Source organism: Luteimicrobium album (assembly GCF_030161555.1).
GTDB classification, from domain to species: Bacteria; Actinomycetota; Actinomycetes; order Actinomycetales; family Cellulomonadaceae; genus Luteimicrobium; species Luteimicrobium album.
This window is the reverse complement of the sequence record NZ_BSUK01000001.1, coordinates 3,408,238-3,465,215: the sequence shown is the minus strand read 5'-3', so window position 1 is coordinate 3,465,215 and position 56,978 is coordinate 3,408,238. Positions and strand designations below refer to the sequence as shown.

49 protein-coding genes and 9 pseudogenes (2 of these 58 only partly in view) are annotated in these 56,978 nt (G+C 73.2%); 13 read left to right on the top strand and 45 right to left on the bottom strand.

What is annotated here, in order from left to right:
• From gmk to QQK45_RS17620, 17 genes and pseudogenes are all read right to left on the bottom strand, one after another.
• Window positions 1-606, bottom strand: partial view of a guanylate kinase gene (gene gmk / locus QQK45_RS17695; RefSeq protein WP_284295098.1) — the 5' portion only. 12 nt of this gene lie to the left of the window's left edge; only the first 606 of its 618 coding nucleotides appear in the window; it begins with the start codon at window positions 604-606; its stop codon lies off the left edge, out of view.
• A 3-nt stretch (window positions 607-609) separates the two neighbouring features.
• Window positions 610-929, bottom strand: a pseudogene (mihF, locus tag QQK45_RS17690) (integration host factor, actinobacterial type).
• A 136-nt stretch (window positions 930-1,065) separates the two neighbouring features.
• Window positions 1,066-1,851 carry a tyrosine-protein phosphatase gene (locus QQK45_RS17685; RefSeq protein ID WP_284294367.1) on the bottom strand — a complete coding sequence of 262 codons (786 nt, stop codon included), beginning with the start codon at window positions 1,849-1,851 and terminating at the stop codon, window positions 1,066-1,068.
• 56 nt (window positions 1,852-1,907) lie between these two features.
• A complete protein-coding gene (gene pyrF, locus QQK45_RS17680) occupies window positions 1,908-2,738 on the bottom strand; it encodes an orotidine-5'-phosphate decarboxylase (RefSeq protein WP_284295096.1) in 831 nt (276 codons plus the stop codon).
• Between the two features lie 32 nt (window positions 2,739-2,770).
• Window positions 2,771-6,108: pseudogene (carB, locus tag QQK45_RS17675) on the bottom strand (carbamoyl-phosphate synthase large subunit).
• A gap of 3 nt (window positions 6,109-6,111) precedes the next feature.
• Window positions 6,112-7,305, bottom strand: a complete 1,194-nt coding sequence (carA, locus tag QQK45_RS17670; protein ID WP_431310350.1) for a glutamine-hydrolyzing carbamoyl-phosphate synthase small subunit — start codon at window positions 7,303-7,305, stop codon at window positions 6,112-6,114.
• Window positions 7,306-7,340: 35 nt separating this feature from the next.
• Complete coding sequence (locus tag QQK45_RS17665) at window positions 7,341-7,928, bottom strand: PH-like domain-containing protein (protein WP_284294366.1); 588 nt, start codon at window positions 7,926-7,928, stop codon at window positions 7,341-7,343.
• A complete protein-coding gene (locus QQK45_RS17660) occupies window positions 7,925-9,292 on the bottom strand; it encodes a dihydroorotase (protein ID WP_284294365.1) in 1,368 nt (455 codons plus the stop codon). The genes QQK45_RS17665 and QQK45_RS17660 overlap by 4 nt, the downstream gene beginning before the upstream one ends.
• Window positions 9,289-10,323 (bottom strand): aspartate carbamoyltransferase catalytic subunit, encoded by a 1,035-nt coding sequence (locus tag QQK45_RS17655; RefSeq protein WP_284294364.1) that lies wholly within the window; start codon window positions 10,321-10,323, stop codon window positions 9,289-9,291. Before QQK45_RS17655 ends, QQK45_RS17660 begins: the two co-directional genes overlap by 4 nt.
• A pseudogene (gene pyrR, locus QQK45_RS17650) lies at window positions 10,320-10,945 on the bottom strand (bifunctional pyr operon transcriptional regulator/uracil phosphoribosyltransferase PyrR). The gene QQK45_RS17655 and the pseudogene pyrR overlap by 4 nt, the downstream one beginning before the upstream one ends.
• A gap of 166 nt (window positions 10,946-11,111) precedes the next feature.
• Window positions 11,112-11,831: a hypothetical protein gene (locus QQK45_RS17645; RefSeq protein ID WP_284294363.1), complete on the bottom strand. Its 720-nt coding sequence runs from the start codon at window positions 11,829-11,831 to the stop codon at window positions 11,112-11,114.
• Between the two features lie 124 nt (window positions 11,832-11,955).
• Window positions 11,956-12,558: pseudogene (locus QQK45_RS17640) on the bottom strand (aspartate aminotransferase family protein); the annotation flags it as partial.
• Window positions 12,555-12,941, bottom strand: a complete 387-nt coding sequence (locus tag QQK45_RS23425) for an MFS transporter (protein ID WP_431310349.1) — start codon at window positions 12,939-12,941, stop codon at window positions 12,555-12,557. The gene QQK45_RS23425 and the pseudogene QQK45_RS17640, both read right to left, overlap by 4 nt.
• Window positions 12,854-14,047, bottom strand: a pseudogene (locus QQK45_RS17635) (MFS transporter); the annotation flags it as partial. The pseudogene QQK45_RS17635 and the gene QQK45_RS23425, both read right to left, overlap by 88 nt.
• Window positions 14,048-14,132: 85 nt before the next feature.
• Complete coding sequence (gene nusB, locus QQK45_RS17630; RefSeq protein ID WP_284294361.1) at window positions 14,133-14,549, bottom strand: transcription antitermination factor NusB; 417 nt, start codon at window positions 14,547-14,549, stop codon at window positions 14,133-14,135.
• Between the two features lies 1 nt (window position 14,550).
• Window positions 14,551-15,114 (bottom strand): elongation factor P, encoded by a 564-nt coding sequence (efp, locus tag QQK45_RS17625; RefSeq protein ID WP_284294360.1) that lies wholly within the window; start codon window positions 15,112-15,114, stop codon window positions 14,551-14,553.
• A gap of 84 nt (window positions 15,115-15,198) precedes the next feature.
• Complete coding sequence (locus QQK45_RS17620; protein WP_284294359.1) at window positions 15,199-15,615, bottom strand: hypothetical protein; 417 nt, start codon at window positions 15,613-15,615, stop codon at window positions 15,199-15,201.
• Window positions 15,616-15,848: 233 nt separating this feature from the next.
• Here QQK45_RS17620 and QQK45_RS17615 point away from each other — a divergent pair, with 233 nt between their 5' ends.
• Complete coding sequence (locus tag QQK45_RS17615) at window positions 15,849-17,054, top strand: IS110 family RNA-guided transposase (protein WP_284293213.1); 1,206 nt, start codon at window positions 15,849-15,851, stop codon at window positions 17,052-17,054.
• Window positions 17,055-17,071: 17 nt separating this feature from the next.
• Here QQK45_RS17615 and QQK45_RS17610 read toward each other — a convergent pair whose 3' ends face one another.
• Window positions 17,072-17,701, bottom strand: coding sequence for a hypothetical protein (locus tag QQK45_RS17610; protein WP_284294358.1), 630 nt, complete (start codon window positions 17,699-17,701; stop codon window positions 17,072-17,074).
• A 66-nt stretch (window positions 17,702-17,767) separates the two neighbouring features.
• Window positions 17,768-18,208 carry a type II 3-dehydroquinate dehydratase gene (locus QQK45_RS17605; RefSeq protein ID WP_284294357.1) on the bottom strand — a complete coding sequence of 147 codons (441 nt, stop codon included), beginning with the start codon at window positions 18,206-18,208 and terminating at the stop codon, window positions 17,768-17,770.
• Window positions 18,209-18,346: 138 nt separating this feature from the next.
• On the opposite strand from QQK45_RS17605, the gene QQK45_RS17600 reads away from it, so the two are divergent.
• The 3 genes and pseudogenes from QQK45_RS17600 to QQK45_RS17590 form a co-directional block, all read left to right on the top strand.
• On the top strand, window positions 18,347-19,723 hold the full coding sequence (locus QQK45_RS17600) for an MFS transporter (protein ID WP_348525276.1): 1,377 nt from the start codon (window positions 18,347-18,349) through the stop codon (window positions 19,721-19,723).
• Window positions 19,720-20,736, top strand: coding sequence for a serine aminopeptidase domain-containing protein (locus QQK45_RS17595; protein ID WP_284294356.1), 1,017 nt, complete (start codon window positions 19,720-19,722; stop codon window positions 20,734-20,736). Before QQK45_RS17600 ends, QQK45_RS17595 begins: the two co-directional genes overlap by 4 nt.
• Window positions 20,733-21,476, top strand: a pseudogene (locus tag QQK45_RS17590) (glycerophosphodiester phosphodiesterase family protein); the annotation flags it as partial. The gene QQK45_RS17595 and the pseudogene QQK45_RS17590, both read left to right, overlap by 4 nt.
• Window positions 21,477-21,516: 40 nt before the next feature.
• On the opposite strand, the gene aroB reads toward QQK45_RS17590, so the two are convergent.
• Genes aroB through aroC form a run of 3 tightly spaced genes read right to left on the bottom strand, consistent with a single transcriptional unit; the run spans window position 21,517 to window position 24,478 of the window.
• Entirely contained in the window at window positions 21,517-22,692 is a 1,176-nt protein-coding gene (gene aroB / locus QQK45_RS17585; protein ID WP_284294355.1) for a 3-dehydroquinate synthase, read from the bottom strand.
• Window positions 22,689-23,252, bottom strand: coding sequence for a shikimate kinase (locus tag QQK45_RS17580; protein ID WP_284294353.1), 564 nt, complete (start codon window positions 23,250-23,252; stop codon window positions 22,689-22,691). Before QQK45_RS17580 ends, aroB begins: the two co-directional genes overlap by 4 nt.
• Window positions 23,253-23,260: 8 nt before the next feature.
• Window positions 23,261-24,478: a chorismate synthase gene (gene aroC / locus QQK45_RS17575; RefSeq protein WP_284294352.1), complete on the bottom strand. Its 1,218-nt coding sequence runs from the start codon at window positions 24,476-24,478 to the stop codon at window positions 23,261-23,263.
• A 107-nt stretch (window positions 24,479-24,585) separates the two neighbouring features.
• Between aroC and QQK45_RS17570 the strand changes: the two genes are divergently transcribed.
• Window positions 24,586-25,296: a prepilin peptidase gene (locus QQK45_RS17570; protein ID WP_284294351.1), complete on the top strand. Its 711-nt coding sequence runs from the start codon at window positions 24,586-24,588 to the stop codon at window positions 25,294-25,296.
• A gap of 21 nt (window positions 25,297-25,317) precedes the next feature.
• Here the strand turns inward: QQK45_RS17570 and mltG (QQK45_RS17565) are convergent, their stop codons facing one another.
• The 9 genes and pseudogenes from mltG (QQK45_RS17565) to QQK45_RS17525 form a co-directional block, all read right to left on the bottom strand.
• Window positions 25,318-26,496: an endolytic transglycosylase MltG gene (gene mltG / locus QQK45_RS17565; protein ID WP_284294350.1), complete on the bottom strand. Its 1,179-nt coding sequence runs from the start codon at window positions 26,494-26,496 to the stop codon at window positions 25,318-25,320.
• Window positions 26,497-26,639: 143 nt separating this feature from the next.
• Window positions 26,640-27,512: a shikimate dehydrogenase gene (locus QQK45_RS17560; RefSeq protein WP_284294349.1), complete on the bottom strand. Its 873-nt coding sequence runs from the start codon at window positions 27,510-27,512 to the stop codon at window positions 26,640-26,642.
• A gap of 10 nt (window positions 27,513-27,522) precedes the next feature.
• Window positions 27,523-28,701 carry an endolytic transglycosylase MltG gene (gene mltG, locus QQK45_RS17555; RefSeq protein WP_284294348.1) on the bottom strand — a complete coding sequence of 393 codons (1,179 nt, stop codon included), beginning with the start codon at window positions 28,699-28,701 and terminating at the stop codon, window positions 27,523-27,525.
• 65 nt (window positions 28,702-28,766) lie between these two features.
• A complete protein-coding gene (gene ruvX / locus QQK45_RS17550; RefSeq protein ID WP_284294347.1) occupies window positions 28,767-29,234 on the bottom strand; it encodes a Holliday junction resolvase RuvX in 468 nt (155 codons plus the stop codon).
• Window positions 29,231-31,920 (bottom strand): annotated as a pseudogene (gene alaS / locus QQK45_RS17545) (alanine--tRNA ligase). The gene ruvX and the pseudogene alaS overlap by 4 nt, the downstream one beginning before the upstream one ends.
• An 87-nt stretch (window positions 31,921-32,007) precedes the next feature.
• Window positions 32,008-32,373, bottom strand: a complete 366-nt coding sequence (locus QQK45_RS17540; protein ID WP_284294346.1) for a hypothetical protein — start codon at window positions 32,371-32,373, stop codon at window positions 32,008-32,010.
• Complete coding sequence (locus QQK45_RS17535; protein ID WP_284294345.1) at window positions 32,370-32,741, bottom strand: DUF948 domain-containing protein; 372 nt, start codon at window positions 32,739-32,741, stop codon at window positions 32,370-32,372. The genes QQK45_RS17540 and QQK45_RS17535 overlap by 4 nt, the downstream gene beginning before the upstream one ends.
• Before the next feature lie 199 nt (window positions 32,742-32,940).
• Window positions 32,941-33,567, bottom strand: a complete 627-nt coding sequence (gene rpsD / locus QQK45_RS17530; protein WP_036950112.1) for a 30S ribosomal protein S4 — start codon at window positions 33,565-33,567, stop codon at window positions 32,941-32,943.
• Window positions 33,568-33,771: 204 nt separating this feature from the next.
• Window positions 33,772-35,154 carry a replication-associated recombination protein A gene (locus tag QQK45_RS17525; protein ID WP_284294344.1) on the bottom strand — a complete coding sequence of 461 codons (1,383 nt, stop codon included), beginning with the start codon at window positions 35,152-35,154 and terminating at the stop codon, window positions 33,772-33,774.
• 83 nt (window positions 35,155-35,237) lie between these two features.
• Here QQK45_RS17525 and QQK45_RS17520 point away from each other — a divergent pair, with 83 nt between their 5' ends.
• Window positions 35,238-37,493 carry an MMPL family transporter gene (locus tag QQK45_RS17520; protein WP_284294343.1) on the top strand — a complete coding sequence of 752 codons (2,256 nt, stop codon included), beginning with the start codon at window positions 35,238-35,240 and terminating at the stop codon, window positions 37,491-37,493.
• Between the two features lie 44 nt (window positions 37,494-37,537).
• Window positions 37,538-38,044, top strand: a complete 507-nt coding sequence (locus QQK45_RS17515; protein ID WP_284294342.1) for a globin domain-containing protein — start codon at window positions 37,538-37,540, stop codon at window positions 38,042-38,044.
• On the opposite strand, the gene QQK45_RS17510 is transcribed toward QQK45_RS17515, so the two are convergent.
• From QQK45_RS17510 to aspS, 3 genes are all read right to left on the bottom strand, one after another.
• Window positions 38,037-38,447 carry an enoyl-CoA hydratase/isomerase family protein gene (locus tag QQK45_RS17510; RefSeq protein WP_284294341.1) on the bottom strand — a complete coding sequence of 137 codons (411 nt, stop codon included), beginning with the start codon at window positions 38,445-38,447 and terminating at the stop codon, window positions 38,037-38,039. The two genes, QQK45_RS17515 and QQK45_RS17510, sit on opposite strands and share 8 nt — an antisense overlap.
• Window positions 38,444-38,809, bottom strand: a complete 366-nt coding sequence (locus QQK45_RS17505) for an enoyl-CoA hydratase/isomerase family protein (RefSeq protein WP_284294340.1) — start codon at window positions 38,807-38,809, stop codon at window positions 38,444-38,446. Before QQK45_RS17505 ends, QQK45_RS17510 begins: the two co-directional genes overlap by 4 nt.
• Window positions 38,810-38,880: 71 nt before the next feature.
• On the bottom strand, window positions 38,881-40,692 hold the full coding sequence (gene aspS / locus QQK45_RS17500) for an aspartate--tRNA ligase (RefSeq protein ID WP_284294339.1): 1,812 nt from the start codon (window positions 40,690-40,692) through the stop codon (window positions 38,881-38,883).
• A gap of 166 nt (window positions 40,693-40,858) precedes the next feature.
• On the opposite strand from aspS, the gene QQK45_RS17495 reads away from it, so the two are divergent.
• The 4 genes from QQK45_RS17495 to QQK45_RS17480 are packed head-to-tail and all read left to right on the top strand — an operon-like array spanning window position 40,859 to window position 43,076.
• Window positions 40,859-41,146: a DUF6317 family protein gene (locus QQK45_RS17495; RefSeq protein WP_284294338.1), complete on the top strand. Its 288-nt coding sequence runs from the start codon at window positions 40,859-40,861 to the stop codon at window positions 41,144-41,146.
• 8 nt (window positions 41,147-41,154) lie between these two features.
• Window positions 41,155-42,255 carry a hypothetical protein gene (locus QQK45_RS17490; protein WP_284294337.1) on the top strand — a complete coding sequence of 367 codons (1,101 nt, stop codon included), beginning with the start codon at window positions 41,155-41,157 and terminating at the stop codon, window positions 42,253-42,255.
• A 10-nt stretch (window positions 42,256-42,265) separates the two neighbouring features.
• Window positions 42,266-42,733, top strand: a complete 468-nt coding sequence (locus QQK45_RS17485; protein ID WP_284294336.1) for a PPOX class F420-dependent oxidoreductase — start codon at window positions 42,266-42,268, stop codon at window positions 42,731-42,733.
• A 31-nt stretch (window positions 42,734-42,764) separates the two neighbouring features.
• Window positions 42,765-43,076: a DUF1330 domain-containing protein gene (locus QQK45_RS17480; RefSeq protein WP_284294335.1), complete on the top strand. Its 312-nt coding sequence runs from the start codon at window positions 42,765-42,767 to the stop codon at window positions 43,074-43,076.
• Between the two features lie 28 nt (window positions 43,077-43,104).
• On the opposite strand, the gene QQK45_RS17475 is transcribed toward QQK45_RS17480, so the two are convergent.
• The 3 genes from QQK45_RS17475 to QQK45_RS17465 all read right to left on the bottom strand — a co-directional run bounded on the left by QQK45_RS17475 (window position 43,105) and on the right by QQK45_RS17465 (window position 46,392).
• The gene (locus QQK45_RS17475; RefSeq protein WP_284294334.1) at window positions 43,105-44,154 is read right to left on the bottom strand and encodes an Rv2578c family radical SAM protein; all 1,050 of its coding nucleotides are present in this window, start codon (window positions 44,152-44,154) and stop codon (window positions 43,105-43,107) included.
• Window positions 44,155-44,211: 57 nt separating this feature from the next.
• Complete coding sequence (gene hisS, locus QQK45_RS17470; RefSeq protein WP_284294333.1) at window positions 44,212-45,615, bottom strand: histidine--tRNA ligase; 1,404 nt, start codon at window positions 45,613-45,615, stop codon at window positions 44,212-44,214.
• 69 nt (window positions 45,616-45,684) lie between these two features.
• Entirely contained in the window at window positions 45,685-46,392 is a 708-nt protein-coding gene (locus QQK45_RS17465) for an MBL fold metallo-hydrolase (RefSeq protein ID WP_284294332.1), read from the bottom strand.
• Window positions 46,393-46,602: 210 nt separating this feature from the next.
• Here QQK45_RS17465 and QQK45_RS17460 point away from each other — a divergent pair, with 210 nt between their 5' ends.
• Both QQK45_RS17460 and QQK45_RS17455 read left to right on the top strand, forming a co-directional pair.
• A complete protein-coding gene (locus QQK45_RS17460) occupies window positions 46,603-48,036 on the top strand; it encodes a DUF349 domain-containing protein (protein ID WP_284294331.1) in 1,434 nt (477 codons plus the stop codon).
• Between the two features lie 95 nt (window positions 48,037-48,131).
• The gene (locus tag QQK45_RS17455; RefSeq protein ID WP_284294330.1) at window positions 48,132-48,749 is read left to right on the top strand and encodes a hypothetical protein; all 618 of its coding nucleotides are present in this window, start codon (window positions 48,132-48,134) and stop codon (window positions 48,747-48,749) included.
• Here QQK45_RS17455 and QQK45_RS17450 read toward each other — a convergent pair.
• The 8 genes and pseudogenes from QQK45_RS17450 to ruvA all read right to left on the bottom strand — a co-directional run.
• Complete coding sequence (locus QQK45_RS17450; protein WP_284294329.1) at window positions 48,706-51,027, bottom strand: RelA/SpoT family protein; 2,322 nt, start codon at window positions 51,025-51,027, stop codon at window positions 48,706-48,708. The two genes, QQK45_RS17455 and QQK45_RS17450, sit on opposite strands and share 44 nt — an antisense overlap.
• 72 nt (window positions 51,028-51,099) lie before the next feature.
• Window positions 51,100-51,648 carry an adenine phosphoribosyltransferase gene (locus QQK45_RS17445; protein ID WP_284294328.1) on the bottom strand — a complete coding sequence of 183 codons (549 nt, stop codon included), beginning with the start codon at window positions 51,646-51,648 and terminating at the stop codon, window positions 51,100-51,102.
• On the bottom strand, window positions 51,645-52,733 hold the full coding sequence (secF, locus tag QQK45_RS17440) for a protein translocase subunit SecF (RefSeq protein ID WP_284294327.1): 1,089 nt from the start codon (window positions 52,731-52,733) through the stop codon (window positions 51,645-51,647). The genes QQK45_RS17445 and secF overlap by 4 nt, the downstream gene beginning before the upstream one ends.
• A gap of 88 nt (window positions 52,734-52,821) precedes the next feature.
• Window positions 52,822-54,798: a protein translocase subunit SecD gene (gene secD, locus QQK45_RS17435; protein WP_284294326.1), complete on the bottom strand. Its 1,977-nt coding sequence runs from the start codon at window positions 54,796-54,798 to the stop codon at window positions 52,822-52,824.
• A 98-nt stretch (window positions 54,799-54,896) separates the two neighbouring features.
• Complete coding sequence (locus QQK45_RS17430; protein WP_284294325.1) at window positions 54,897-55,031, bottom strand: hypothetical protein; 135 nt, start codon at window positions 55,029-55,031, stop codon at window positions 54,897-54,899.
• Window positions 55,028-55,360: a preprotein translocase subunit YajC gene (gene yajC / locus QQK45_RS17425; protein WP_284294324.1), complete on the bottom strand. Its 333-nt coding sequence runs from the start codon at window positions 55,358-55,360 to the stop codon at window positions 55,028-55,030. Before yajC ends, QQK45_RS17430 begins: the two co-directional genes overlap by 4 nt.
• Before the next feature lie 165 nt (window positions 55,361-55,525).
• Window positions 55,526-56,580: pseudogene (gene ruvB, locus QQK45_RS17420) on the bottom strand (Holliday junction branch migration DNA helicase RuvB).
• Window positions 56,573-56,978 (bottom strand): annotated as a pseudogene (gene ruvA / locus QQK45_RS23420) (Holliday junction branch migration protein RuvA) (it continues 232 nt past the right edge of the window). The pseudogenes ruvB and ruvA overlap by 8 nt, the downstream one beginning before the upstream one ends.

Genomic DNA, 56,978 nt, shown 5'->3' with positions numbered 1-56,978 from the left:
CGCGCCCGCGGGACGGTCCAGGTCGTGCGGGGCCAGACCCATCACGGAGACCAGCTCGTCGGTGGCCCGGTGCACCTCGTCGTTGACGATCGTGTGGTCGAACTCGGGCTCGGCCGCGAGCTCCACGCGCGCGGTGCCCAGACGACGCTCACGCTCCTCCGCGTCCTCGGTGCCCCGGCCCACCAGCCGGCGCACGAGCTCGTCCCAGCTCGGCGGCGCGAGGAACACGAACCGCGCGTCGGGCATCGAAGCCCGCACCTGCCGCGCGCCCTGCAGGTCGATCTCGAGCAGGACGGGCTGCCCCACCGCGAGGCGGTCCAGCACCGGGCGCCGCGGCGTGCCGTAGCGGTGACGGCCGTGCACGACGGCCCACTCCAGCAGCTCGCCGTCCTCCGCCATGCGGTCGAACTGCTCCTCCGTGAGGAACACGTAGTGGACGCCGTCGACCTCGCCGGGCCGCGGGGGCCGCGTCGTCGCGGACACCGAGAGCCAGATCTCCGGGTACCGGGCGCGTACGTCGGCGGACACGGTGCCCTTGCCGACGGCAGTCGGACCGGCCAGGACGGTGAGTCGCGCCGGGGACGCGGCGGAGTCGGTGCGTGTGATCGTTCAGCCCTTCGAGTCGAACCTCTCGATCAGGGCCTTCGCCTGGTGCGGGCCGAGCCCGCGGACCCGGCGTGTCTCGGCGATCCCGATCTCCTCCATGATCGCACGCGCCTTGACCTTGCCGACGCCGGGCAGCGACTCGAGGAGGAGACCACCTTGAGCTTCCCGATCACGTCGTCGGTCTGCCCCTGCTGGATCACCTCGGAGAGCGAGCCCTGGGAGTACTTGAGCCGGTTCTTCACCTCGGCGCGGGCACGCCGGGCCGCCGCCGCCTTCTCGAGTGCGGCAGCGCGCTGTTCTGGGGTGAGGTTCGGGAGTGCCACGGTGGTCGCCCTTCGAGTGGTGGGGATGCCGGACGGCAACTGCACACCTCGAACGTAGCGAGGCGCCACGACCCGTGCAATCGGTCCACGCCGTGACACGCGGAACCCACAGGTGTTCCCTGACCTGCCCGGACGGTCACACGAGGCGCGCGACGAGCGCGTCACGGTCCGCGGACGCCAGCCCGCAGGCCTCCACGTACGCGTCGACGCTGCCGTGCTCGCGCGCGGCGAGGTCCCACGCGGAGAGCAGGTAGTCGTCCTCGACGGACACGAACGGCTCGAGCACGTCGGCGCCGAGACCGGGGATCGGCGGGATGCGCGCCATCATCACCTCGGCGGCGCGGGCGCTGAGGAGGTACTCCGCCAGCCGCGCGTCGTCGTCGACGCCGCACAGGTACTGCACGAGCGCGACGAGCCAGCCGGTACGGTCCTTGCCTGCCGAGCAGTGCACGACGGCGGCCCCGTCCGTGCGCGCGAGGTCCGTGAGCGCCCGGCCCACCGCGGCGCGCACGGCCCCGTCCGTGACGAACGACGCGTAGACCGCGAGCATCATCGACCGGGCCAGGTCGGCGGGGCGGTCGGCACCGAGCAGTCGCCCCACCAGCGCCTGCGTGTCGGCGCTCGGCGACCCCGGCGCGCCGGCCTCGCCGGCCGACATCGCCGCCGAGGGGTCCATGGCGCGGTGCAGGACGTCGATCCCCGGCCCGACGGCGTCGGCCCCGTCCCGCTCGACCTCGTCGACGCCTCGCAGGTCGACGACGGTCGTGACGCCGAGGGACGACAGCGCCGAGCGGCCGGCGTCGTCGAGGCGCGACAGGCTCGCGGTGCGGACCAGGACGCCCTCCCGGAGCGGCGTGCTGCTCCCCTGCGGAACCGCCCTGCCGCCGACGTCCCGCACGTTCCAGGTCCCGGAGATCTCCATCCGGCCATCCTGGCAGGTCAGGCGCCGGTACCGCGAGGTCTCCGGGGACCGGAGCGTCAGTCCCGGAGGGCCGCCCGGGCGTCGGTGACGGCCTCGTCGGCCGCCCGGCGCAGCGACGCGACGTCGGGTCCCGCGCGCAGCACGCCGCGCGAGGAGGACGCGAGCACCTGGCCGCGGGCCGTGCCGAAGACGGCGGTGAGCTCGGCGGGGCCCCCGCCCTGAGCCCCGACGCCCGGGGCAAGCAGAGGGCCGTTGACCGTGGTCAGGTCGGTGCCGGTCCGCTCCGCGGCGTCGCCGACGGTGGTCCCGACGACGAGCCCGATCGACCCCATCGGGTCGGCGTCGGCGTTGAGGGCGGCGGCGTGGGCGGCCATCGCCGCGGCGACGCTCGGCCCGCTCGGCCAGCCCTCCGCCGTGAGCGTGCGCGCGTGCTGCACCTCGTGCCCCTCCTTGTTGGAGGTCAGGCACAGGACGAACAGCCCCCGACCCGACGACAGGGCGAGGTCGACCGCCGGCGCGAGCGACCCGAACCCGAGGTAGGGCGAGACCGTCAACGCGTCCCCCGCGAGCGGGGAGCCGTCACGCAGGAACGCCTCGGCGTACGCGTCCATGGTCGAACCGATGTCGCCCCGCTTGGCGTCGACGACGACGAGCGTCCCGGCCGCCTGCGCGGCCGCGATCACGTCCTCGAGGGCCGCGACCCCGCGCGAGCCGTGCCGCTCGAAGAACGCCGCCTGCGGCTTGACCGCGGCCACCCGCCCACCGACCGCCTCGACGACCCGGAGCCCGAACTCCCGCACGCCCGTGGCGTCGTCGGGCAGGCCCCAGGCGTCGAGGAGGCTCGCGTGCGGGTCGATCCCGACGCACAGCGGACCGTGGTCGTCCATGGCCGCGGCGAGCCGTGCCCCGAAGGGGGCCGTCACGCGGATGCCCCCGCCCGACGCGCGGCGCGCTCGGCCAGGTGCTCCTGCAGGCTCCCGACGGCGAACGGTCCGGCGAGCTGCGCCTCGATGCCCTGCACCGCGGCCGAGAGCTGCTGGACGGTCGTAACGATCGGCTTGTCCGCGGCGGTCGTCGCGGCTCGGATCTCGTAACCGTCGGCGCGCGCCCCTGGCCGTTCGGGGTGTTGACGACCATGTCGACCTCGCCCTCGGTGATGAGGTCGACGATCGTCGGCTCGCCGTCGGCCCCGCGGCCCTGGGAGTACTTGCGCACCACGGTGGCCGGGATCCCGCTGCGCCGCAGCACGACCGCGGTGCCCTCGGTGGCGAGCACCTCGAAGCCGAGCTCGGTCAGGCGCTTGATCGGCAGGACGATCGACCGCTTGTCACGGTCGGCCACCGAGACGAACACGCGCCCCGACTCGGGCAGCCCGCCGAACGCGGCCGACTGGGACTTCGCGAACGCCGTCGGGAAGTCCGCGTCGAAGCCCATGACCTCACCGGTCGAACGCATCTCCGGGCCGAGCACGGTGTCCACCGCCACGCCGTCGGCGGTGCGGAACCGCTTGAACGGCAGCACGGCCTCCTTGACGGCGATCGGGTCCGTGAGGTCGATCGTCGCGCCATCACGGTCGGAGGGCAGCAGCCCCTCGGCCCGCAGGTCGGCGATGGTCTCCCCCGCCATGACGCGCGCCGCGGCCTTGGCCAGCGGGACGCCCGTCGCCTTGGACACGAACGGCACGGTGCGCGAGGCGCGCGGGTTGGCCTCGAGCACGTAGAGCACGTCCGAGACGAGCGCGTACTGCACGTTCAGCAGCCCGCGGACCCCGACGCCCTTCGCGATCGCCTCGGTCGATCGACGGATCCGCTCGAGCTCGGTGGCCGAGAGCGACACGGGCGGCAGGACGCACGCCGAGTCGCCCGAGTGGATGCCGGCCTCCTCGATGTGCTCCATGACGCCGCCGAGGAACATCTCGGTGCCGTCGTAGAGCGCGTCGACGTCGATCTCCATCGCGTCGTCGAGGAAGCGGTCGATGAGCAGCGGGGCGGGCAGCGAGCCCGCGGCCTGCTCATTCGCCGCGGCGAGCGCGCGCTCGACGTAGCCGGTGAGCTGCTCGCCCGAGTACACGATCTCCATGCCGCGGCCGCCCAGGACGTACGACGGACGGACGAGCACCGGGTAGCCGATCGACTCGGCGACCTCGCGGGCGCGCTCGAGCGAACGGGCCGTGCCGAACGCGGGCGCCGGGAGGCCGGCGTCGGCGAGGACCTGGCCGAACAGGCCGCGGTCCTCGGCGGCGTCGATGGCCTCGGGGCTCGTGCCGAGGATCGGCAGGCCCGCGTCGGCGAGCTTCTGCGCGAGGCTCAGGGGCGTCTGCCCGCCGAGCTGCACGATGATGCCCTTGACCGGTCCGGCAGCGAGCTCGGACTGGTACACCTCGAGCACGTCCTCGAACGTGAGCGGCTCGAAGTAGAGGCGGTCGGACGTGTCGTAGTCCGTCGAGACGGTCTCGGGGTTGCAGTTGACCATCACGGTCTCGTACGTGTCGGCCAGGGCCAGCGTCGCGTGCACGCACGAGTAGTCGAACTCGATGCCCTGGCCGATGCGGTTCGGGCCCGAGCCGAGGATGATCACGGCCTCGCGCTCGCGGGGCTGGACCTCGGTCTCCTCGTCGTACGACGAGTAGTGGTACGGCGTCCGGGCCGCGAACTCGGCCGCGCACGTGTCGACCGTCTTGTAGACCGGGCGGACGCCGAGCGCGTACCGGACCTCGCGCACCGTGGCCTCGCCGGCCGGGCCGAGCCTGCGCAGGCGCGCGACCTGTGCGTCGGACAGGCCGTGGCGCTTGGCCTGCGCCAGCACGTCACGCGTGAGCGCCGGCGCGTCGGCGACCGCGGCCGCGACCTCGTTGATCAGCTGGATCTGGTCGAGGAACCACGGGTCGATCTTGGTGGCGTCGAAGACCTGCTCGACGGTCGCACCCGCGCGCAGCACCTGCTGGACGCCGATGATCCGGCCCTCGGTCGGGCGCGCGATCTGCTCGAGCAGCGCGTCGAGGTCGGCGCCCGAGACGGGCTCGCCGTCCCAGTGGAAGACCGAGCCCGACTTGTCGATGGACCGCATGGCCTTGCCGAGCGCCTCGGTGAAGCTGCGGCCCAGCGCCATGGCCTCGCCGACGGACTTCATGGTCGTCGTGAGGGTCGGGTCGGCGGCCGGGAACTTCTCGAACGCGAACCGCGGGACCTTGACGACGACGTAGTCGAGCGTCGGCTCGAAGCTCGCCGGCGTGACCTGCGTGATGTCGTTCGGGATCTCGTCGAGCGTGTAGCCCACGGCGAGCTTCGCGGCGATCTTCGCGATCGGGAAGCCCGTCGCCTTGGACGCGAGCGCGGACGACCGGGACACCCGCGGGTTCATCTCGATGACGATGACGCGGCCCGTGGCCGGGTCGACGGCGAACTGGATGTTGCAGCCGCCCGTGTCGACGCCGACCTCGCGGATCACGGCGATCGAGATGTCGCGGAGCTTCTGGTACTCGCGGTCCGTGAGCGTCAGCGCGGGCGCGACCGTGATCGAGTCGCCCGTGTGCACGCCGACCGGGTCGACGTTCTCGATCGAGCACACGACCACGACGTTGTCGTGCTTGTCGCGCATGAGCTCGAGCTCGTACTCCTTCCAGCCGAGGATCGACTCCTCGAGGAGCACCTCGGTGGTCGGCGAGTAGTGCAGGCCCTGCCCGACGATGCGGCGCAGGTCGTCCTCGTCGTACGCGATGCCGGAGCCGAGGCCGCCCATGGTGAACGACGGGCGGACGACTATCGGGTAGCCGAGCGTCTCGGCCGCGGCGATCGCCTCGGGGATCGTGTGGATGATCTCCGAGCGGGCGCTCTCGCCCCCGCACTTGGCGACGACGCCCTTGAACTGCTCGCGGTCCTCGCCCTTCTGGATCGCGGGGATGTTCGCGCCGATCAGCTCGACGTCGTACTTCTCGAGGACGCCCGCCTCGTGCAGCGCGATGGCCGCGTTGAGCGCCGTCTGGCCGCCGAGCGTCGGGAGGAGCGCGTCGGGGCGCTCCTTGGCGATGATCGTCGTCAGGACGTCGGTGGTGATCGGCTCGACGTAGGTCGCGTCGGCGAACTCCGGGTCCGTCATGATCGTCGCCGGGTTCGAGTTCACGAGGACGACCCGCAGGCCCTCCTCCTTCAGGACGCGGCACGCCTGGGTGCCCGAGTAGTCGAACTCGCACGCCTGCCCGATGACGATGGGACCCGAGCCGATGACGAGGACGCTCTTGATGTCGGTTCTGCGCGGCACGGGTCAGGCCTCCTGCTCGGTCGTGCTCTGGTTCATGAGGTCGAGGAAGCGGTCGAAGAGGTACGCCGCGTCGTGCGGGCCCGCCGCCGCCTCGGGGTGGTACTGCACGGAGAAGGCGGGCAGGTCGAGCGCCTGCAGGCCCTCGACCACCTGGTCGTTGAGCCCGACGTGGGACACGCGCACCCGGCCGTACCGTCCGCCGTCGTACGGGGCGGTCGACTCGCCGTCGAGCGGGGCGTCGACGGCGAAGCCGTGGTTGTGGGCCGTGACCTCGACCTTGCCGGTCGTGCGGTCCATCACGGGCTGGTTGATCCCGCGGTGCCCGTACGCGAGCTTGTACGTGCCGTAGCCGAGGGCCCGGCCGAAGATCTGGTTGCCGTAGCAGATCCCGAAGTACGGGATCCTCCGGTCCAGGACGGCGCGCAGCAGCTCGACCTCGGTCGTGGCGGCACCCGGGTCACCCGGGCCGTTGGAGAAGAACACGCCGTCGGGGTGCAGCGCCTCGATCTCGTCGATCGTCGTGGTCGCCGGGACGACGTGCACGCGCATCCCCCGCTCGGCCATCCGGTGCGGGGTCATCGACTTGATCCCGAGGTCCACCGCGACGACCGTCGCGACGGGCTCGGAGCCCGCGTGCTCGCCGAGCGGCTCGATCGTGTACGCCTCGCTCACCGACACCTCGGCCGCGAGGGCGGCGCCCTCCATCGCCGGGGCGGACCGCACCTCCTCGACGAGCTCCGCGACCGGGCGCACGCGCCCACCCCGGACGAGGTCGTCGCCCGAGAAGATCGCCGCGCGCATCACGCCGAGCTCGCGCAGGTGCCGGGTCAGCGCGCGCGTGTCGACGTCGCTGATCCCGACGACGCCCTGCGCCGCGAGCTCCTCGTCGAGCGAGCGGTCCGCACGCCAGCTCGAGTACCGGCGCGCGGGGTCGCGCACCACGTACCCGGAGACCCAGATGCGACCCGACTCGGGGTCCTCGTCGTTGACGCCGGTGTTCCCGATGTGCGGCGCCGTCATCACGACGATCTGCCGGTGGTACGAGGGGTCGGTCAGCGTCTCCTGGTACCCGGTCATGCCGGTGTTGAAGACGATCTCCCCGACCGTCGTCCCGCGGGCGCCGTACGCACGGCCCACGCTCGTGCGCCCGTCCTCGAGGACGAGCACCGCGGCGTCGGGCCCCAGGTCGGCGGGCAGCTCGGTGGGAGCCGCGGCCTGGGTGGCGGGTGCGTTCACTTCTTCTCCTCCGTCGTCTCCTGCGCGGCGTCGTCCCGCGCGCAGGCCTCCGCCGCACCCTCCTGGGGGCGCAGGGCGTTGACCGCGTCGACCAGCAGCGGCCTGTCGGCCGCGTGCCTGGTCCTCAGTCCTGTGTCGAGCGTGACCGGCCCGTCGGCGCCGGGCGCGACCAGCCGCCACGTCACCACGACGAGCCCGTCCTTGCCCACGAACTTGCCCGCCATCCCGGGCGCCGTCTTCGCCTCGACTACGTCGGCGGCCGGCACGAACACGTCCTCGGCGCCCTCGCGCTCGACGACCACGCCTCCCGCGAAGACCTGGACGGTCGCGTTCGAGCGGAAGCCGAGGTCGTGGGACGCGACCCGGTCCAGCCAGTCTCCCGCGGTCGTGCTCGACACGTACACCGCGTCCACGGGCTGGGTACGGGCCTCTCCCAGCGCCGCGTCGCCCGGTCGCGCGGGCAGGGCGGGGACGAGCGCGCGGCTACGTCGCGACCGGCCGCGCCAGCCGAACCACATGACCGCGAGCAGCGCGGCCGCGAAGACGATCCAGATCCCGACGGCGACGGGCAGGGGCAGGTTCACCGCGCACCTCCCACGGTCGCCACGTCCCGGACGGGCGCACCGTCGAGCACGGTCGGGCGCCCTCGCAGGAACGTCGCGACCACGCGGCCCGGGAGCTCGCGCCCCGCGAACGGGGTATTGGCGCTCGCGGTCTCCTGCGCGCGTCCGTCGACGACGCGGCGCGCGGCCGGGTCGACGAGCACGACGTTGGCGGGCTCGCCGACGGCGAAGGGGCGGCCCTGCGCGAGCTCGCCGGTGTCGATGCGCCCGATCCGTGCCGGGTTCGCGGACATCACGCGGGCGACGTCCGCCCAGGTGAGCCGGCCCGTGTCGACCATCGTCGCCTGGACGACGCTGAGCGCCGTCTCGAGCCCGGTCATCCCGAACGCCGCGGCGGCCCACTCGCAGTCCTTGTCCTCGCGGGCGTGCGGGGCGTGGTCGGTCGCGACGATGTCGATGGTCCCGTCGGCGAGGCCCTCGCGGACGGCGTCGACGTCGGCCTGGGTGCGCAGCGGCGGGTTGACCTTGAACGTCGGGTCGTAGCCGCGCGCCTCCTCGTCGGTGAGGACCAGGTGGTGCGGCGTGACCTCGGCGGTGACGTCGATGCCGCGCCCCTTGGCCCAGCGGATGATCTCGACGGACCCGGCCGTCGACAGGTGGCACACGTGCAGGCGCGAGCCCACGTGCTCCGCGAGGAGCACGTCGCGCGCGATGATCGCCTCCTCGGCGACCGCGGGCCAGCCCGCGAGCCCGAGCTCGGCGGACACGATCCCCTCGTTCATCTGTGCGCCCTCGGTCAGGCGCGGCTCCTGCGCGTGCTGTGCGATGACGCCGTCGAACGCCTTGACGTACTCGAGCGCGCGGCGCATCAGGACGGGATCCCACACGCACTTGCCGTCGTCGGAGAAGACCCGGACCCTCGCCGCGGACTGGGCCATCGCGCCGAGCTCGGCGAGCTGCTCCCCCGCGAGCCCGACGCTCACCGCGCCGACGGGGTGCACGTCGACCCAGCCGGCGTCGCGTCCGATCCGCCAGACCTGCTCGACGACGCCCGCCGTGTCGGCGACCGGCGTCGTGTTGGCCATCGCGTGGACGGCGGTGAAGCCGCCGACAGCGGCGGCGCGGGTGCCGGACTCGATGGTCTCGGTGTCCTCGCGGCCCGGCTCGCGCAGGTGCGTGTGCAGGTCGACGAGGCCCGGCAGGGCGACGCGGTCGGCGCCGTCGACGACGACCGCGTCCTGGGGCACCTCGGCCTCGGGGAGCTGCGGCTCGATACGGGCGATCACGCCGTCGCGCAGGAGCACGTCCGCCCGCTCGCCCCCGAGCGGCCGCACCCCGCGCAGGAGGTACGACGCGGCCTGGGTGCTGGTCGGTGCGTGGCTCATGCGTGGGCCTCCTCGGTCCGGTGTGTGGTCGTCGTCGTGGGTACACGGGCCGACTGTGGGTCGTGCTGCCCCGTGAGCAGCAGGTAGAGCACCGCCATGCGGACCGCGACGCCGTTCGCGACCTGCTCGACGATGACCGCGCGGGGCGAGTCGGCCGCCTCGGCGGAGATCTCGAGGCCGCGGTTCATCGGGCCGGGGTGCATGACGATCGTGTGCTCGGGCAGGACGGCGAGGCGCCGGGCGTCGAGCCCGTAGGCGCGCGAGTACTCGAGCGGGCTCGGGAAGAACCCGCCGCCCGCCGAGCTCATCCGCTCGCGCTGGACGCGGAGCATCATCACGGCGTCGGGCTTGCCGTCGGCGAGCGTCGCGTCGAGGTCGTAGGACACCTCGCACGGCCAGGTCTCGACGCCGACCGGCACGAGCGTCGGCGGCGCGACGAGCGTGACGTGCGCGCCGAGCGTCGTCAGGAGGGCGACGTTCGACCGCGCGACGCGCGAGTGCAGGACGTCGCCCACGATCGCGACGTGCAGGCCGTCGAGGTCGGCGCCGACACCGGACGTCGCGCCCAGGGCCGGGTCGCCCGCGAGGTGGCGGCGCAGCGTGAACGCGTCGAGCAGCGCCTGCGTGGGGTGCTGGTGCGTGCCGTCCCCCGCGTTCACGACGGCGGCGTCGAGCCACCCGGCGCGGGCGAGCAGGTGCGGCGCACCCGAGGCCTGGTGGCGGACCACGACGGCGTCGGCGCCCATGGCCTGGAGCGTGAGGGCGGTGTCCTTGAGGGACTCGCCCTTGGACACGCTCGAGCCCTTGGCGGAGAAGTTGATGACGTCGGCCGACAGGCGCTTGGCCGCCGTCTCGAAGGAGATGCGAGTGCGCGTCGAGTCCTCGAAGAAGAGGTTCACGACGGTGCGGCCGCGCAGCGTGGGCAGCTTCTTGATCTCGCGGGACTGCGTCGCGGCCATCTCGGCGGCGGTGTCGAGGACGTGCACGGCCTCGGCGCGCGTCAGGTCCGCGGCGGACAGCAGGTGCTTCATCGGTGGCCCTCCGTCGGGGTCGTCGCGGCGGGCTGGATGACGACCGCGTCCTCGCCGTCGAGCTCGGCGAGCCGGACGCGCACGCGCTCGGTGTGCGAGGTCGGCAGGTTCTTGCCGACGAAGTCCGGGCGGATGGGGAGCTCGCGGTGGCCCCGGTCGACGAGCGTCGCGAGCTGCACGGCGCGCGGGCGGCCGAGGTCGCTGATCGCGTCGAGTGCGGCACGGATGGTCCGGCCCGAGTACAGGACGTCGTCGACGAGGACCACGACCTTGCCGTCCACGCCGCCCGCGGGAAGCTGCGTGCGGCCGATCGTGCGGGTCGGGTGGTCGCGCAGGTCGTCGCGGTACATCGTGACGTCGAGCTCGCCCGCCGGTGCGATGTGATCGGAACCGGGCGCGGCACTCTCGGGATCGGTGGCGGCGATCGCGGCCAGCCGTTCGACCAGCCGGTGCGCGAGGGGACGCCCCGCGTGGGGATCCCGAGGAGCACGACGTCGCGCGTGCCCTTGTTGCGCTCGACGATCTCGTGCGCGATGCGGGTCAGTGCCCGCTGGATCTCGGTGGGACCGAGGACCACGGTGCCCGTGGTCGGCACGGCGGACGCGCTCGCGCCGTCATGCATCAGGTCATGACTCATGAAGACCTCCTTCCCCGCCTCCCGGACGGGTGTTAAAGGAACGTCGGTGGGTATTCAGGTGAAGGGCGCCTGCGCCCCGGTCAGTCTACCGGAGGGCGCGCACGATCCCGCCCGGCCGCGCCCCGGTGGCCGTGAGGCTCGTCACGGACCCTCAGGCCCTCGACGGGTCGATCGCCGCCTGCAGGACCTGGGCGAGCACGGGGTGCTTCACCTCGGGCGGGAGCGCCTCGAGGGTCGCCATGACGACGGCGAGGTCGTCGGGCAGCCCCTCGGCCAGGACGCGCTGGGCGAGGGCGGGGTCGGGCGCGGCCAGCGGCAGCCCGCGCACCTCGTCGGCGCCCGCACGCAAGGCCTCGACGAGCTCGTCCGCGACACGCTCGGTCACGGGCGTGACGGTGAGGTGCGCCGTTCGCGGCAGCCGCGTGCCGTCGTCCTGCGTCAGGGCGGGCTGGGCCTGGAGCAGGAACCCGTGCCGCCGCACGGCGTCCACGAGCAAGAAGGGGTCCACCCGCCGGTCCGCCGGCACGGCGTCGTCCGTGGCGAGCGCGACGAGCGGCCCGTCCGGCCGCCCGACGACGCCCAGCCCCTCGATCTGCTCGCCCGCCTCGACCAGAGCCCGGGTCGCGCGCCGGGTGCGGGCGACGAGCCGCGCGAGCCCCGCGGTGCCGAGCGCGCGCGTGATCGCCCACGCGGCCGCCAGGGGCCCGGCCGCCCGGGAACCCAGCACGGTCGGGTTGACGACCGGGTAGCCCGGCCACGCCGACGTCACGAAGTACTGCGCGAGGTGACGCTCCTGGCCCCGGTAGAGGACGACCGAGGCGCCCTTGGGCGCGTAGCCGTACTTGTGCAGGTCCGCGGACAGCGACGTCACGCCCGGCACCGCGAAGTCCCAGTCGGGGGCGTCCGCTCCCCGCGCCGTCCCACCACGGCAGCACCCAGCCGCCCAGGCACGCGTCCACGTGGCACGGGACGCCGCGCTCCGCGGCGCCCGCCGCCACCTCGGCCACGGGGTCGAGGACCCCGAACGGGTACGACGGCGCGCTCACGACGACCAGGGCGGTCCGGTCGTCGACCTCGGCCAGCAGGCGCGCCGGGTCCACCGTGCCGGTTGCCGGGTCGACCGGCACGTTCACCAGGTCAAGGTCCAGGTAGGCGGCGGCCTTGTGGAACGCGGGGTGCGCCGTCGTCGGAGCGACCAGGCGAGCCCGGGCGCCCGCCCGCGCCGGGTCGGCTGCGCGCCACAGGTCGCGCGCGGACTTCGCCGCGAGCAGGCACGACTCCGTCCCGCCGGACGTCACCGAGCCCACCACGTCGTCGTCGCCGTGCAGGACGTCGCGCGCGAGGGCGACCAGGTCGCGCTCCAGGGTCGCGACCGACCGGAACGTCGTCGGGTCGAGCCCGTTCACGGGCAGGAACAGGCGCACCGCCTCGGCCGCGAGCTCGTCGAGGGCCGCGTCGCCCGGGTCGTAGACGTACGACAGCACCCGGCCGCCGTGCGTCGGCGGGTCCTCGGCGCGTAGCCGCTGGAGCTCGGCGAGAGCCTCGGACGCCGCGCCGGCGTCGACGACGGACGGAGCGGACGACGAAGGGTCGCTCATGCGTGCTCCTGATCGGTGGGAGCGTCGACCACCGCGGCCGACAGCGGGTAGCGGGACAACGGCACCAGGCTCAGCAGCGTGAGCGCCGCAGGCAGCACCGTGAACGCGAGCACCACCCCGAGCCGGGCGCTCGCGGGCTGCGCGACGGCCTCGGTCGCGGTGTGCGAGACGAAGCCGGTGACGGCGAGGATGCCGAGGACGAGCGTCGGGCCGAGCGCGAGACCGGCGGTCTCCCCGCGGTCCAGACGCCGCTGAGGACGCCGGCCCGCTCGGCACCCCGCTCGCGCGCGTCGACGGCGACGACGTCGGGCAGCATGGCCAGCGGGTAGAGCTGCATGCCGGCGTACGCGACGCCGGCGAGGGCGACGGGCCCGTAGACCCACGGACCGGGCACCCAGTGCATCGGCAGCAGGGCCAGGGCGGCCGCGGCGAACAGCACGGTCGCCCCGACGAGCGCGCGGCGCTTGCCGACCCTGCCGGCGACCCGCGTCGCGAGCGGCATGACGAGCAGTGCGGGGCCGACCAGCGCGGCGAACAGGAACGTCACGTCGTTCTCGTCCCCGAGCGTGTACGTCGCGACGTACTGCGCGCCGGCGAGCATCCCGCCGGTCGCCAGCGCCTGCAGCACGAACATGCCGACGAGCCGCCGTAACGCCGCCACCTCGCGTACCGCAGCGACCCCGGTCCGGAGGTGCGACGCGACGTGGCGGACGCGACCCGGAGAGGAAGGGGTGGCGGGTCGTGGTGGGGCCGGCACGGGCCGCCAGGCCCGCGGTAGACCCGCCGTCCCTTCCTCGGAGGGTCGCGGGAGCCTCGCCTGACGTAGCGGCGCACCCCACCATGCGCCCAGCATCCCCAGCCCGAGCACGACGCCGCACACGATGCCCATCAGGAGGTACCCGGGGCGACCGCCGCCCGCGGCGTCGCGCAGGGCGGGACCGCCGGCGCCGAACGCGAGGATCGCGACGGCGAGCACGGCGATGCGCGGTGCGACGAGGCGGGTGCGGGTCGCGTAGTCGGGCGCGATCTCGGCGGGCAGCGCGATGTAGGGGACCTGGAACACGGAGTAGGCGGTGGCGGCGAGCAGGAACGTGACGACGACCCACCAGGCCGCGCCCCCGCCGGTCAGCGTGCCCGGCACCGCGAACACGGCCGCGAAGAGGAACGGGAGCGTGAGGGCACCGGTGAGCAGGAAGGGGCGGCGTGTCCCGCGCCGCGCGGCGGACGTGTCCGACGCCGCCCCGATCGCGGGCGCGAGAAGCACGTCCCAGACCTTGGGGACGGTCACGACGAGGCTCGCCAGTCCGGCCGCGACGCCGAGCGTGTCGGTCAGGTAGTACGCGAGCACCAGCCCGGGCAAGGTCCCGAAGCCCCCGGTGCCGACCGAGCCGGACGCGTACCCGACGACGGCGCGGCGGGGCAGGACAGGGACCACGGGAGGGTCGTCCGTCCGAGGGGGCTGCGGTGACGTCGTCGGCACACGGAGCATGATGCCCGACGGCGGCGCGAGGGCGAAAACGCCGGAGCCCCGGACGCCACGTGGGCGCCCGGGGCTCCGGGACGGTGCTGGGTCGTCAGGCCCGCAGGGTCGGGCCGAGCTCGGCGACCCGGGCCAGCAGCCCGTTGACGAACGACGGGGACTCGTCGGTCGACAGCGACGTCGCGAGCGACACGGCCTCGTCGAGCGCGACGCCGTCGGGGACGTCGTCGTTGTAGAGGATCTCCCACACGCCGACCCTGAGGATCGCGCGGTCCACGACGGGCATCCGCTCGATCGTCCAGCCGTGCGAGTAGGTCGCGAGGACCTCGTCGATGCGCTCGCGGTGCTCGTCCACGCCCTCGACGATCTCGACCGCGTACTGGGGCAGGGACGCCTGCGTGCCCGGCTCGGAGACCCGCTCCGAGAGCATGGTGACCGGCGCGATCCCGCGCTGGTCCGCCTCGTAGAGGACGTCGACCGCGCGCTTGCGTGCCTTGCTGCGCGCTGCCACGTCAGTCGTTCACACGGCCGAGGTACGACCCGTCGCGGGTGTCCACCTTGACCTTCGTGCCGGCCTCGAGGAAGAGCGGGACCTGGATGGTCGCGCCGGTCTCGAGGGTCGCGGGCTTGGTGCCGCCCGTCGAGCGGTCGCCCTGCAGGCCCGGCTCGGTGTACGTGACCTCGAGGACCACGGAGGCGGGAAGCTCGACGAAGAGCGGCGCGCCGTCGTGCGTGGCGACGATCGCGTTCTGGTTCTCGAGCATGTAGTCCGACGCACCGCCGACCGTGGCGGCCGCGACCGGGAGCTGGTCGTAGGTGACGGTGTCCATGAAGATGAAGTCGTCGCCGTCGCGGTACAGGTACTGCATGTCGCGCTTGTCGACGTTCGCCGTCTCGATCTTGGTGCCGGCGTTGAACGTCCGGTCGACCACCTTGCCCGACAGCACGTTCTTGAGCTTCGTGCGGACGAACGCGCCGCCCTTGCCGGGCTTGACGTGCTGGAACTCGATGACGGTCCAGAGCTGGCCGTCCAGGTTGAGCACGGTGCCGTTCTTGATGTCGTTGGTGGTCGCCACGTTCTGCTTCCTGAGTCGGGGGAGGGCCGCTGCGGGCCATCGGGTCTGAGGTCGGGTGCGAACCCGAGAAAAGCCCAGGCAATCCTACCTGACGAGCCCGTTCAGCCACAGACCGAGCAGCCCGGCGGCGCCCGCCCACGCGAGCGAGGCGAGGGTGCCGATGACGAACCGCTCGGAGACCCCCGGGTTGTCGCGGATCTCGGGGTAGCGCCCGAGGCCCTTGACGGCGACGACCACCGCGACCCCTGCGGGGAACCCGGCGAGCAGGCAGCCGGTCACGGCGAGCCGTTCGAGGATGCCGATCCACGTGCCGCCCCGGAGGACGGCGGCGGCGTCGGGCGCCTCCGGCGAGGGCCCGGCGTCGGCGCTCGCTGCCTCGCCTGCCGACGTGCGGCCCGCGGCCCGCAGCACAGCGGGGACGACGACGAGACCACCGAGCACGCTCACCGCGAGCAGCCCCACGGAGATCCCGGCGACAGCGAGGACCTGGCCCGCGCTCACTGGAGGACCATCCTTTCTGCGGCCTTCATGGGTAGGGTCGTGACCACTCGGTCCCGGTGGGTGCACGGCCATCTGCGCGAGCCGCTCGACGGCGAGCATGAGTTCTGCCGGCCCCGCCGGGCCGAGGTCAGCCGATCGGCGTCAGGAACATGCCCCGTAGAGGGCCGAGCAGTGAGCTCCCGGCGGCCGGCCTTGACCGGGTGGTGCTCCTCCACGAGCCAAGGAGTACGCACGTGCACGTCGGTTGGGACTGGGGCAACACCGTCCACGCGATCAGCGTGATCGCCGATGACGGTCACGAGATCGCGGGCTGGACGTGCCCTCACACCGAGGAAGGCCTGACCCAGACCCTGACCCGGCTGGCGAGCTTCGACCGGTCCGGGGATCTCCCGGTCGCGATCGAGACGACCCGGGGACTGGTCGTGGACCGGCTCCTGGCCGCCGGGCACCCGGTCGTGCCGATCCACCCGAACGCGTTCAACGCCGCCCGCCCACGCTGGGGCGCGGCCAGGGCCAAGAACGACCCCGGCGACGCCTACAAGCTCGCCGACTACCTGCGCACCGACGGCCACCGGCTGCGTGTGTTGCACCCGACCGAGCAGGCCACCCTCGACCTGCAGGCCCTGGTCCGTGCCCGCGCCGATCAGGTCGCCACCCGGGTCGCGGCGACCAACCAGCTCGCCGCGCTGCTGGCCGAGCACCACCCCGGCGCCACCGTGCTGTTCTCGCGCCTGGACTCCGAGATCGCGCTCACGTTCGTGGACCGATACCCGACCCCGACCCAGGCCGCCGGCCTGGCCCCGGCCAAGATGCGTGACTGGCTGGCCCGTCAGCACTACAGCGGCAGGACCGCCCCCGCCACGCTCGTGGGACGCCTGCGCGCCGCGGCCCGGCCCGCGTCCCGGCTGACCGACGACATCGTGACCGTGATCGTGCGCACCCAGGTCGCCCTCGTGCGCGCGATCAAGACCGCGATCGCCGTCCTCGACGCCCAGATCGCCGCGGCCGTGGCCACCCACCCCTGGGCGCCGCTGCTGGCGGCCCTGCCCCGCGTGGGCACGATCAGCCTGGGCCAGATCATCGGCGAGATCGGCCCCGTCCTCGAACGCGCGACCAGTGCCGACCACGCCGCGGCCGAGACCGGCGTCGTGCCCGTGACCCGAGCCTCGGGCAAGTCCCACGTCGTCGCGTTCCGCTACGCCACCAACACCCGAGCCCGACAAGCCCTGACCTTCTGGGCCGACAACTCCCGTCATGCCAGTGACTGGGCCCAGACCATCTACGCCCAGGCCCGCCAGGCCGGGAAACGACACGCCCACGCCGTGCGCATCCTCGCCCGCGCCTGGCTGCGCGTGATCTACGCCTGCTGGCGCGACGGCGTGTGCTACGACCCCACCACCCACGCCAAAACCCGACAAACCCACGACCTGGCCGCCTAGAGGTTGACTCAGGGAACTCATGCGCTCACGCCTCTGCCGCGCACGTCAGCCTCCTCGAGCAGCCGTGCCGCGAGCGGGCGCGCCGCGGCTTCTTCGGGCCACATGCTAGCCCGCACCCGCTGGCTGACGGCCTGCGCCGACACGCCCAGCCGGGCCGCGGCGGCACGCTGGCTGAGACCGGCCGCCAGGAGGTCGACGACCTCCCAGCCGGCGTCTGTCCGACGCGCGGCGACGCTCGCGAGGAGCTGCAGCACGGCCTCGGCGTCGGCGGCCCGCTCGGCCGCGGGTCCGCCGTCGGCCCCGACGACGGCGACCGGGAGCTCGCCCGCACGCCGCTTGGCACGCTCGACGGCCTCGCGGGCCCGCACGAACGCGGCGCCGGAGCCCTCACGCGTACTCGTGGGCAGCGGCTCGTCGACCGGGCCGACGCCGACCCCCACGCTCCACTCCCCCAGCCGTGCGACCCGCAGGACGACGTCGAGGACCGTCGCTGCGTCGTCGAGCCCGCCCTGGACCTCGTCGCCGACCGTGCGGTCGAACGCGAGCACGACGCCCGGGTCACCGGCGCCCGGCAGCGCGCCGAGCAGCTCCGGGACCCGGTCGCCACGGCGGCGGCTGGCACGTTGGTCGATCGTCAGGACCCACATAAGGCAAGGCTATGCTCTTGATTCTCAAGAATCAAGGTTCCTGGCTTGACTTGCCGAGATCCAGTCTCACGCCTTGGCGGCGACCGCCCGCAACGCCAGCCGGTACGAGTCGAACCCGAAGCCGGCGACCGTACCCGTCGCCACCGGACCGATCACCGACGTGTGCCGGAACTCCTCGCGCGCCATCGGGTTCGAGATGTGCACCTCGACCAGCACCAGGCCCGCCTTCGTGACCATCGCCGCCGCGTCCCGCAACGAGTACGAGTAGTGCGTGAACGCCGCCGGGTTCAGCACCACGTGCGCGCCCGAGTCCACCGCCTCGTACAGCCAGTGCACCAGCTCGGCCTCGTCGTCCGTCTGGCGGACCTCGGCGTCCACGCCCAGCTCCCCCGACCACCGCGCCACCGAGTCCCGCAGGTCGGCCAGGCTCAGCGCCCCGTACACGTCGGGCTCCCTGACCCCCAGCCGACCGAGGTTCGGACCGTTCAGCACCAGCACACGCGTCATGTGCCCGAGCGTATCGGGCCGATAGCATGCGCACGTGCCCGCACGCAGCGCCGCCCGGACCCCGCGCCCCTCGCCCGACGACGCGAGCGGCGCGCCCGCACCACGCCACCTCCGCCGCCAGATCACCGCCTGGTCGCTGTGGGACTGGGGCGGAGCCGCGTTCAACGCCGTCGTCACCACCTTCGTCTTCACCCCTGGCTCACGAGCGACACGTTCGTCGAGCAGGGCGCCGACACCGACGCCGTCACCGCCCAGCACTCCGCCTGGCTCGGCTGGGGCCTCACCGTCGCCGGCGTCCTCATCGCCGTCCTCGCCCCCGCTCTCGGGGCGCTCGCCGACCGGTCGGGGCGCCGCAAGCTGTGGCTCGGTGCCAACTCGGCCGTCGTCCTCGTGACGATGCTCGCGCTCTGGTTCGTCGAGCCCGTGCCCGGGCACCTGTCGCGCGCCGTCGTCCTCGGCGTCGTCCTGCTCTCGGTCGGGAACGTGTTCTACGAGCTCGCGGGCGTTGCCTACAACGCGCTGCTCCTGCAGATCTCGACGCCCCGCACCATCGGCCGGATCAGCGGCATCGGGTGGGGTGCCGGGTACGTCGGCGGGATCGTCCTGCTGCTGATCCTGTTCGTCGGGTTCATCAACCCCGACGTCGGGTGGTTCGGCGTGACCGACGACCACGGCCTCGACTTCCGCGTGTCCATGGTGATCGCCGCACTCTGGTTCGGGATCTTCGCGATCCCCGTGCTCGTCGTCGTGCAGGAGCGCCGGAAGCCGCCGTTCACCGGCGAGGTGACCGAGCCGGCCGCCGCGGAGACCGCCGTGAGCGGTCACGCGGCACGCAGGGTGCGCGGCCTCGGCGCCGTCGCCGCCGCGTACCGGCAGCTGTTCCGCGACCTCGCCCGACTCTGGCGCACGAGCCGCTCCACGCTCGGCTTCCTCGTCGCGAGCGCGGTCTTCCGGGACGGCCTCGCCGGCGTCTTCACGTTCGGCGCCGTGATCGCGTCGGGGACGTTCGGGTTCAGCTCGAGCGAGGTCATCGTCTTCGCGATCGCCGCGAACGTCGTCGCGGGGATCTGCACCATCAGCGCCGGCTGGCTCGACGACCGGATCGGGCCGCGGCGGGTCGTGATCGGGTCGCTCGTCGGGCTCGTGGTCGCCGGGACCGCTGTGTTCGTCCTGCACGACGGCGGCCAGACGCCGTTCTGGATCTTCGGGCTCCTGCTGTCCGCGTTCGTCGGGCCGGCGCAGTCCGCGAGCCGGGCGCTGCTGGGGCGCCTCGCCGAGCCGGGCCGTGAGACCGAGATCTTCGGGCTCTACGCCACGACCGGGCGCGCCGCGAGCTTCCTCGCGCCGTTCGCGTTCTCGACGCTCGTGTCGCTGACGGGCCACCAGTACTGGGGCATCCTCGGCATCGTCGCCGTCCTGCTGCTCGGGCTCGTCCTGCTCCTGCTCGTGCGCTTCCCGAGCGGCCACGGGATCGGGGGCCGGCGGGACGTCGACTCCGTCGAGGCGACCGGATGAGCGGCGCACCGGCCTGGCGGTCCGACGACGAGCTCGGCGACGCCTTCCAGGTCGCCACGCTCCCGGCTTCGGGCGCCGGTGGTGCGCGGAGCCACGGCGGTGCCGTGCCCCCGCGCGTCACCCTCGTGCGCGCGGCCGCCGGGCGCCTCGGGGGCGAGCACGGGGGCCGGCCGCGCGCCGTCGCCCTGCACGTGCACGGGTACAACGACTACTTCTTCCAGCGCCACCTCGCGGAGACCTTCACGGGTGCCGGCTACGCGTTCGTGGCCGTCGACCTGCGCCGCGCGGGCCGGTCCTGGCGTCCTGGGGAAGTCCCGCACTACGTCGACGACCTCCACGAGCACGCCGCCGACCTCGCGCTCGCCGCGGCCGCCGCGCGCGCCATGCACCCCGGCGTCCCGCTGGTCGTCCACGCCCACTCCACGGGCGGTCTCACCGCGTCGCTCTGGGCCCACTCCGCGCGCCGCGGCGAGGACGGGCCCGACCTGCTCGTCCTCGACAGCCCGTTCCTCGACCTGCGGTCGAGCTGGTTCAACCGGACCGTCGGCACGCGCGTGCTGGACGTCGTCGGGCCTTACGCACCCCTGCGCGCCATGACGAGCGCGCCGTCGGTCTACGCGACGCGCCAGCACGCGAGCAACGGCGGACGGTGGGAGTTCGACCGGGCCCTGAAGCGGCCCGAGGGGCTGCCCGTGAGGGCGGGCTGGCTGCGCGCAGTGCGGCGCGGTCAGGCGCGCGTCGAGCAGGGGCTCGAGATCGTTGCACCCGTCCTCGTCGCACGGTCGGCGCGCTCCGGGCCCGACCGTGAGGACAACCCGGACCTCGACCGCGAGGACACCGTGCTCGACGTCCGCTCGATCGCGCGGCTCGGACCCCGCCTGGGGCGCGACATGACGGAGCTCGTCGTCGACGGCGGCGTGCACGACCTCACGCTGTCGGCCGACGGGCCACGCGGCGTCTACCTCGACGGAGTCCTCGCCTGGCTCGACGCGCGGCTCGAGGCGGACCGATGAGCGCGACGCCGTATCTCGACGCACCGTTCGTCGCGCTCGCCCACCGCGGGTTCTCGCTCGACGGGCTCGAGAACTCGCTGCGCGCGTTCGAAGCAGCCCGCGAGCTCGGCTTCCGGTACGTCGAGACGGACGCCCACGGAACGTCCGACGGCGTCGCCGTCGCGCTGCACGACGCGACGCTCGACCGGACCACCGACGCGCGCGGCGTCGTCGCGGAGCTGCCCTGGGACGTCGTCCGGCGGGCCCGGATCGGCGGGGCCGAACCCGTGCCGCGGCTCGACGACCTGCTCGGCACCTGGTCCGACCTGCGGGTCAACATCGACGTCAAGGGTGAGTCCGGGGTGCGACCCGTCGCCGAGGCCATCGAGCGGACGCACGCGCACGACCGCGTCTGCGTCACGTCGTTCTCGGTCGCCCGACGACGCGCGACCGTCGCCCGCCTGAGCCGTCCCGTCGCGACGTCGGCCGGGCAGGGCGAGGTGGTCCGGTTCCTGCTGGGGGCCCGCGTGCGGTCGGCGTCCGGGGTGGCCCGCGCCCTGCGCGACGTCGACTGCCTCCAGGTCCCTGTGGCTCAGGGTCCGGTGCACGTCGTCGACGCGCGGACCCTCGCCGCCGCGCACCGGGCGGGACGGCAGGTCCACGTGTGGACGGTCGACGACCCCGCCGAGATGCGGCGGCTGCTCGACCTGGGCGTCGACGGGATCGTCACGAACCGCGCCGACCTGCTCCGTGAGGTCCTCGCCGAGCGGGGCCTCACCCCTGACCCGCACTCCGCGGGGGTCAGAGGGAGATCGTGCGCGACGACGGCGCGTCGGCCGAGATCTCCGCGTACGCCGCCTGGAGCAGCGCGGGGTCCGGGCCCTCGAGCCGTGTGGGGCGGGCGACGTCGTCGAGCACGACGAACCGCAGCAGGTCGCCGCGGGTCTTCTTGTCGCGACGCATCGCGGTGAGGAGCTGGTCCCAGCGGTCCCCGCGGTACGTGATCGGGAGCCCGAGCGACGACAGGATGGCGCGGTGCCGGTCGACGACGTCGTCGTCGAGCTTGCCCGCGAGCCGCGAGAGCTCTGCTGCGAACACCATGCCGACCGAGACCGCGGCACCGTGCCGCCAGCCGTACCGCTCGGCCAGCTCGACCGCATGCCCGAGGGTGTGGCCGTAGTTGAGGATCTCGCGGAGGCCGGCCTCCTTGAGGTCCTCCCCCACGACGGCGGCCTTCACGGCGACCGAGCGCTGGACGAGCTCGGCGACGACAGCGCGGAGCTCAGCGGACGGCTCGCCTCCGGTCGCCTCCCACGAGCCCCAGTCGCGCAGCTCGGCGGCGTGCGCCTCGACGAGCTCGAGGATCCGGGGGTCCGCGATGAACCCGGTCTTCACGACCTCGGCGAGGCCGGCGACGAACTCGAAGCGCGGCAGCGACTCGAGGGTCGCGAGGTCGGCGAGGACACCGGCGGGCGGGTAGAACGCCCCGACGAGGTTCTTGCCCTCGGCCGTGTTGATCCCGGTCTTCCCGCCGACGGCCGCGTCGACCATCGCGAGCAGCGTCGTCGGCACGTGCACGACGCGGATCCCGCGGAGCCAGGTCGCGGCGACGAACCCGGCGAGGTCGGTCGTGGCTCCCCCGCCGACGCCGACGATCGCGTCCGAGCGCGTGAAGTCCGCCTGGCCGAGCACACCCCAGAGGAAGGCGGCGACCTGCGCGGACTTGGCCTCCTCGGCGTCGGGCACCTCGGCGAGGAACGCCTGGTACCCGCCCGCCTCCAGGTCGTCACGGACGACCTCGGCGGACGCGGCGAGGGACGGCTGGTGCACGACGAGCACCCGGCGCACCTCCGCCCCGAGCAGGCGCGGCAGCTCACCGAGCAGGTGCCGGCCGACGAGCACGTCGTACGGCGCGTCCCCTCGCACGGTCACGACCTCGGGCGCCGGGCCCGACGGGTCCACGGGCGACTCGCTCACGCGTCCTCCTCCGTCCCGGGCGCGGCGTCGTACCGCGCCCGCTCGATGTGCCGGGCGATCTCCTCGACGACCCGACGGGGCCCCGCCGCATCCGTGGTGAGGCGCAGCGTGGCGACCGCCTCGTAGAGGGGCCGGCGCGCCGTCATCAGCGTGTCCCAGCGGGTCATGGCGTCGCCCGCGAGCAGCGGGCGGCTCGTGTCGCCACGCAGACGACGGGCGGCGTGCGCACGGCTCACGTCGAGGAACACGACGACGCCGCCTGCAGCAGCGTACGCGGCCAGCCGGTCCCGCGTGTCCGGGTCGAGCACCGCGCCCCCGCCGAGCGAGAGGACGCCAGGATGCCCTGTCAGCGCCGCGGCGACCGCATCCCGTTCGAGCTCGCGGAACGCCGGTTCGCCCTGCTCGGCGAAGATCGTGGCGACGCTGACGCCGGCCACCGCCTCGACGTCCGAGTCCGTGTCCCGGCCCTCGACCCCGAGGTGCCGGGCGAGGTGCCGCATCACGGTCGACTTGCCGCTCGCGGGCGGCCCGACGAGCACCGCGACGGGTCGGGGTGTCATCCCGCGGCTCAGCGGAGCAGCTCGGGGACGGCTGCGAGGTACGCCTGCGCGTTCCGCCGCACCTCGGCCACGGAGTCGCCGCCGAACTTCTCGAGCGCGGTCTGCGCGAGCACGAGCGCGACCTCGGCTTCGGCGACGACCGCCGCCGGGGGCACGGCACAGACGTCGGAGCGCTGGTGCTGCGCGGTCGCGGCCTCACCCGTCACGACGTCGACGGTCGCGAGCGCGCGCGGCACGGTCGAGATCGGCTTCATCGCGCCGCGCACACGCACGACCTCGCCGTTGCTCATGCCACCCTCGACGCCGCCGGCCCGGTTCGACGACCGCTGGATGTGGCCGTCCTCGCCGCGGACGATCTCGTCGTGCGCCTGCGACCCGCGACGGTGCGCGGTGCGGAAGCCGTCGCCGACCTCGACGCCCTTGAACGCCTGGATGCCCATGATCGCTCCGGCGAGGCGGGCGTCGAGCCGCCGGTCCGACGACACGTACGACCCGATCCCCGACGGCACGCCGTACGCGAGCACCTCGACGACGCCGCCGAGCGTGTCGCCGTCCTTCTTGGCCTCGTCGATCTCGGCCACCATCGCCGCCGACGCCGCCGGGTCGAAGCAGCGCACCGGGTCCGCGTCGAGCGTGGCGACGTCGTCGGGCGTGGGCAGCGCCGCGTCGTCGGGCACGTCGACCGAGCCGATGGACACGACGTGCGACACGAGCCGCACGCCGAGCGCCTGCTCGAGGAACGCCGCAGCGGCACGCCCCAGCACGACGCGGGTCGCGGTCTCGCGCGCCGACGCCCGCTCGAGCACCGGGCGCGCGTCCTCGAAGCCATACTTGCGCATCCCGACGAGGTCCGCGTGCCCGGGGCGGGGGCGGGTGAGTGGGCGGTTGCGTGCGATCTCGCGCTCGTCGCCGGTCCCGGCGTCGACCAGCAACGCCTCGGGCGGCACCGGGTCGGCCGCCATCACGTCGACCCACTTGGGCCACTCGGTGTTGCCGATCTGGATCGCGAGCGGCCCACCCTGAGTGAGCCCGTGCCGCAGTCCGCCGAGCACGGTGAGCTCGTCCTGCTCGAACTTCTGCCGTGATCCGCGCCCGTACCCGAGTCGTCGGCGTGCGAGGGCTGCCCGCAGGTCGTCGGAGACGAGCTCGACCCCGGCCGGCAGGCCCTCGATGATCCCGACGAGCGCCGGGCCGTGCGACTCACCTGCGGTCAACCAACGGAGCATGGCCCCGATTCTTCCATGCACCCGCGAGGCGGACGGTCGCCGTCCGGTGTCCGGACGGCCTGTGGACAGGCGCGATACGCCGCGCCGCGTCTCGCTACAGTGCCGCCGTGCCGACGACGAAGCCCACCCCCGCGCCCGACCTCGCCGACGCTCCGCTCACCGGGGCGGCGGTGGTGCGCTCACCACGGCACCTGGCCGCGGCTGTGCGGCGGGAGGTCGGACCGGTCCGTGCTCCTGCGGCGGTGGTGACGGCCGTCGCGGTCGTGCTCGTCGGGCTCGCCGTCGGTGCCGCGATGGCCGCGCGCCACGACCCGACGGTGGGTGGAGTGGCCCGTCTCGTCGTCGCGGCGACGCCCGCCCTCGTCGTGCTGGCCGTCGTCGCGGGGCCCCTGTGCGTCATCGACGCGCGCAGCCACCGTCTGCCCGACGCCCTGACCTACCCGGGCGTGCTGCTCGTCGCCGTGGCGCTCGGCCTGGCGGCGCTCGTCACGGCAGACGGGGCGTCCGCGCTGCGGACCGTCGTCGGCGCCGCCGTCGCGGCCGGCTTCCACGCCGTGCTCGCTCGCCTCGGCGGCCTCGGGCGTGGCGACGTGAAGCTCGCGTGGCTCGTCGGCCTGCCCCTGGCCTGGGCCGGGTGGGGCGTCCTCGCGACCGGTGTGCTGCTGGCGTTCCTGCTCGGCGGGCTCTGGTCGGTCGCGCTGCTCGTCGCGCGTCGAGCGCACCGCAAGACGGCCGTCGCGTTCGGTCCGTTCATGCTCGCGGGCGCGCTGTTCGCGATCGTCCTGGCGCCCCTGGCCGCACCGGCCGTCACCGCGTGAGACCACCGCGAGCGGCGTCGGTCACTTGTCCTTGGCGTGCGCGGTCTGCCAGACGTGGAGCTCCGCGAGCATGTCGGTGTGGTCCTGCCAGGTGGTGCCGAACTTCGTCTCGCCGGTGTCGAGGTCGACCGTCATCCAGTAGATCCACGGACCCGGTGCGGGGTTCAGGACCGCCTTGATCGACGCCTGTCCCGGGTTGGCGATCGGGCCCGGTGGCAGCCCTGCGTGCTCGTAGGTCGAGTACGGGTTCTTCGGGTCGTGGTTCTGCGCCTGGGTGGGCGGTACGGTCGGCGTCCCGAGCCCGTAGGCGGTCGTCGAGTCGGTCTCGAGCCGGCCCGCGTTCGGGCCGTCCGGGTTGTCGAGACGGTTCTGGATCGCCCGCGCGACCTTGGGCCGGTCCTTGTCCCGCGAGACCTCACGCTCGACGATCGAGGCCTTGATCAGCACCTCCTCCTGCTGGGAGGACGGCACCTTCAGCGTCTTCAGCTCCGCCTTGGTCTTGGCGATCATCTGACTCAGGATGTCCGTCGCGTCCACGTCCGGGTCGAACGAGTACGTGGCCGGATACAACCAGCCCTCGTAGTTCCCCTTCGCCGCCGCCGGCAGACCCGTCGCCTTCGTGTTCTTCTTCGCCTTCGCGAACTCCGAGGCCGGGATCCCCGTCACCCCGCTGGCACGCGAGACGATCTGCTCGACCGTGTACCCCTCAGGCACCGTCACCTGATACTCCACACGCCCCGTGTTCGCCGCGAGCATCGCGACCGCCTCGGACGCCTTCATCTCCTTGCGCAGCGTGTACACACCCGGCTGGATCCCCGCAGCGTTCGGGTTCGCGCCGTACGCCTCCGTGAACGCCTTCACACTCTTGACCACGCCCGCGTCCAGCAGCGTGCGCCCGATCGCGGTCCCCGTATCGCCCGGGTTGACCGTGACCTGCACCGGCCCCGTCCCCTGCCCCTCGTAGTCCGCGGCCTTCGCCGAGAACGAGCCGAACGACAACCCCGGCAGCACGTGCTCGTACACATACCAACCCGCCCCGCCCACCACGACGAGAGCAAGAAACAACACCACGATCCGACGACGACGACGCCGACGACGCGCAGCCGCCGACGCCTTCTGACGGCGCCGCTGAGCGGTGCGAGAGGGGACGGGCGCGGGGCCGGTCGTCGTCGGCGGAGGTGCCGAGAACAGGTCCGTCATGCCGTCCGAGATCCTCCTGGTCGTCCTCTCGATGACCAGGGACGACGCTCGGCGCCGCAGCGGTCGGGTAGATCATACCCACGGCGACGGATCGGAACCGGGAGCCCGGCCGCCCACGCCCGGCCCGGTGGGTGCGGCCGGAGTCAGCGAGAGCCGAGCGCGCCGGTCAGGGCGGCGTCCATGGCCGCCAGGGGCGCGGCCTGCCCGGTCATGAGGCGGACCTGCTCGGCGGCCTGGTGGAGCAGCATCCGCTCGCCGCCGACCGTGTCGCCTCCCGCCTGGCGCCACGCCGCAGCGAGCGCGGTGGGCCGAGGGTCGTAGGCGACGTCGAGCAGCAGTCCCTCGACGAGGCCGGCGAGCTCGGCCGCGAGGCCGTCGGCCGCGTGGGGCGGGAGGGTCGAGACCACGACGTCGTGCCCGGGAAGCTGGCGCGCTGCGTCGTCGAGGACCACGAAGCGTGGGCGCACCTCGAGCCGCTCGGCGACGTCTGCGAGGTCCGCCGTCCGCGCGAGCGAGCGCGCGTACACGACCGGTTCGGCGCACCCCAGCTCCCGCAGCGCCGCCAGGGTCGAGGCCGCCGTCGCCCCTGCGCCGAGCACGGCGGCGGAGCCCAGGACCGGTGGGGCGAAGGGTGTGGCGCGACCCGTGCGATCGTCCGACTCGGTCACGAGCCCCTCGCGCAACGCGACGACCAGCCCGTGCACGTCCGTGTTCGAGCCGTGCCGCCCCTCGCCGTCGAGCACGACGGTGTTGACCGCCCGCACCTGGAGCGCGAGCGGCGTGACGTCGTCGAGCAGCTCGATGACCGCCTGCTTGAGCGGCATCGTGAGGCTGAGGCCCGCCCACGTCTCGTCGAGCCCGTCCAGGAACGCCGGCAGTGCGCCCTCGGTGACGTCCTCGGCCGAGTAGGACCAGTCGTCCAGACCCATCGCCGCGTAGGCGGCGCGGTGCAGGACCGGCGAGAGGGAGTGCGCGACCGGGTGGCCGAGCACGGCCGCGCGAGACGAACGAGTCACTGGTGAGGGCCTACTTCGAGTCCTGGGGGTGCTTCGCCAGCCAGGACTGGAACTCCTTCTTGTAGTCCCCGAACTGCTGGTAGCTGTCCGTGAACTTGGTCTCCCCGGTGTCGAGATTCACCGTGACGTAGAAGACCCAGTTGCCCGGCGTAGGATTCATGACGGCCTTGATCGCCTTCTCGCCCGGGCTGCCGATCGGCCCCGGGGGCAGGCCGGCATGCTTGTAGGTGTTGTAGGCGTTGCTCGGGTCCTTCTGGTCGGCGGAGCTGATCGTCAGGCCCGAGCGTCCGAGCCCGTAGGCGACCGTCGCGTCGATCTGGAGCAGTCCGCCGGTCGGGCCGTTCGGCGCCAGGCGGTTGTCGATCACGCGGGCGACCTTGCCGAAGTCCGAGTCCCGGCTCGCCTCGCGTTCGACGATCGAGGCCTTGATCAGCACCTCCTCCTGCTCGGAGGACGGCACCTTCAGCGTCTTCAGCTCCGCCTTGGTCTTGGCGATCATCTGACTCAGGATGTCCGTCGCGTCCACGTCCGGGTCGAACGAGTACGTGGCCGGATACAACCAGCCCTCGTAGTTCCCCTTCGCCGCCGCCGGCAGACCCGTCGCCTTCGTGTTCTTCTTCGCCTTCGCGAACTCCGAGGCCGGGATCCCCGTCACCCCGCTGGCACGCGAGACGATCTGCTCGACCGTGTACCCCTCAGGCACCGTCACCTGATACTCCACACGCCCCGTGTTCGCCGCGAGCATCGCGACCGCCTCGGACGCCTTCATCTCCTTGCGCAGCGTGTACACACCCGGCTGGATCCCCGCAGCGTTCGGGTTCGCGCCGTACGCCTCCGTGAACGCCTTCACACTCTTGACCACGCCCGCGTCCAGCAGCGTGCGCCCGATCGCGGTCCCCGTATCGCCCGGGTTGACCGTGACCTGCACCGGCCCCGTCCCCTGCCCCTCGTAGTCCGCGGCCTTCGCCGAGAACGAGCCGAACGACAACCCCGGCAGCACGTGCTCGTACACATACCAACCCGCCCCGCCCACCACGACGAGAGCAAGAAACAACACCACGATCCGACGACGACGACGCCGACGACGCGCAGCCGCCGACGCCTTCTGACGGCGCCGCTGAGCGGTGCGAGAGGGGACGGGCGCGGGGCCGGTCGTCGTCGGCGGAGGTGCCGAGAACAGGTCCGTCATGCCGTCCTACCTCTTTCCCGTCGTCTCTTCTGTCGTGCTCCCCCTGCGTGCTGTGCCCCGGTGGCTCATGCGGTGACGAGCTCGCCGGCCCGCTCCCCTGCGCGACGCTCGGCGTCGAGGGCGGTCTGGAGGATGATAACCGCCGCTACTTGGTCGACCACGGACCTCTGCTTGCGGCCGGGACGACCCGCCTGCTGCATCGAGCGGTGCGCGCTCACGGACGACATGCGCTCGTCCACGAGGTGGACGGGTACGGGGTCGATCGCTCGCGCGACCAGTCCAGCGTACGCGCGGGCGGCTTGTGCGGAAGCACCCTCGGCACCCGAGAGGTGGCGCGGGAGCCCGACGTACACGACACGTGCACCTCGCTCGACCACCTCGTCCACGATGCGGCGGACGTCGGTCCTGCCTGCCTCGTCACGGCGAAGCGTCTCGACCGGGGTGGCGACGAGGCCGTCCGGGTCGCTCGCGGCGAGCCCGACCCGGACGGTCCCCACGTCGATCGCGAGGCGCGGCCCTCGTTCGAGCGTCACGACGCCTGCGCGGCCACCGCGTCACGGACCGCTCCGAGCGCCGCGGGCACCGCCGCGACGTCCTGGCCGCCGCCCTGCGCGACGTCGTCCTTCCCGCCGCCGCCGCCGCCGAGGACGCCCGAGGCGGCCTTGACGAGGGCGCCCGCGCGGACGCCGGCCTGGCGGGCCGAGGCGTTCGTCGCGGCCACGACGAGCGGGCGGCCCTTGGCGACACCCGCCACGGCCACGACCGCCGGCTCCGCCTCGCCGAGGCGCGAGCGGACGTCGAGCGCGAGCGCGCGCAGGTCGTCCGCGGACGCGACCTCGCCGGCGTCGTGCGTCACGACGCGGACGGAGCCGACCTCGGCGGCTCCCGCGGCGAGCGTGCCGGCAGCCGCCAGCAGCTGCGCCTGGCGGACGCCCGCGAGCTCCTTCTCGGCGTCGCGCAGGCGCGTGACCAGCGACGACACGCGGTCCGACAGCTCGTCCGGCCGTGCGCCGAGGAGCTGCGTCAGCTGCCCGACGAGCGCGTGCTCCTTGGCCTGGAAGCCGTAGGCGCCGTCGCCGACGAGCGCCTCGACACGCCGCACGCCCGAGCCCACGGAGGACTCACCGAGCAGGGTGACGCGGCCGATCTCGCCCGACTGCTTGACGTGCGTCCCGGCGCACAGCTCGCGCGACCAGTCGCCGCCGATCGACACGACGCGCACGCGGTCGCCGTACTTCTCGCCGAACAGCGCCATCGCGCCGAGCGACTTGGCCTCGGCGATGGGCATGACCTGGTCGGTCACGTCGAGGTTCTCGACGAGCAATGTGTTGACGCGCTCCTCGATCTCGCCGAGCGCGCTCTGCGGGACCGCGGACGCCGACCGGAAGTCGAAGCGGACGCGGCTCGGCGAGTTCTCCGACCCCGCCTGCGTGCGGTCGGGGCCGACCGTCTCGTGCAGGGCCTTGTGGATCATGTGCGTGGCGCTGTGCGCCTTGCTGATCGCCTTGCGCCGGGCGAGGTCGATGGCGCCCGTCCCCCGGTCGCCGAGCGCGACGGTTCCCTCGACGAGGCGTCCGCGGTGCACCGACAGGCCCTTGACGGGTCGCTGGACGTCGTCGACCTCGATGGAGGCGCCGCCGTCGAGCACGATCGTGCCGTGGTCTGCGAGCTGGCCGCCGGCCTCGGCGTAGAAGGGGTGCGGTCGAGCACGACCTCGACGTCGGCGGGCGCGGTCGCGGCGGGCGCGGGCACGCCGTCGACGAGCAGGCCGACGATGCCGACCTCGGCCGTGGTGTCGGTGTACCCGAGGAACTCGACGGGCTTGTCGAGCTCCTTGTCGATCGTCTCGTACGCGGCGAGGTCGGCCCCGCCGCGGCGCTTCGCGAGCGCGTCCTCGCGGGCCCGCGACCGCTGCTCGGACATCAGGCGGCGGAAGGCGTTCTCGTCGACCTGCACGCCCTGCTCGGCGGCCATCTCGAGGGTCAGGTCGATCGGGAAGCCGTACGTGTCGTGCAGCTGGAACGCCTGGTCGCCGCCGAGCACGGGCACCTGGCCGGCGGGGGCGCTGTCCTTGAGCCTGCGCACGGCGGTGTCGAGGATCGTCGTCCCGGAGACGAGGGTGCGCCGGAAGGCGTCCTCCTCCCCGTACGCGACCTCGGAGATGCGGTCGAAGCCCGTCGCGAGCTCCGGGTACGACGGCGACATGGCGTCGCGGCTCACGGGCAGCAGGGACGGGAGCGACGGCTCGTCGACACCGAGCAGCCGCATGCTGCGCACGGACCGGCGCAGCAGGCGTCGCAGCACGTAGCCGCGCCCCTCGTTCGAGGGGCGGACGCCGTCGCCGATGATCATGAGCGCGGACCGGACGTGGTCGGCGACGACCCGCATGCGCACGTCGTCGTCGTGGTTCGCGCCGTACGTCTTGCCGGACAGCTCGGCGGCGGCGGCGATGACCGGGAAGACCTCGTCGATCTCGTACAGGTTGTCCTTGCCCTGGAGCAGGTACGCGACGCGCTCGAGGCCCATGCCCGTGTCGATGTTCTTGCGCTGGAGCTCCCCGACGATGCGGAACTCCTCCTTCGACTTCACCTCGTCGATCGCGTACTGCATGAACACGAGGTTCCAGATCTCGAGGTAGCGGTCCTCGTCGACGACGGGGCCACCCTCGCGGCCGAACTCCGGCCCGCGGTCGATGTAGATCTCCGAGCAGGGACCGGCGGGGCCCGGCTGGCCGGTGGACCAGTAGTTGTCCTTCTTGCCGCGGGACTGGATCCGCTCGTCGGGCAGGCCGGCGATGCGCTTCCACAGCTCACGGGCCTCGTGGTCCTCGTGGTAGACCGTCACCCACACGGTCTCGGGGTCGAAGCCGTACTTGCCCTCGGCGCGCGACCCGGTGACCAGGTCCCACGCGTAGGTGATGGCGCCTTCCTTGAAGTAGTCGCCGAACGAGAAGTTGCCGTTCATCTGGAAGAACGTGCCGTGGCGCGTCGTCTTGCCGACCTCGTCGATGTCGAGCGTGCGCACGCACTTCTGGACGCTGGTCGCGCGGTCCCACGGCGGCGTCTGCTGGGCCGTCATGTAGGGGATGAACGGCACCATGCCCGCGATCGTGAACAGCGTCGACGGGTCCGGGGAGATCAGGGAGGCCGAGGGCACGACGGCGTGGCCGTTGGCCTCGAAGTAGTCGAGCCAGCGCTTGCGGATCTCGGCGGTACGCATGGTGTCCTTCGTCGGTCGGGACGGCCCGCAGCGGGCGGGGCGGTCGTGCAGTCAGGGGTCTCGGACGACGTCCGAGAGGGGGTCGCGTCAGAAGAACGCGTAACCCACGTCGGGATCATCCTCGTCGCGCGGGACGGCGCCGCCCGGCTCCGCAGGCCTCGCGTCACCCAGGCGGCGACCCTCGGCGCGCGCGCGCCGGACGTCGCCAGGAGCGGACTGCCCCTCCGCGAGGAGCGCGGCCTCGAGCTCGGCCTCGCGCGCGTCGCGCGCCGTGCGGAACTCCTCGCCGAAGGTCCGCACGAACGTCACGGCGCGGCCGCCGACGGCGTTCGCGCGGTCGGTCGCCTGGTCGACCAGCGACGCGGGCGCGTAGCGGGCGACGACCTTGCGGCCCTGGCGGACCACGACGACGGTCACCGCGACGCCGACGCCGATCCAGAACAGGCGCCTCACGCGGCACCGCCCGAGCCACGGCCCGACGCGCGGGCGAACGCCTTGCGGACGCCGTAGCTGAACGCGGCGACCTTGACGAGCGGCCGCCCGATCGTCGCGGCGTACAGGCCGGTGAGCGCGGACACGTTCTCGCTGACCTGCGCCGCGGACGTCGTGATGACGTCGACCTTGGCGAGCTGGCCGTTGGTCGAGGCGACCGTCGTGGCTGCCTCGTCGAGGATCGGGACCGAGTGCTCGGTGATCTGCCGCACGGACGCGCGCGTCTCGTCGAGCACGCGCCCCAGCTTGAGCAGCGGGACGGCGAGGAACCCGACCAGCAGGACGAACGCGATCGCCGCGATCAGACCGGCCACGTCACCGACGCTCATGTGCTCCCTCATCTCTGTCCGGGTACGCGACCCGGAGCGGGCCGCGACGCCACCTTACCGAGGTGGCCGGGCTCGTGCGGCGCCCGCCCGGCCGCGCCCGCGCGTCGTGCACGCGGAGCCGCGGACGGTGCCCGGACACACGGACGCCCCGCTCGCACCTGAGCGGGCAAGCGGGGCGTCCGACGTGCGGCGGGCTGGGTCAGCGCGCGTAGTACTCGACGACGAGCTGGACCTCGCAGGTCACGGGGACCTCGGCGCGCTTCGGGCGGCGGGTCAGCTGCGCGGAGAGCTTCTCGAGCTGGACCTCGAGGTAGCCCGGGACGGCGGGGAGCACGTCACGGTGCGCGCCCGCGGCCGCGACCTGGAACGGCGTGGTCGCCTGGCTCTTCGGCTTGACCTGGATGGTCTGGCCCGGCTTCACGCGGAACGAGGGGCGGTCGACGATCTTGCCGTCCACGAGGATGTGGCGGTGCACCACGGCCTGGCGGGCCTGGAGGATCGTGCGGGCGAAGCCGGAACGCAGAACGAGCGCGTCGAGACGGGTCTCGAGGTTCTCGACGAGCGCCTCACCGGTCAGGCCCTTGTCCTTGCGAGCCTCCTCGTACGCGCGGGCGAGCTGCTTCTCGCGGAGCGCGTACTGGGCACGCAGACGCTGCTTCTCGCGCAGACGGACGGCGTAGTCGGACTCGGTGCGGCGGCGGGCCCGGCCGTGCTCACCGGGCGGGTAGGGGCGCTTCTCGAAGTGCTTGACGGCCTTCGGGGTCAGGGCGATGCCGAGCGCACGGCTCAGGCGCACCTGACGGCGCGAGCGGGTCACAGAGGACACGGTGGTTCCTTCTCTTCCTGTCGTGTTCTGACGTCGCACCGGGCGGTCGGAAGACCGGCGGTGCTGGACCAGCCGATGAGCCTCGCATCAGCGGGCTACGGGGCCGAGGTCCCAGGGGTCGCCCGAACGGGCAACCCGTCGATCTTACCGCACGCGGCACCCCGTCACGGAACGCGACGAACACTGCCGTCCCGCGCCAGCCGCTCAGTCCCCGTCGAGGATCTGGCGGATGCGAGCGAGCCGCTCCTGCACCTGACGCTCGTAGCCGCGGTCGTTCGGCTCGTAGTAGCGGCGGCCGACGAGCTCGTCGGGCAGGTACTGCTGCGCGGCGATCGCGTGCGGCGCATCGTGCGCGTACCGGTACCCGTCGCCGTGACCGAGCCGCTCGGCGCCCGCGTAGTGCGCGTCGCGCAGGTGCGACGGCACCGTGCCCACCCGCCCCGCACGGATGTCGGCGAGGGCCGCGTCGACCCCGAGGTACGCGGCGTTGGACTTCGGCGCGGTGGCGAGGTGCACGACCGCCTCGGCGAGCACGATCCGCCCCTCGGGCATCCCGATGAACGCGACCGCCTGCGCGGCGGCGACGGCCGTCTGGAGGGCGGACGGGTCGGCCATGCCGACGTCCTCGGCCGCGGAGATCACGAGGCGCCGCGCGATGAAGCGCGGGTCCTCCCCCGCCGCGACCATGCGCGCGAGGTAGTGCAGCGCCGCGTCGACGTCGGAACCCCGGATCGACTTGATGAACGCGGACACGACGTCGTAGTGCTGGTCGCCGTCACGGTCGTACCGCACGGCCGCCACGTCGACGGCGCGCTCGATGGTCTCGAGGTCGACGCCCGGCGTCCCGGTGCCCGGGCCGGTCTCCGAGAGGGCCGCGCCGGCCGCGGCCTCGAGGATCGTGAGCGCCTTGCGCGCGTCGCCGCCCGCGAGGCGCAGCAGGTGGTCCTCCGCGTCCTCCTCGAGCACGACCGAGCCCGCCAGGCCGCGCTCGTCGTCGAGCGCACGCCGCACGACCGCGCGGACGTCGTCGGCCGAGAGCGGCTCGAGCGTGAGCAGGAGCGAACGCGACAGGAGCGGCGCGTTGACGGAGAAGCTCGGGTTCTCCGTCGTCGCGGCGACGAGCGTCACCCAGCGGTTCTCGACGCTCGGCAGGAGCGCGTCCTGCTGGGTCTTGGAGAACCGGTGCACCTCGTCGACGAACAGGACGGTCTCCTGGCCGCCGCTGACGAGGCGGCGGCGCGCGTCGTCGATGACGGCGCGCACGTCCTTGACCCCGGCCGTGACCGCGGACAGCTCGACGAAGCGCCGGCCCGACGACCGCGCGACCAGGTAGGCGAGCGTCGTCTTGCCCGTCCCCGGCGGTCCCCACAGGATCACCGACGACGGCGCGGCGCGGCCTGCGTCGCCCGACGAGTCGTCCACGAGACGGCGCAGCGGCGAGCCCGGACGGAGCAGGTGGGCCTGGCCCACGACCTCGTCGAGCGTCCGCGGGCGCATCCGGACGGCGAGGGGCGCGGACGCCGGGACCTCGGGCAGGCCCGTGGGCCCGGTCGAGGCGGCGTCGAACAGGTCCCCGAGCACGTCCATGACACCGAGCGTACGCAGCGCGGCCGACACCGCGGGCACGCGCAGGCGTGACGCACCCGCGCGCGGGATGGAATGCTGACCCCGTGTTCGCCAGCCTCGGCCGCGCCGTCGCGCGGCACCCGCTCCGCGCCGTCGCCGCCTGGGTGCTCGTCGCGGCGCTCTCGTACCTGGTCGCCGTCGCCGGCGTGGGCTCCGACGAGGGCCTGTTCGACCGCATGACGTCGGGCGAGCCCCAGGTGAGCGGGTCCGAGAGCGCGACCGGCCTGGCGCTCATCAACTCCTCGAGCGAGCAGGCCGTCAGCATCACGGCCATCGTCGACGACGCGCCGCCCACCACCAAGGGCCTCGCGACCGCGCTCGGGCCGCTGCACGAGGACCTGACCGGCACCGACGGCGTCGACGCGGTCATCGACCCGTTCGTCCTGCCCGACGGCCCGAAGTCCGACGCCGCCAAGCCGCTGATCGCGCGGAACGGCCAGGGCTTCATCGTGGTCGTCGACCTCAAGACGTCGCTGAACGACGCCCAGACGAAGGTCGCCGACGACGCCGTCGTCGCGCGGCTGCGGGAGATCCCCTCGGACGTCGGCACGGTCGCGCCCGGCGCCACGGTGCGCGTCTCGAGCGACGACCTGGTCGTGCACGCGATCACCGACCAGCTCGAGAGCGACCTGCGCACGGGTGAGGCGATCGCGCTCCCCGTGGCGCTCGTGATCATGGTCCTCGTCTTCGGCGGGCTCCTCGCAGCGAGCATGCCGATCCTCGGTGCGCTCGCGTCGATCGGGTGCGGATTCGGGGTCCTCTACCTGCTCACGTACGTGCTCGACGTCGACGCGACCGTGATCAACGTCGTGACCGTCCTCGGCATCGGCCTGTCCATCGACTACGGGTTGCTCGTGGTCTCGCGCTACCGCGAGGAGCTCGCACGCGTCGACGCGCCCGACGACGGCACCACACCCCGGCGGCGGCGCCGCGGCGGGCGCGGGGGCGGCGCGTACGAGGCGCTCGTCGCCACGGTGTCGACCGCCGGCCGCACGGTCGCGTTCTCCGCGCTCACGGTCGCGATCTCCATCGCGACCCTCGCGATCTTCGAGCCCGAGCTCATGCGCGCGATCGGCATCGCCGGCGTCGCGATCATCCTGCTCGCGCTCGCGACGGCCCTCACGCTCGTGCCCGCGCTCCTGCGGATGTCCGGGACGCGCCTCGCCCGGCCCGGCATCGTCGGGCGGGTGCCCGGACTCCGCGCTGTCCTCGCGCGGACGTCCGACGTGTCAGCGGACGAGGGGGTGTTCTCGCGCCTCGCGACCCGCGTCCAGCGCCACCCGCTCCTCGTGCTCGTGGGCTGCGTCGCCGTCCTCGTGGTGCTCGCGGCCCCCGCAGCCGGGCTGCAGCTCCGGAACTCGGGCATCGAGCTCCTCCCGACCGACAGCGAGTCGCGGCAGTTCGTCGCCGAGCTGTCCGACCAGTACCCCGCCTCGCGCAGCCCTGAGCTCCGCGTCGTCGTGCAGGGCACCGAGCAGCAGGGCAAGGAGCTCGCCGGCAAGATCGCGGTCCTGGACGGCGTGCAGTCCGTCGACCCGCCCGCCCAGGGCGACGGGATCGAGGTCCTCGGGGTCCGCACGACCGACCACGACCCGGGCAGCGCGGCCGTCGTCGACGTCGTCCACGAGATCCGCGACCTGCGCGACCAGGGCGTCACCACGACCTTCCACGTGACCGGTCAGGCCGCCGGGCAGGTCGACTTCACGGCCGCCCTCGCGGACCGGCTCTGGTGGGCGGTCGGGATCATCGCCCTCGCGACGTTCGTGCTCCTCGCGCTCATGACGGGCTCGGTGGTCCTCCCGATCAAGGCCTTGCTGACCAACGCCCTGTCGATCTTCGCGTCGCTCGGGGTGCTGGTGTGGGTCTTCCAGGACGGGCACCTGTCCGGCCTGCTCGACTTCACGAGCACCGGCGGCATCGAGGTCTACGTGGTCGCGCTGGTGCTGGCGTTCGCGTTCGGCCTGGCGATGGACTACGAGGTCTTCCTGCTCTCCCGGATCAAGGAGCTCCACGACGCCGGGGTCTCGCCGCGCGAGTCCGTCCGACTGGGCCTGCAACGCTCGGGCCGCATCATCACGAGCGCCGCGGCCATCATCATCGTGGTGTTCGCGGGCTTCGCCGCCGGGCGTCTGCTCGTCACCAAGGAGATCGGGTTCGCGCTCGCCGTCGCCGTCTTCATCGACGCGACGGTCGTGCGGATGCTGCTCGTCCCCGCGACGATGACGCTGCTCGGTCGGGCGAACTGGTGGGGGCCGCGCTGGCTCAAGCGGTTGTCCGCCCGCGGGGCCGTCCGGTCGTGAGCCCCGCCCTGTCCGCGGGGCGGCGCGCGCGTAGCGTGACGCGCATGAGCGAGCCGCAGCGCAGCGCCCCCGACGACGACGTCGGGCAGGGTCCGGCCGATCGTCCGACCGTCTTCGAGGCGTGCGGCGGCGCCCCCGCGATGCTCGCGCTCGCCCGGGCGTGGCACGCCCGGTGCCTCGCGGACCCGGAGGCTGCGCACCCGTTCACGCACCGCCCGATCCACCCGCAGCACTCCGAACGCCTCGCGGCCTACTGGGGCGAGTCCCTCGGCGGCCCGCCCGCGTACACGTCCGCGCTCGGCACCGAGGCCGACGTCGTCCGCACCCACTCCGGCAACGGGCCGCACGACTCGCTCGACGCCGCGGCCACGGCGTGCTTCGTGGCAGCCCTGGACGACGCCGGCCTCCCCGCCGATCCGGCGCTCCGCGACACCCTGGCGCGCTGGTTCGTGTGGTCAAACCACCTGGTGAACCACGGCTGGCCGACGCCCGCCGACGTGCCGGACGACCTCCGCCTCCCGCGCTGGGACTGGGAGGGTCCGGTCAGCTGAGGCCGGCGAGGTCCCGCAGCCGCGCGGCCTGCGCCGTCCGCTCCGCGGCGCCACGCATCAGGCCGGTGACTGCCCGCACGGCGCCAGCAGGTGGAGCCAGCAGGCTTGCCACGAGATCGCGGACGGCGTCGTCGAGGGCGTCCGCGCCGGCGACGACGTTCGCGAGCCCGATCCGCTCGGCCTCGGCGGCGTCGACCCAGCGGCCGGTCGCGGCGATCTCGAGCGCGCGGGCGGGCCCAGCGAGCTCGACGAGCGGCTTGGTGCCGCCGAGGTCCGGGACCAGGCCGAGGGAAACCTCGCGCAGGCTCAGCCGGGCGTCGTCGGCGAGGACGCGCAGGTCGCACGCGAGGGCGAGCTGGAACCCGGCGCCCACGGCGTGGCCCTGGACGACGGCGACGGTCACCGCGTCGGCGCGGCCCCACCAGGTGAACGCACGCTGGTACTCGGCGATCGCCGCGACGGTCCGCTCCTCGCCGGCCGCGACGAGGTCGGCGAGGCTCGGCTCCCCGGGATGCCGCCGGGCGCGAGCATCGCGCGGTCCAGCCCGGCCGAGAACGACGTGCCGGCCCCGCGCAGGACGACGACCCGCACGTCCTCGGGCAGGGCGTCGCCGATCGCGGCGAGCGCGCGCCAGGTCGCAGGCGTCTGGGCGTTGCGTGCCTCGGGCCGGTCGAGCGTCACCGTCAGGACAGCGCCGTCGAGCTCGGCACGCACGCGTCCGGCGTCGAGGACCGTCGCTCCGACGGACGTGAAGGGTGTCGTCATGCGGTCACGCTAGACGCCGCGGGCCCGCGGTCTCGGGTAGAGACCACGGGCCCGCGGTTGCGACCGGCGCGTCAGGCGGACGGGGTGGGCTCGCCGCCCTGCGCGTCGCCGTCGCGGCGCTTGTCGACGGGCTTCGCGTCGACGCCCGCCTCCTTGCGCTGCTCCGCGGTGATCGGCGCGGGCGCGCCCGTCAGCGGGTCGTAGCCGCCGCCCGACTTCGGGAAGGCGATGACGTCGCGGATCGACTCCGAGTCGGTGAGGAGCGCGACGATCCGGTCCCAGCCGAACGCGATCCCGCCGTGCGGCGGCGCGCCGAACTGGAACGCGTCGAGGAGGAAGCCGAACTTCTCCTGCGCCTGCGTCTCGTCGATCCCCATCACCTGGAAGACGCGCTCCTGCACGTCGCGGCGGTGGATACGGATCGAGCCGCCACCGATCTCGTTGCCGTTGCACACGATGTCGTACGCGTAGGCGAGCGCGTTGCCCGGGTCCTGCTCGAACGTGTCGATCCAGTCCGGCGTCGGGCTGGTGAAGGCGTGGTGCACCGCGGTCCAGGCACCCTCGCCCACGGCGACGTCGTCGTCCTCGCCGGTCGGCTTGAACAGCGGCGCGTCGACGACCCAGACGAACGCCCAGGAGCCCTCCTCGATCATGCCGGTGCGCTTCGCGATCTCCAGGCGTGCGGCGCCCAGGAGCTCGCGAGACTGCGTGACCTTGCCCGCGGCGAAGAACACCGCGTCGCCCGGGTTCGCGCCCGTCGCGTCGCGCAGTCCCTCACGCTCGGCGTCGGACAGGTTCTTGGCGACCGGGCCGGCCAGCGTGCCGTCCTCGGCGAACGTCACGTACGCGAGGCCCTTGGCCCCGCGCTGCTTCGCCCACTCCTGCCACGCGTCGAACTGGCGACGCGGCTGCGACGCCCCACCCGGCATGACGACGGCGCCCACGTACGGCGCCTGGAAGACACGGAACGGGGTGTCCTTGAAGTAGTCCGTGAGCTCGACGAGCGGGTTGGCGAACCGGAGGTCGGGCTTGTCGCTCCCGTAGAGCCGCATCGCGTCGGCGAAGGTCATGCGCGGGATCGGCGTCTCGATCTTGTAGCCGATCAGGTCCCACAGCGCGGTGAGGATCTCCTCGCCGAGCGCGATCACGTCGTCCTGCTCGACGAAGCTGAGCTCCACGTCGAGCTGCGTGAACTCCGGCTGACGGTCGGCCCGGAAGTCCTCGTCCCGGTAGCAGCGGGCGATCTGGTAGTACCGCTCGAGCCCTCCGACCATGAGGAGCTGCTTGAAGAGCTGCGGCGACTGCGGCAGCGCGTACCAGCTCCCCGGCGCGAGGCGGGCCGGCACGACGAAGTCGCGGGCACCCTCCGGCGTCGAGCGCGTCAGCGTCGGGGTCTCGACCTCGACGAAGTCGTGCGCGTCGAGCACCCGGCGGGCCGCCTGGTTGGCCTTCGCGCGCAGGCGCAGGGCGTGGGCCGGCGTCGGACGGCGTAGGTCAAGGTAGCGGTGCTTGAGGCGCGCCTCCTCACCGATCGTCTCGGTCCCCTCGAGCGCTGTCGAGACCTGGAACGGCAGCGGCGCGGACTCGTTCAGCACGACGACGTCGCTCGCCACGACCTCGATCTCGCCCGTCGCCAGGTGCGAGTTCTCGTTACCGTCGGGACGACGCGAGACCTCGCCCGTCACCTGGAGCACGAACTCCGCCCGCAGCGGGTGCGCGACGGCCTCGTCCCGGATCACGACCTGGGCGATGCCCGACGCGTCACGCAAGTCGATGAACGCCACTCCCCCGTGATCCCGGCGCCGGTCGACCCAGCCCGTGAGGGTGACGGTCTGACCGATGTGGTCGGCTCGCAGCGAGCCGGCCGTGTGGGTGCGGAGCACGGAGATGTCCTTTCGGGAACGGCGGTGTGGGCCGTCCGAGTCTAATGGAGCACCGGGACCCGGGCCGTCCCGTGCCCGCGCGGACGGCCACACGACCCGGCCTGTGGAAAACCCGTCCGGGTGCTCCCGACCGCAGCTAGCGTTCCGGCCCGGGGGTGAGCGACCGATGACCGATCTCCGCGTCGACCTCGACGCCGTACGACAGCTGGGCACCGACCTGGGCCGCGTCGCCGACGAGCTCGAGCAGGCAAGCGCCCACAGCGACCGCATCGCGGCCGCCGTCGGGCACGAGCACCTGGCCCGCACCGTCCGGAAGTTCGCCCACGACTGGGACGACACCCGGAAGAAGATCGCGGGCAACGTGCGGGCGCTCGCGGACGCCTCGTCCCAGGTGGCGGACGCGTTCGAGCAGACCGACGCCGACCTGGCCCACGCCCTGACCGACGCGAGCTGAGGAGCGCCGTGTCCGAACCCGAACCGCCGACCTTCTCGCGCCTTCGGCAGGCGCTCACGAGACGCGACCGGACCGCCGTCGGCGCCGCGCTGCGCGACGGACCGGTGCTCGTGCCGCACCTGACACGGCCGGACGGGACGCCACAGGTGCGCGTCTTTCCGTCGACGGAGGGCGCGGCCCGGCCGTTCGAGCTCTGCCTGTTCTCGTCCGCGGGGTCGCTCGAGGCGTTCCTCGGCGACGACCCCGGCCGCGAGCTGAGCGTCCGTCGCCGCGAGTCGCTGGCGCCGTTCCTCCGTCGCCACGGCGCCGCCCTCGCGCGGGTCGTCGTCGACCCGGGTGGGCCGGACCCCATGACCTTCGGCGTCACCGAGCTGCTCGCACTGCTCGCGACCGACCCGGCCGACGACGACCCGACCGGCCTCTTCGACGGCACCGGTGCGGGCATCAGCCCGGCCGGACGTGAGGCGCTCGCGACGTCGGGACGGCCCGGCGGCTCGCGAGGCGTCGGCATCGAGCTGCACCTGCCCGACCACTGGGCCGTCCTGGACCCCGAGGACCCGCAACGCCTCGACGGACAGGTCCGGGAGCTGGTGGCGAAGCAGACGGCCGTGCTGGGCGACCAGGGCGTGTCGCTGCGGCGCGAGCTTCGCACGAGAATCGTGGACAGCGCTCTGACGGCCGCGTCGGCGGGCGCACAGGTCGTCGCATACCTCGCGCTGCCCGGGACGGAGGCGGCGCTCGCGCTCGGCCTCACGCTGTACTGGCACGACCTCGGCCCCGAGACCGGCAGGCTGACGCACCTCCGACGCCTGGAGGAGCAGCTCGCCGCGACCGCCCGGTCCGCAGACGCGCTCAGCCGGACCGAGACGCTCTCCGGCCCCTTCCTGCGTCGCGTGCGCCACGGCCACGGCGCCGCGGAGGTGGGCGGCGCGGACCTCCCGCTCCTGCAGATCGACTACTGGGCCGAGGCGCCGGGCCGGCAGTCCGTCGCGCGGCTGTCGTTCTCCTCGCCCCACGTCGAGCTCCAAAACCAGCTCCTCGCCCTCACGGACAAGGTCCTGTTCGCGACCGAGTGGCTCATGAGCGCACCCGCGGACGTCGCGGTGTGAGACTGGGCGCATGCCCCGCACTATCGCCACCACCACGTCCGTGGACCGCGACGAGCTCCTCGCGTTCCTCCGCCCCCGCCACCACGCCGTGCTCGTCACGACCCGCGCGAACGGGCTCCCGCAGACCAGCCCCGTGACGTGCGGGGTCGACGACGCCGGTCGCGTGGTGATCTCCACCTATCCCGAGCGTGCGAAGACGGCGAACCTGCGCCTCAACGCCGCCGCGACCCTCTGCGTGCTGAGCGACGACTTCGGAGGCGCGTGGGTCCAGGTCGACGGGACCGCCGAGGTGATCGACCTGCCGGACTCGGTCGAGCCTCTCGTCGAGTACTACCGGTCGATCTCCGGCGAGCACCCCGACTGGGACGAGTACCGCGAGGCGATGGTGAAGCAGGGCAAGTCCCTGATCCGCGTCACGATCACCGGCTGGGGGCCGATCGCGACCGGCGGCTTCCCCGCGCGCCTCGCGGACGACTGAGCCCGGGTTCGCGCGGCGCTAGGCTGCGGCCATGCCGGTGACGATGTGCGTCCTGTTGTGGGAGACCGAGGGCAACGGCGACCTGCTCGCCGAGTACGAGGACGCCGTCCTGGCGCTCGTGCCTGAGCACGGCGGCGAGGTGCAGGAACGGGTACGCCGCACTGCCGTACCGGGCGAGCCGCGCGGCGAGGACCCGCTCGAGGTCCAGGTGATCGAGCTGCCCGACGACGCAGCCCTGGCCGCGTACATGGCGGACCCGCGGCGTACCGCCCTCGCGGACGCCCGCGACCGCGCGGTCGCGCGCACGCAGATCGTGTCGGTCGACCGCGTCGGACGTCGCTGACCTGACACGCCGCGGCCCGGTGGGACTGTCAGAACAGCGCTGGCTGAGCCTGGGCCGGAGCCGTGGACGAGGCCGTCCGTGCGGAGTCGTGGGCTGCGGCCGCGCGCACGCCCCACCGCTGGTCCTGGTCCCACGCCCCGTCGAGCCCGTGCTTGCGGAGCAACGGCCGCACCCGGTCTGACAGCCAGCGCTGATAGTCCCGCGACGCGTACGCGCGGTCCCCGTACACCCGGCGATAGCCGGCCACGAGGTCCGGTCGGTACTCGGCGAGCCACTGGAGGTACCATTCCCGCGCCCCCGACCGCAGGTGGAGCGCGAAGACCGTGGCGCGCTCGGCGCCGGCCTCGGCGATCTCGCCGAGGATCGCGTCCAGGTGCTCCGTGGAGTCCGTGAGCCACGGCAGCACGGGAGCGACCATGACGTGGCACGACAGGCCTGCGTCGCGCACGGCCCGCACGAGGTCGAGACGGGCGCGTGGCGTCGGCGCACCGGGCTCGACGGCGCGGTGCAGTGCGTCGTCCAGGGTCGTGAGCGACACACCGATGCTGACGGGGACCCGTTCCGCCGCGTCCTGGAGCAGTACGAGGTCGCGCCGCAGCAGGGTGCCCTTGGTGAGGATCGAGAACGGCGTCCCGGACGACGCGAGCGCGTCGATCACACCGGGCATGAACCGGTAGCGGCCCTCGGCGCGCTGGTACGGGTCGGTGTTGGTCCCGAGCGCCACGTGCTCGCCCTGCCACGACGGCCGCGCGAGCTCGGCCCGGAGTACCCCCACGAGGTTGACCTTGACCACGAGCTGCGAGTCGAAGTCCTCCCCCGTGTTGAGGTCGAGGTAACGATGCGTCCCACGCGCGAAGCAAAAACGACACATATGTCCACATCCGCGCACGGGGTTGATCGTCCACCGGAACGGCACGTGCGACGCGGCGGGCACGTGCGAGAGCGCGCTCTTGCAGAGCACCTCGTGGAACGCCGTCCCGGCGAACTCCGGCGTCCGGACCGTGCGCACGAAGCCGGCGCGCTGCAGCCCGGGCAACGCACCGTCGTCGGCATCGAGAGCTTGACCGTCCCATCGCATGGTTCGATTCGAACATGTGTTCGAACGACGGTCAAGCGCTCGACCCGCCGGATCGGGTCAGTCCTGCTGTTCCCCCGCCACGACGGTCGCCCACCGGTCGCCGGTCGGCGGCTCCCACGACGCCGGGTCGGCCTCGACCTGGTCGCCGGAGCGGATGTCCTTGACCTGGTGCGTGGTCGCGGTGCCGTCAGCGGTCACGCCCGCGGGGAACCACACGAACGGGATGCCGCGCCGGTCGGCGAACCGGATCTGCTTGCCGAACTTGGCCGCCGTGGGGGCGACGTCCGTCGGGATGCCGCGGGCGCGCAGTGCCGCCGCGACCCGGTCGGAGTCGGCGCGCGTCGCCTCGTCCGTCACCGCGACGAGCACGGCGGACGGGACGGCCCGGGTCGCCCGGACGAGCCCGGCGGAGAGCAGCCGCGACACGAGCCGCGACACGCCGATCGAGAGCCCGACGCCCGGGTACGTGTTCGCCCCGTCGGACGCGAGCGTGTCGTACCGGCCGCCCGAGCAGATCGAGCCGAGGTGCTCGTGCCCGACGAGCACGGTCTCGTAGACCGAGCCCGTGTAGTAGTCGAGGCCGCGCGCGATCTTCAGGTCGGCGACGACGACGCCGGGCGCACGCTCGGCCGCAGCGGCGACTAGCGCGCCCAACTCGTCGAGACCCGTCTCCAGCAGCGCGGTGGAGGCGCCGTGGGCCTCCGCCAGCGCACGGACCCGGTCGACGACGCCCACGTCCTCGCCCGAGATCGACGCCAGCTCGAGGCACGCGGACGCCTGCTCGGCCGTGGCCCCCGCCTCCGCGACGAGCAGCCGCGCGACCTCGTCCGGCCCGACCTTGTCAAGCTTGTCGATGCTGCGCAGCACCGCCTCGACGTCGTCGAGCCCGAGGCCGCGGTAGAAGCCCTCGGCGACCTTGCGGTTGTTGACGAGGATCCGGACCGGCGGCACGCCGACCGACCGCAGCTCGCCCAGGGCCTCGGCCATGACGAGCGGCAGCTCGACCTCGTAGTGGTACGGCAGGTCGCCCGCGCCGACGACGTCGATGTCGGCCTGGACGAACTCGCGGAACCGCCCCTCCTGGGGGCGCTCGCCCCGCCAGACCTTCTGGATCTGGTAGCGCTTGAACGGGAACGCGAGGTGGCCGGCGTTCTCGAGCACGTAGCGTGCGAAGGGCACCGTGAGGTCGAAGTGGAGACCGAGCTGCTTCTCGGCACGGTCGCCGCGGGACGCGCCCTCCGCGCCGTCACCCTCCTCCTGCAGCCGGCGGAGCACGTAGACCTCCTTGGAGGTCTCGCCCTTGCGCAGCAGCTGGTCGAGCGGTTCGACCGCGCGCGTCTCGATGCCCGCGAACCCGTGGAGTTCGAACGTGCGACGGAGCGAGTCGAGGACGTGCTGCTCGACGAGACGACCGTCCGGGAGCCATTCGGGAAAGCCTGAGAGAGGTGTGGGGCGGGCCATGGCACCGATCTTTCCAGATCCGAGCCCCCTTCCCCGCGCGGGCTCGTCAGCCGGACCGGCGCGGTCGGCTCAGGGTGCGGGCCGCAGGTACGGGTTCGTGGCGAGCTCGCGCGCGACCGTCGTCGCAGGGCCGTGCCCGGGGAGCACGGTGAGCCCGGCGTCGAGCTGCCCGACGACGTCGCGCAGGGTTCGCGCCATCGCCGCCGGGTCGCCGCCCGGCAGGTCCGTCCGCCCGACGCTCCCCGCGAAGAGGACGTCCCCGGTGAGGACGACGCCGCCCACCAGGTAGAGCACCGAGCCCGGCGTGTGCCCGGGCGCGTGCAGGACGCGGACGCGCAACGCACCGTGCTCGAGCACCGCCTCGCCGTCGGGCGTCGCGAGGGGCAGGACGTCGGGCGGTGGCGTCGACGCGCCCGCGCCCGAGGCCGCGACGGCCGCCCGCAGCGCGCCGCCGACGCCCGCCGCGGCGGCGTCGGAGCGCGCCAGGGCGTCGAGCGTGGCCTCGGCGTCGGTGGCGACCACCGCGTCCGCCTCGTGCACCGCGAACGGGACGCCGACCGCGACGCAGAGCCGCCCCGCGTCCCACGTGTGGTCCGGGTGGCCGTGGGTCGCGAGCACCGCCCGGACGGTCAGGTCGTGCTCGGCGACCCGCGCGAGGACGGCGTCCGCCACCCCCGCGCCCGGGTCGACGACGACGGCGTCGCGCCCCACCGAGACCACGTGGCACGCGGCGCCGAAGACCGGTGAGACGACGGTCCGGACGGTCGGATCAGGCATGGCGCCGAGCGTAGTCGTGACCGGATCGTAATGACACGTTCGGCTCCCGGGCCCGAATTAGCCCGGGTCGAGGCGGGTACGGCTGCCTAGACTGGCAGACGACTACGCCTCAGCCCCCGCGCCGGCGTGGTCGGGTCAATGGTCCGGCACCGGTCGGACGGTCGTTGACGCGGGCTCCCGTACCGGGACGCCAGGTCACCATCGAAGGAGTTGAGTCGTGAGCGAGACGCCCCCGAGCACCCCGCCCGCACCGCGTCCCACGCCGCGCCCCGTGCCACGCCCGGCGCCACGGCCCGCGCCCCCGCCGGTTCGGCGGCACCCGCGCCCGCGCCGGCCCCCACCACGCACGACGTCGCCCCCATCCCCGTGCCCGACGACGCGAAGGCCGTCGCGGAGGCGTCGACCTTCGGCCGCGTCGACGGCGACGGCAACGTCTACGTGCGCGAGCTGTCCGGCGAGCGCGTCGTCGGCCAGTTCCCCGGCGTGCCCGACGAGCAGGCGCTGTCCCTCTACGTCCGTCGCTACCTCGACCTCCAGGCGAAGGTCGCCCTCTTCGAGGCGCGCCTGACCCAGACCGACCTGTCGGTGCGCGAGATCGACACCACGCTCACGCACCTCACCGAGGACCTCGCCGAGCCCGCCGCCGTCGGCGACCTCGACTCGCTGCGCACTCGCCTCGAGTCGGCGCGCGGCGTCGCGCAGGAGCACCGCGCCCGCATCGAGACCGAGCGCGCCGCCGCCAAGGAGGAGGCCCTCCAGGCACGCACGCAGATCGTGGAGCGCGCCGAGGCGCTCGCCGCCACCGACCCCGCTCGGGTCCAGTGGAAGTCCGCCGGCGAGGAGCTGCGCGCGCTGCTCGACGAGTGGAAGAAGGCGCAGCACGACGGGCCCCGCCTCGACCGCCCCTCCGAGGACGCCCTCTGGAAGCGGTTCAGCCACGCCCGCACCGCCTTCGACCGGGCGCGTCGGCACTTCTTCGCCGAGCTCGAGCAGCGCAACGCCGGTGCCCGGGCCGCCAAGGAGGCCATCGTCGTCGAGGCGGAGCAGCTCGCCGGCAGCACGGACTGGGGTGGCACGGCGGCCCAGTACCGGGATCTCATGACCCGCTGGAAGGCGGCGGGCCGCGCCAACCGCAAGGACGACGACGCGCTCTGGGCCCGCTTCCGCGCCGCACAGGACACGTTCTTCCACGCGCGCGACGAGGCGAACGCCGTCGTCGACGCCGAGTACGCGGCCAACCTCGAGGTGAAGGAACAGATCCTCACCGAGGCGGAGACTCTCGTCCCCGTGACCGACCTCGCCCGCGCCAAGGCCGTGCTCCGGGACATCCAGGACCGCTGGGAGGCGGCGGGCAAGGTGCCGCGCGCCGACGTGCAGCGGGTCGAGGGGCGGCTCCGCGCCGTCGAGAACGCGGTCCGCTCCGCGGAGGACGCCGAGTGGCGCCGCTCCAACCCGGAGACGCGCGCCCGGGCCGAGGGTGCCCTGAGCCAGCTGGAGACCGCGATCTCCGGGCTCGAGGCCGACCTCGCCGCCGCGCAGTCGTCGGGTGACGCCCGCAAGGCGTCCGAGCTCGAGGCCGCCCTCGACGCGCGGCGTGCCTGGCTCGAGCAGGTCTCCCGTGCCGCGGAGGACGCGCGGGGCTGACGCGCCCGACCACCACCGACGGGCGGACCGCTCGCGGCACAGGCGTCGAAGGCCGACGCCGCGCCGCGCCGTCGTCCACAGGCTTCCGGCCGAGCGTGCGCGCACCGCGCACGCTCGGCCAGGCTGGACCCGTGCTGCCCGAGCTCCTCTCCCCTGCCGACGTCGGCGGCGTCGCGACCTGGCGCGCCCTGTGCCGGGACGGCGCCCTCGTCCCCCTCTGGAATCTCGTCGCGCACCGGGCGACCGTCCCGGTGAGCCCGGCCGTGCGTGCGCGAGCCCTCGCGACCGTGCTGCACGGTCGGGTGGTCGTCGGTGGCACGGCGGCCGCGTGGGTGCACTGCGGCGGGCCGCCGCCACGGCGCGTCACGGCGCTGCACAAGGCCCGGATGCACCGCCCGTGGCCGGACGCCGCCGTGCGGGTCGTGCAGGCGACGCTCCTCGCGAACGAGGTCGTCGACGTCGGCGGGGTGCGCGTCACCTCGGTCCAGCGGACGGGCCTGGACGTCGCGCGCGACGCGGACGTCCCGTCGGCGGTGGCCTGGCTCGCGCACCTCACGGCGGTGGGCTTCGACGTCCGGTCGGCCCGACTGGCCCTGGAGCGCCGGGCACGCTGGCACGGGCGCAGCCGCATCCGCGAGGTCCTCGACGCGTTCGAGGCCCAGCGGGCCGTCAGACCGGGAGCTGCGGCGTCTGCTCCGCGCGGGCTCCCGTGATGCGGTAGACGTCGAACACGCCGTCGACCTTGCGCACCGCCGACAGCACGGTCGCGAGATGCGCGGGCTCGGCCATCTCGAAGACGAACCGAGAGAGCGCGACCCGGTCGTTCGACGTCGAGACGGTCGCCGACAGGATGTTCACGTGGTTGTCGGACAGGACGCGGGTCACGTCCGAGAGCAGCCGCGAACGGTCGAGCGCCTCGACCTGGATCTGCACCAGGAACAACGTGTTCGAGCCGGTCGTCCAGGAGACGTCGACCATGCGCTCCGGCTGCGACCGGAGGCTGCCGACGTTGGCGCAGTCGGTGCGGTGGACGCTCACGCCCTGGCCACGCGTGATGAACCCGACGATCTCGTCCCCGGGGACGGGGGTGCAGCACTTCGCGAGCTTGACCCACACGTCCTCGACGCCCTTGACGACGACGCCAGGGTCTCCCGTGCGCACGCGCCGGGCGGTGTGCCCAGGAAGCGCCACCTCGGCGACGTCCTCCTGAGTGCCGTCCTCACCGCCGAGCGCGTGCACGAGCCGCTGCACGACCGTCGCCGCGGAGACCTGGCCCTCCCCGACCGCCGCGTACAGCGCGGAGACGTCGGGATAGCGCATCTCGGAGGCGAGCACGACGAGCGACTCGTGCGAGAGCAGCCGCTGGATCGGGAGGTTCTGCTTGCGCATCGCCTTCGCGATCGCGTCCTTGCCGTGCTCGACAGCCTCCTCGCGGCGCTCCTTGGAGAACCACTGCCGGATCTTGTTGCGAGCACGCGGGCTCTTCACGAACGCGAGCCAGTCACGGCTCGGCCCGGCGCCCTCCGCCTTGGACGTCAGAACCTCCACGACGTCCCCGTTGTCGAGCTGCGAGTCGAGCGGGACGAGCCGGCCGTTGACGCGCGCACCCATGGTCCGGTGCCCGACCTCGGTGTGCACCGAGTACGCGAAGTCGACCGGCGTGGATCCCGACGGCAGCGCCTGGACCTCGCCCTTCGGCGTGAAGACGTAGACCTCGGAGCCGGCGATCTCGAACCGCAGCGAGTCCAGGAACTCAGTCGGGTCGGCCGTCTCCTTCTGCCAGTCGACGAGCTGCCGGAGCCACTGCATCTCCGTGTTCTCGGACGCGGCCTTGCCGCCGTCCGAGCTCTTGCCCATCTCCTTGTACTTCCAGTGCGCGGCGACGCCGTACTCGGCCCGGCGGTGCATCTCGTGGGTCCGGATCTGGATCTCCACGGGCTTGCCGCCGGGCCCGATGACCGTCGTGTGCAACGACTGGTACATGTTGAACTTCGGCATCGCGATGTAGTCCTTGAACCGGCCCGGGACCGGGTTCCACCGCGCGTGCAGCGCTCCGAGCGCCGCGTAGCAGTCGCGCACCGTCTCGACGAGGACGCGCGTGCCGACGAGGTCGTAGATGTCCGCGAAGTCGTGCCCGCGGACGATCATCTTCTGGTAGATCGAGTAGTAGTGCTTCGGCCGGCCCGTGACCGTGGCCTTGATCTTCGCGCTGCGCAGGTCCGAGCTGATCTGCTCGCGGACCACGCCCAGGTACTCCTCGCGCGCCGGGGCCCGCTCCGCCACCAGGTGCACGATCTCCTCGTACACCTTGGGGTAGAGCGTCGAAAACGACAGGTCCTCGAGCTCCCACTTGATCGTGTTCATGCCGAGGCGGTGCGCCAGGGGCGCGTAGATCTCGAGCGTCTCGCGGGCCTTGCGCTCGGCCGACGACGACGGCACGAACTTCCACGTGCGCGCGTTGTGCAGGCGGTCCGCGAGCTTGATGACGAGGACGCGGATGTCACGGGCCATCGCCACGATCATCTTGCGGACGGTCTCGGCCTGTGCGGCGTCGCCGTACGTCACCTTGTCGAGCTTGGTGACGCCGTCGACGAGCATCGCGATCTCGTCGCCGTAGTCGGCGCGGAGCTGGTCCAGCGAGTAGTCGGTGTCCTCGACGGTGTCGTGGAGGAGCGCCGCCGCGAGGGTCGACGGCGTCATGCCGAGCTCGGCGAGGATGGTCGCGACGGCGACGGGATGCGTGATGTACGGGTCGCCGCTCTTGCGGAACTGGCCGCGGTGCGCCTTCTCGGCCGTGACGTACGCACGCTCGATCACGCCGACGTCGGCGCGCGGGTGGTTGGTGCGGACCGATTGCAGCAGGGGCTCGAGCGCCGGGACGCCACCGCCCCCGCGGGAACCGAACCGGACCAGGCGCGACCGTACGCGGGCGCCCGTCGACTCGTTGTCCGTCGTCTGCGCTCCGCGCGTGTCGGGGCTCGTGCTGCTCATGCGCCTCCCGTCCGGAACCTCCCCGGTTCGCTCGCCGGCCCGACGGCCACCGGGCCGCCGGGCCCACCAATCCTACGACCCGGCAGTCAGCAGCGAGTCCACCACCAGGCCCGACAGGGCGTCGCGCCCTCCGAGCCCGTCGAGCTCGAGGAGGAAGGCGGCGCCGACGACGTCGCCCCCGCAGGCTTCGACCAGACGCACCGCCGCGGCGGCCGTCCCGCCCGTCGCGAGCACGTCGTCGACAATGAGAACACGCGAACCGGGGGCGACTGTTCCCGTCCGGACCTCGAGGGTCGCAGACCCGTACTCGAGGTCGTACGTCACGGACTCGACGGGCGGCGGCAGCTTGCCGGCCTTGCGCAGCGGCACGAAGCCGACCCCGAGCCGCACCGCGAGGGCGGCGCCGAGCACGAAGCCGCGCGCCTCCATCCCCGTCACCGTGTCGACCGGGCCGTGGTGGGCGACCAGGTCGGCCAACGACGCGACGGCGCCGTTGAACGCGGCGCCGTCGGCGAGGAGCGGCGTGATGTCACGGAAGGTCACGCCGGGGGTCGGGTAGTCGGGCACGGCGCGCACGAGCGCGCCGAGCCCGTCCGGCTCTCGAGGGTCGGGCGCCGTCAACGCTTCCGCCGCGGCTGCGCCTTGATGCCCTGGTGCGCACCGGGCTGGAGCTGGGCCGATCCGACGGCCGCGACGAGGTCGGGGTCCTCGCCCTGGGCGGCGGCCTGCGCCCGCGCGGCCAGGATCTTGGCGGTGTTCGCCTTGATCGCGGGCTCGCGCTCGCGCAGCGTCACCTCGAGCGGCGTCGCGAGGAAGATCGACGAGACCGTGCCCACGGCGATACCGACGAACAGCGACAGCGCGATGTCCCGCAGCGTGCCCGCGCCGAGGAGGAAGCCACCGACGAAGAGGATGCCACCGACCGGCAGCAGCGCCACGACACCCGTGTTGATCGACCGGACGAGCGTCTGGTTGACGGCGAGGTTCGCGCGCTCCGCGTACGTGGCGCGCGTCTGGTCGACGATGCCTGCGGTGTTCTCGCGGACCTTGTCGAAGACCACGACCTTGTCGTACAGCGAGTAGCCGAGGATCGTCAGGAAGCCGATCACCGTGGACGGCGTGACCTCCCACCCGACGACGGCGTACACGCCGGCCGAGATCACGAGGTCGCCGATCAGCGCGATGATCGCGGCGAGGGACATCCGCCAGTTGCGGAAGTAGATCGCCATGAACGCCGCGACGAGCAGGACGAACGCGATGACGCCCTCGACGGCCTTCTTCGAGACGTCCGAGCCCCAGGTCGGGCCGATGAACTCGGCACCGACGTCCTTCGACGGGTCGACGTCGAAGGTCTTCGCCAGCGCGGCCTTGACCTGGTCGGTCTCGTCCTTGCTCAAGGTGCCGGTGCGCACCTGCAGGCCGTTGCTGCCCAGGTTCACGACCTCGGGCTGCTCCGACGGCGCGATCGACTGCACGGCCTCGGTGGCCTTGTCCTGGGACGGGTGCTCGATGTTCGTGATCGTGAACTCGGAGCCGCCCTCGAAGTCGATGCCGAGGTTGAAGCCCTTGGTGCCGAGCACCAGGAGGGACAGCGCCACGAGGGCACCGGTGATCCAGAACCACAGGGCGCGGCGCTGGACGATCTTGTACGAGCGACGACCCGTGTACAGGTCGTTGCCCCACTGGGCCATGCTCCCGGCGGCCATCAGCGGTTCTCCTCGGTCGTCGAGTCGGTCGTGGGGGCGTCGGTACCGGCCGCGGCCGCGCGCTCGGCGGCGCGACGCTCGGCGATCGTCATGCGGCGGCCGTCCGGCGCGGTCGCCGGTGCGGAGGCCGGACGCTCGCTCGCGGCGCGCGTGCTCCGGTCGGGCCCGGCGGGCACGAGCGCGCCCTCGTCCGGCTCCTCGGAGAGGTCGGCGCCCGACTCGGGGGTGGCGCGTCCGCCGGGACGCCGGCGGTCTCGAACTTGCCGGCGCCCTTGTAGCGCATGCCCCGCTGGACCTGGTACGTGGCGGGCGACAGACCGGAGCCCTTGGCCCCGTCACGGAAGTACGGGACGCGGGCGAGCAGCTCCATCATCGGGTGCGTGAACCAGAACACCACGACGACGTCGATGATCACGGTGAGTCCGAGAGTGAACGCGAAGCCCTGCACGCCACCGACCGCGAGGTAGTAGAGCACGATCGCGGAGATCAGGTTGACGGTCTTGGCCGCGAGCACCGTCCGCCGCGCGCGCTCCCAGCCACGCTCGACGGCGCCTGCGAGCGGTCTCCCGTCACGTAGCTCGTCTCGGATGCGTTCGAAGTAGACGATGAACGAGTCGGCTGTGAAGCCGATGGCCACGATCAGGCCCGCGACACCCGGCAGGGACAGCCGATAGCCCATCCGCCACGACAGCAACGTGATCACGCCGTACGTCAGGACGCCGGCGACGACGAGCGAGGCGATCGTGAGCAGACCGAGCATGCGGTACTGGAACATCGAGTAGATGACCACGAGCACCATGCCGATGAGGCCCGCGAGGAGACCCTTCTGGAGCTGCTCCGAGCCGAGCGTCGCGGAGATCTGCTCCTGGCTCTGGACCTCGAACTGGAGCGGCAGGGCGCCGAAGTTGAGCTGGTTGGCGAGGGTCGCCGCGCTCTGGCGCGTGAAGCTGCCCGAGATCTGCGACGAGTTGCCCGTGATGCCGGTGCTCGCGTACTGGGCGTCGACGCTCGGCGCCTCGATGACGAGGCCGTCGAGGACCATGCCGAACTGGTTGCGCGGGGCCTGACCGGCCTGGTCGAGCTGGGCGAGACGCTTGGTCATCGCCGTCTGCTTCTTGGCGCCGTCGGACGTGAACTTGATGTTCACGACCCACTCGTTGGTCGTGACGCCCTGGGAGTTCGTGTTCAGGCCCGAGGTCGCGCTCTTGATCTCGGTGCCCTCGATCTCGACCGGGCCGAGGATGTACTTGGCCGTGCCGTCCTGCGCGCAGGTGACGAGCACCTTGTCGGCGGCGTCCCCGCCGCCGCCCTTGAGGTTGCTCTTGTCCGTGCAGTCGAGGTCGTCGTACCTCTTCTGGTCCGCGGCCGTGATCTGCGAGAGCGAGCTGAGCCCGTCACCGCCCTCGAGCGAGTCGGAGCTGCTCGCGCTCGTGTCCGACGTCGACGTCGGGGTCGGTGTGGGGCTCGGCGTCGCGGCCGCGTTCTCGACCTTGGCGGTGCCCTTGACGAAGCGCGCGTCCTCGACGTGCGCCTGGGCCGCGCCCTGGTACGCCGAGTTCTTGTTCGTCGCGGTGGGCGTGGACTGCGGCGTCGACGTGGACGTCGGGGCCGGGGTGCTCGTCTCCGTGGGCGTCGCGGCCGCCGCGGTCTGCTGGGCCGCGGTGAGCGGGCTGCCGATCACGAGGACGGGCCGGATCCGCATCTGCGCGGACTTGCTCACCAGGTCGATCGTGTCCTGCGACGGGTTGCCCGGCAGCGCCACGACGATCTGCTTGTCACCCTGCTTGCTGATCTGCGCCTCGGAGACGCCGGACGAGTCGACGCGGTTGCGGATCACGTCGATCGCCTGGTCGAGCGAGTCCGAGGTGACCTTCGACCCGTCCGTCGTGCTCGCCTTGAGCGTGAGCTGCGTCCCGCCCTCGAGGTCGAGCGCCAGCTTGGGCGCCCACGAGGCGTTGGAGACGGCGGCGCCGAGGCCGATCGTGCCGAAGAGCGCGGCGGCGAGGATCAGCAGGATCAGCAGGACGCGGCCCGGGTGGGACTTCGCGTGGTTGGTGGTGGCCAACGGTGTGTCTCTTCTCGTGCGCGCCGCCGGGGGCGACGTCGATGGCGGGGAGTCGAGCGGGACCGCGCGGGGCGCGGACCGGTGGTGCTCCGGGCGGGCTACTTGGCCCCGTCGCCCTTCCCGGTGTCGTCCTGACGCTTCTCGTCCTTGAGCGAGCCGTCGTCGGTCAGACCGGACAGGTCGTCGGGGACCTCGAGGACGTCGTCACCCTCCGCCTCGGCGCCGGCGGTCACGGCCGGCGCGTCGGTCGCGGTCGTCGGTTCGACGACCTTCGCGATGGCGGCGCGCACCCAGCGCGAACGGGTTCCGGGGTCGACTCGATGGTGATCTCGTCGCCGTCGACCTCGACGATGCGGCCCAGCATGCCGGACGCGGTCATGACGTCCTGCCCCGGCGTGAGGTTCGCGCGGAACGACTGGGCGTCCTTCTGCTTGCGCTGGGTGCGGCGCGAGAGGAAGAACAGGCCGACGAGCAGCACCAGGAGGATGATCAGGAACGTGTAGTTGCTGCCACCGGACGAGCCGCTGTTCGCGGCCTCGACGGCTGCGTGGATGTGCTGCATGTGTCGCTGCTCCTCATGCGCGAGCGGTTCTCACCGCGCCGCGTGCTGACTGGTTTGGCCCGACGCCCCCGCGCGCTCGGCTCGCCCGGCGCGGCGCCGCCTCGAGGGGCGCACCGCAGCACGGTCGACGCCGGCACGCGTCTGCGCCGACAGGTCCGCAACAGTCTAGGCCCTGAAAAGGGCAGGCTGGTCCGCCGGTGGTTCGAGACCCAGGTGGCGCCAGGCTGCGGGCGTCGCGACCCGCCCGCGGGGCGTCCGTGCGACGTAGCCCTCACGCACGAGGTACGGCTCGGCGACGGTCTCGACGGTCTCCGCCTCCTCGCCGACGGTCATGGCGAGCGTGCCCAGCCCGACCGGCCCTCCCCGAACCGGCGGCACAGTGCGTCGAGCACGGCGCGGTCGAGCCGGTCGAGCCCGACGGGGTCCACCTCGTAGACCTCGAGCGCGGCACGTGCGGCGGCCAGATCGAGCCGGCCGTCGCCGCGCACCTGCGCCCAGTCCCGGACCCTGCGGAGCAGACGGTTCGCGATGCGCGGTGTCCCGCGCGACCGACGCGCGATCTCGGCCGCGGCGTCGGCGGCGAGCGGCACGTCGAGCAGCCGTGCCGAGCGGTGCAGCACCTTCTCGAGCTCGGGCGAGCTGTAGTAGTCGAGGTGCCCGGTGAAGCCGAACCGGTCGCGCAGCGGGCGGGCAGGAGCCCCGCGCGCGTGGTCGCGCCGACCACGGTGAACGGCGGCAGCGCGAGCGGGATCGCGCTCGCTCCGGCCCCTTGCCGACGACGACGTCGACCCGGAAGTCCTCCATTGCGACGTAGAGCAGCTCCTCCGCGGGCCGCGCGAGCCGGTGGATCTCGTCGAGGAAGAGGACCTCGCCCTCCTCGAGCGAGCTGAGGACGGCGGCCAGGTCGCCCGCGTGCTGGATGGCCGGGCCGCTCGTCACCCGCAGGGACGAGCCCAGCTCGGCGGCGACGATCATGGCGAGCGTCGTCTTGCCGAGCCCGGGCGGCCCCGACAGGAGGACGTGGTCGGGGGCGCGCCGCGCGACGTCGCCGCCTCGAGGACGAGCGAGAGCTGCTCGCGCACCACGTGCTGGCCGACGAACTCGTCGAGCCGCCGCGGACGGAGCGCGGCCTCGGCGGCTCGCTCGACGTCGTCGGCGGACGCGGTGACGAGCCGCTCGGTGCCGAGGTCACGCTCTTCGTCGCGCGCGAGCTCAGCCACGCCGGCCACCGAGAAGGCGCAGGGCCGCCCGGAGCGTGGCGGCGACCTGCTCGGACGGAGTGCCGGTCGCCGCGTCGGTGTCGGCCCCGCCCTCACCGACCGCGTCGACTGCTTCTTCCGCGACCTTCTGCGTCCACCCCAGCCCGACGAGCGCGGCGACGACCTCGTCGCGCCGGGAGTCGGCGCCGCCCGCGCCGTGGCCGGCCGCAGCGGCCGAACCCGTCCCGACGGGTGCCCCGAGCTTGCCGCTCAGCTCGAGCACGATCCGCTGCGCGGACTTGCGGCCGATGCCGGGCACGCGCTCGAGCGCCTTGAGGTCCTCCCCGCGACGGCGGCACGCAGCGCCTCGGGGCTGTGCACCGCCAGCATGGCGAGCGCGAGGCGCGGGCCGACGCCCG

What these genes read in the sequence shown, in the direction of transcription:
- QQK45_RS17685 (WP_284294367.1), bottom strand. Translation starts at nt 1,851, where the DNA reads ATGGAGATCTCCGGGACCTGGAACGTGCGGGACGTCGGCGGCAGGGCG.
- pyrF (WP_284295096.1), bottom strand. Translation starts at nt 2,738, where the DNA reads ATGGACGACCACGGTCCGCTGTGCGTCGGGATCGACCCGCACGCGAGC.
- QQK45_RS17660 (WP_284294365.1), bottom strand. Translation starts at nt 9,292, where the DNA reads ATGAGCCACGCACCGACCAGCACCCAGGCCGCGTCGTACCTCCTGCGC.
- QQK45_RS17655 (WP_284294364.1), bottom strand. Translation starts at nt 10,323, where the DNA reads ATGAAGCACCTGCTGTCCGCCGCGGACCTGACGCGCGCCGAGGCCGTG.
- QQK45_RS17610 (WP_284294358.1), bottom strand. Translation starts at nt 17,701, where the DNA reads ATGTGGGTCCTGACGATCGACCAACGTGCCAGCCGCCGCCGTGGCGAC.
- QQK45_RS17605 (WP_284294357.1), bottom strand. Translation starts at nt 18,208, where the DNA reads ATGACGCGTGTGCTGGTGCTGAACGGTCCGAACCTCGGTCGGCTGGGG.
- QQK45_RS17595 (WP_284294356.1), top strand. Translation starts at nt 19,720, where the DNA reads ATGAGCGGCGCACCGGCCTGGCGGTCCGACGACGAGCTCGGCGACGCC.
- QQK45_RS17580 (WP_284294353.1), bottom strand. Translation starts at nt 23,252, where the DNA reads ATGACACCCCGACCCGTCGCGGTGCTCGTCGGGCCGCCCGCGAGCGGC.
- aroC (WP_284294352.1), bottom strand. Translation starts at nt 24,478, where the DNA reads ATGCTCCGTTGGTTGACCGCAGGTGAGTCGCACGGCCCGGCGCTCGTC.
- mltG (WP_284294350.1), bottom strand. Translation starts at nt 26,496, where the DNA reads ATGACGGACCTGTTCTCGGCACCTCCGCCGACGACGACCGGCCCCGCG.
- mltG (WP_284294348.1), bottom strand. Translation starts at nt 28,701, where the DNA reads ATGACGGACCTGTTCTCGGCACCTCCGCCGACGACGACCGGCCCCGCG.
- QQK45_RS17535 (WP_284294345.1), bottom strand. Translation starts at nt 32,741, where the DNA reads ATGAGCGTCGGTGACGTGGCCGGTCTGATCGCGGCGATCGCGTTCGTC.
- QQK45_RS17525 (WP_284294344.1), bottom strand. Translation starts at nt 35,154, where the DNA reads ATGGACGTGCTCGGGGACCTGTTCGACGCCGCCTCGACCGGGCCCACG.
- QQK45_RS17515 (WP_284294342.1), top strand. Translation starts at nt 37,538, where the DNA reads ATGAGCGAGCCGCAGCGCAGCGCCCCCGACGACGACGTCGGGCAGGGT.
- QQK45_RS17505 (WP_284294340.1), bottom strand. Translation starts at nt 38,809, where the DNA reads ATGACGACACCCTTCACGTCCGTCGGAGCGACGGTCCTCGACGCCGGA.
- QQK45_RS17495 (WP_284294338.1), top strand. Translation starts at nt 40,859, where the DNA reads ATGACCGATCTCCGCGTCGACCTCGACGCCGTACGACAGCTGGGCACC.
- QQK45_RS17485 (WP_284294336.1), top strand. Translation starts at nt 42,266, where the DNA reads ATGCCCCGCACTATCGCCACCACCACGTCCGTGGACCGCGACGAGCTC.
- QQK45_RS17480 (WP_284294335.1), top strand. Translation starts at nt 42,765, where the DNA reads ATGCCGGTGACGATGTGCGTCCTGTTGTGGGAGACCGAGGGCAACGGC.
- QQK45_RS17475 (WP_284294334.1), bottom strand. Translation starts at nt 44,154, where the DNA reads ATGCGATGGGACGGTCAAGCTCTCGATGCCGACGACGGTGCGTTGCCC.
- hisS (WP_284294333.1), bottom strand. Translation starts at nt 45,615, where the DNA reads ATGGCCCGCCCCACACCTCTCTCAGGCTTTCCCGAATGGCTCCCGGAC.
- QQK45_RS17465 (WP_284294332.1), bottom strand. Translation starts at nt 46,392, where the DNA reads ATGCCTGATCCGACCGTCCGGACCGTCGTCTCACCGGTCTTCGGCGCC.
- QQK45_RS17450 (WP_284294329.1), bottom strand. Translation starts at nt 51,027, where the DNA reads ATGAGCAGCACGAGCCCCGACACGCGCGGAGCGCAGACGACGGACAAC.
- secF (WP_284294327.1), bottom strand. Translation starts at nt 52,733, where the DNA reads ATGGCCGCCGGGAGCATGGCCCAGTGGGGCAACGACCTGTACACGGGT.
- yajC (WP_284294324.1), bottom strand. Translation starts at nt 55,360, where the DNA reads ATGCAGCACATCCACGCAGCCGTCGAGGCCGCGAACAGCGGCTCGTCC.